Annotated in this window: 51 protein-coding genes, 2 other RNA genes, 4 pseudogenes and 2 riboswitches (2 of these 59 cut by a window edge); of the genes and pseudogenes, 40 read left to right on the plus strand and 17 right to left on the minus strand. The window is 35.0% G+C overall.

What is annotated here, in order from left to right; genetic code table 11:
- The 5 genes from JFT95_RS06130 to ssrS (JFT95_RS06150) form a co-directional block, all read left to right on the plus strand.
- On the plus strand, positions 1-188 hold the 3' portion of the coding sequence (locus JFT95_RS06130) for a GNAT family N-acetyltransferase (RefSeq protein ID WP_201051711.1). 280 nt of this gene lie to the left of the window's left edge; 188 of the gene's 468 nt are visible here — the last part of the coding sequence; its start codon lies beyond the left edge, outside the window; the stop codon is at positions 186-188.
- Between the two features lie 21 nt (positions 189-209).
- Entirely contained in the window at positions 210-482 is a 273-nt protein-coding gene (locus JFT95_RS06135; protein WP_085310135.1) for a YpbS family protein, read from the plus strand.
- 2 nt (positions 483-484) lie between these two features.
- The gene (locus JFT95_RS06140) at positions 485-1,318 is read left to right on the plus strand and encodes a sulfurtransferase (RefSeq protein WP_201051713.1); all 834 of its coding nucleotides are present in this window, start codon (positions 485-487) and stop codon (positions 1,316-1,318) included.
- Positions 1,319-1,434: 116 nt separating this feature from the next.
- Positions 1,435-1,617: non-coding RNA, 6S RNA (ssrS, locus tag JFT95_RS06145), on the plus strand.
- Positions 1,618-1,638: 21 nt separating this feature from the next.
- Positions 1,639-1,822, plus strand: a non-coding RNA gene (gene ssrS / locus JFT95_RS06150) — 6S RNA.
- 55 nt (positions 1,823-1,877) lie between these two features.
- On the opposite strand, the gene JFT95_RS06155 is transcribed toward ssrS (JFT95_RS06150), so the two are convergent.
- Positions 1,878-2,327: a hypothetical protein gene (locus tag JFT95_RS06155; RefSeq protein WP_002030848.1), complete on the minus strand. Its 450-nt coding sequence runs from the start codon at positions 2,325-2,327 to the stop codon at positions 1,878-1,880.
- Between the two features lie 83 nt (positions 2,328-2,410).
- Between JFT95_RS06155 and JFT95_RS06160 the strand changes: the two genes are divergently transcribed.
- The 6 genes from JFT95_RS06160 (at position 2,411) to JFT95_RS06185 (ending at position 7,269) form a co-directional block, all read left to right on the plus strand.
- The gene (locus tag JFT95_RS06160; RefSeq protein ID WP_002126505.1) at positions 2,411-2,722 is read left to right on the plus strand and encodes a hypothetical protein; all 312 of its coding nucleotides are present in this window, start codon (positions 2,411-2,413) and stop codon (positions 2,720-2,722) included.
- A 3-nt stretch (positions 2,723-2,725) separates the two neighbouring features.
- Positions 2,726-3,961, plus strand: coding sequence for a glutathionylspermidine synthase family protein (locus tag JFT95_RS06165; RefSeq protein ID WP_002135337.1), 1,236 nt, complete (start codon positions 2,726-2,728; stop codon positions 3,959-3,961).
- A complete protein-coding gene (locus JFT95_RS06170) occupies positions 3,958-4,344 on the plus strand; it encodes a DUF350 domain-containing protein (RefSeq protein ID WP_002086561.1) in 387 nt (128 codons plus the stop codon). The genes JFT95_RS06165 and JFT95_RS06170 overlap by 4 nt, the downstream gene beginning before the upstream one ends.
- Before the next feature lie 203 nt (positions 4,345-4,547).
- Positions 4,548-4,713: riboswitch (M-box (ykoK) riboswitch) on the plus strand.
- Between the two features lie 354 nt (positions 4,714-5,067).
- Positions 5,068-5,793: a P-type ATPase actuator domain-containing protein gene (locus JFT95_RS06175; RefSeq protein WP_201051715.1), complete on the plus strand. Its 726-nt coding sequence runs from the start codon at positions 5,068-5,070 to the stop codon at positions 5,791-5,793.
- Positions 5,794-5,925: 132 nt separating this feature from the next.
- Positions 5,926-6,792 (plus strand): 5'-3' exonuclease, encoded by an 867-nt coding sequence (locus JFT95_RS06180; protein ID WP_002126510.1) that lies wholly within the window; start codon positions 5,926-5,928, stop codon positions 6,790-6,792.
- A 336-nt stretch (positions 6,793-7,128) separates the two neighbouring features.
- A complete protein-coding gene (locus JFT95_RS06185) occupies positions 7,129-7,269 on the plus strand; it encodes an FbpB family small basic protein (RefSeq protein ID WP_001228051.1) in 141 nt (46 codons plus the stop codon).
- A gap of 67 nt (positions 7,270-7,336) precedes the next feature.
- On the opposite strand, the gene JFT95_RS06190 is transcribed toward JFT95_RS06185, so the two are convergent.
- Complete coding sequence (locus tag JFT95_RS06190) at positions 7,337-22,369, minus strand: DUF11 domain-containing protein (protein ID WP_201051717.1); 15,033 nt, start codon at positions 22,367-22,369, stop codon at positions 7,337-7,339.
- Between the two features lie 122 nt (positions 22,370-22,491).
- Between JFT95_RS06190 and JFT95_RS06195 the strand changes: the two genes are divergently transcribed.
- A complete protein-coding gene (locus JFT95_RS06195) occupies positions 22,492-23,352 on the plus strand; it encodes a GNAT family N-acetyltransferase (protein ID WP_201034944.1) in 861 nt (286 codons plus the stop codon).
- Between the two features lie 46 nt (positions 23,353-23,398).
- On the opposite strand, the gene JFT95_RS06200 is transcribed toward JFT95_RS06195, so the two are convergent.
- Positions 23,399-23,959 (minus strand): cysteine hydrolase family protein, encoded by a 561-nt coding sequence (locus JFT95_RS06200; RefSeq protein ID WP_085310147.1) that lies wholly within the window; start codon positions 23,957-23,959, stop codon positions 23,399-23,401.
- Between the two features lie 179 nt (positions 23,960-24,138).
- Between JFT95_RS06200 and JFT95_RS06205 the strand changes: the two genes are divergently transcribed.
- Complete coding sequence (locus tag JFT95_RS06205) at positions 24,139-24,399, plus strand: DUF6123 family protein (RefSeq protein WP_001195213.1); 261 nt, start codon at positions 24,139-24,141, stop codon at positions 24,397-24,399.
- 2 nt (positions 24,400-24,401) lie between these two features.
- Here the strand turns inward: JFT95_RS06205 and JFT95_RS06210 are convergent, their stop codons facing one another.
- The 3 genes from JFT95_RS06210 to JFT95_RS06220 all read right to left on the minus strand — a co-directional run bounded on the left by JFT95_RS06210 (position 24,402) and on the right by JFT95_RS06220 (position 26,650).
- Entirely contained in the window at positions 24,402-25,307 is a 906-nt protein-coding gene (locus tag JFT95_RS06210; RefSeq protein WP_201051719.1) for a DMT family transporter, read from the minus strand.
- Positions 25,308-25,320: 13 nt separating this feature from the next.
- Positions 25,321-25,707, minus strand: coding sequence for a reverse transcriptase-like protein (locus JFT95_RS06215; protein WP_002135345.1), 387 nt, complete (start codon positions 25,705-25,707; stop codon positions 25,321-25,323).
- 70 nt (positions 25,708-25,777) lie between these two features.
- Positions 25,778-26,650, minus strand: a complete 873-nt coding sequence (locus JFT95_RS06220) for an aldose 1-epimerase family protein (RefSeq protein ID WP_002189045.1) — start codon at positions 26,648-26,650, stop codon at positions 25,778-25,780.
- Positions 26,651-26,782: 132 nt separating this feature from the next.
- Positions 26,783-26,827: riboswitch (PreQ1 riboswitch) on the plus strand.
- Positions 26,828-26,833: 6 nt separating this feature from the next.
- Here JFT95_RS06220 and JFT95_RS06225 point away from each other — a divergent pair.
- From JFT95_RS06225 to JFT95_RS06235, 3 genes are all read left to right on the plus strand, one after another.
- The gene (locus JFT95_RS06225; RefSeq protein ID WP_002011909.1) at positions 26,834-27,322 is read left to right on the plus strand and encodes a QueT transporter family protein; all 489 of its coding nucleotides are present in this window, start codon (positions 26,834-26,836) and stop codon (positions 27,320-27,322) included.
- Positions 27,323-27,470: 148 nt separating this feature from the next.
- The gene (locus JFT95_RS06230; RefSeq protein ID WP_061675156.1) at positions 27,471-28,130 is read left to right on the plus strand and encodes a ribonuclease H family protein; all 660 of its coding nucleotides are present in this window, start codon (positions 27,471-27,473) and stop codon (positions 28,128-28,130) included.
- A gap of 12 nt (positions 28,131-28,142) precedes the next feature.
- Positions 28,143-28,319, plus strand: a complete 177-nt coding sequence (locus JFT95_RS06235; RefSeq protein WP_002011906.1) for a zinc-finger domain-containing protein — start codon at positions 28,143-28,145, stop codon at positions 28,317-28,319.
- Between the two features lie 33 nt (positions 28,320-28,352).
- On the opposite strand, the gene JFT95_RS06240 is transcribed toward JFT95_RS06235, so the two are convergent.
- Complete coding sequence (locus JFT95_RS06240) at positions 28,353-28,601, minus strand: DUF2564 family protein (protein ID WP_201051720.1); 249 nt, start codon at positions 28,599-28,601, stop codon at positions 28,353-28,355.
- Between the two features lie 119 nt (positions 28,602-28,720).
- The gene (cspB, locus tag JFT95_RS06245; protein ID WP_002011904.1) at positions 28,721-28,918 is read right to left on the minus strand and encodes a cold shock-like protein CspB; all 198 of its coding nucleotides are present in this window, start codon (positions 28,916-28,918) and stop codon (positions 28,721-28,723) included.
- 260 nt (positions 28,919-29,178) lie between these two features.
- Between cspB and JFT95_RS06250 the strand changes: the two genes are divergently transcribed.
- The 8 genes and pseudogenes from JFT95_RS06250 (at position 29,179) to JFT95_RS06285 (ending at position 35,733) form a co-directional block, all read left to right on the plus strand.
- Entirely contained in the window at positions 29,179-29,907 is a 729-nt protein-coding gene (locus tag JFT95_RS06250) for a YqcI/YcgG family protein (RefSeq protein ID WP_201051722.1), read from the plus strand.
- A 139-nt stretch (positions 29,908-30,046) separates the two neighbouring features.
- Positions 30,047-30,678: pseudogene (locus tag JFT95_RS06255) on the plus strand (LysE family transporter).
- A 19-nt stretch (positions 30,679-30,697) separates the two neighbouring features.
- Positions 30,698-30,991 carry a cytoplasmic protein gene (locus tag JFT95_RS06260; RefSeq protein ID WP_201051724.1) on the plus strand — a complete coding sequence of 98 codons (294 nt, stop codon included), beginning with the start codon at positions 30,698-30,700 and terminating at the stop codon, positions 30,989-30,991.
- Between the two features lie 82 nt (positions 30,992-31,073).
- The gene (locus tag JFT95_RS06265) at positions 31,074-31,703 is read left to right on the plus strand and encodes a sterol desaturase family protein (protein ID WP_002126527.1); all 630 of its coding nucleotides are present in this window, start codon (positions 31,074-31,076) and stop codon (positions 31,701-31,703) included.
- A 237-nt stretch (positions 31,704-31,940) separates the two neighbouring features.
- Entirely contained in the window at positions 31,941-32,282 is a 342-nt protein-coding gene (locus JFT95_RS06270; RefSeq protein ID WP_000817375.1) for a DUF485 domain-containing protein, read from the plus strand.
- 2 nt (positions 32,283-32,284) lie between these two features.
- The gene (locus JFT95_RS06275) at positions 32,285-33,835 is read left to right on the plus strand and encodes a solute symporter family protein (protein ID WP_002011892.1); all 1,551 of its coding nucleotides are present in this window, start codon (positions 32,285-32,287) and stop codon (positions 33,833-33,835) included.
- 189 nt (positions 33,836-34,024) lie between these two features.
- Positions 34,025-35,374 carry an aspartate aminotransferase family protein gene (locus tag JFT95_RS06280; RefSeq protein ID WP_002126530.1) on the plus strand — a complete coding sequence of 450 codons (1,350 nt, stop codon included), beginning with the start codon at positions 34,025-34,027 and terminating at the stop codon, positions 35,372-35,374.
- A gap of 80 nt (positions 35,375-35,454) precedes the next feature.
- Positions 35,455-35,733 carry a DUF3986 family protein gene (locus tag JFT95_RS06285; RefSeq protein ID WP_063217926.1) on the plus strand — a complete coding sequence of 93 codons (279 nt, stop codon included), beginning with the start codon at positions 35,455-35,457 and terminating at the stop codon, positions 35,731-35,733.
- Between the two features lie 70 nt (positions 35,734-35,803).
- Here the strand turns inward: JFT95_RS06285 and JFT95_RS06290 are convergent, their stop codons facing one another.
- Positions 35,804-36,967 (minus strand): cation:proton antiporter, encoded by a 1,164-nt coding sequence (locus tag JFT95_RS06290; protein ID WP_063217925.1) that lies wholly within the window; start codon positions 36,965-36,967, stop codon positions 35,804-35,806.
- A 268-nt stretch (positions 36,968-37,235) separates the two neighbouring features.
- Between JFT95_RS06290 and JFT95_RS06295 the strand changes: the two genes are divergently transcribed.
- Both JFT95_RS06295 and JFT95_RS06300 read left to right on the plus strand, forming a co-directional pair.
- The gene (locus JFT95_RS06295) at positions 37,236-38,066 is read left to right on the plus strand and encodes a MerR family transcriptional regulator (RefSeq protein WP_201051726.1); all 831 of its coding nucleotides are present in this window, start codon (positions 37,236-37,238) and stop codon (positions 38,064-38,066) included.
- Positions 38,067-38,155: 89 nt separating this feature from the next.
- A complete protein-coding gene (locus JFT95_RS06300) occupies positions 38,156-39,511 on the plus strand; it encodes an MATE family efflux transporter (RefSeq protein ID WP_201053596.1) in 1,356 nt (451 codons plus the stop codon).
- Between the two features lie 38 nt (positions 39,512-39,549).
- Here the strand turns inward: JFT95_RS06300 and JFT95_RS06305 are convergent, their stop codons facing one another.
- Complete coding sequence (locus JFT95_RS06305) at positions 39,550-40,215, minus strand: DUF421 domain-containing protein (protein ID WP_002011883.1); 666 nt, start codon at positions 40,213-40,215, stop codon at positions 39,550-39,552.
- 202 nt (positions 40,216-40,417) lie between these two features.
- Here JFT95_RS06305 and JFT95_RS06310 point away from each other — a divergent pair, with 202 nt between their 5' ends.
- The 5 genes and pseudogenes from JFT95_RS06310 (at position 40,418) to JFT95_RS06330 (ending at position 43,676) form a co-directional block, all read left to right on the plus strand.
- Positions 40,418-40,954 carry a YdcF family protein gene (locus JFT95_RS06310; protein ID WP_306475273.1) on the plus strand — a complete coding sequence of 179 codons (537 nt, stop codon included), beginning with the start codon at positions 40,418-40,420 and terminating at the stop codon, positions 40,952-40,954.
- 147 nt (positions 40,955-41,101) lie between these two features.
- Positions 41,102-41,419 carry a magnetosome magnetite crystal formation protein family gene (locus JFT95_RS06315; RefSeq protein WP_201051728.1) on the plus strand — a complete coding sequence of 106 codons (318 nt, stop codon included), beginning with the start codon at positions 41,102-41,104 and terminating at the stop codon, positions 41,417-41,419.
- A gap of 189 nt (positions 41,420-41,608) precedes the next feature.
- Positions 41,609-42,343 (plus strand): oxygen-insensitive NADPH nitroreductase, encoded by a 735-nt coding sequence (gene nfsA, locus JFT95_RS06320; protein ID WP_201051729.1) that lies wholly within the window; start codon positions 41,609-41,611, stop codon positions 42,341-42,343.
- Between the two features lie 175 nt (positions 42,344-42,518).
- A complete protein-coding gene (locus tag JFT95_RS06325; protein ID WP_201051730.1) occupies positions 42,519-43,064 on the plus strand; it encodes a sigma-70 family RNA polymerase sigma factor in 546 nt (181 codons plus the stop codon).
- Position 43,065: 1 nt separating this feature from the next.
- Positions 43,066-43,676 (plus strand): annotated as a pseudogene (locus tag JFT95_RS06330) (PH domain-containing protein).
- A 201-nt stretch (positions 43,677-43,877) separates the two neighbouring features.
- Here JFT95_RS06330 and JFT95_RS06335 read toward each other — a convergent pair.
- From JFT95_RS06335 to JFT95_RS06360, 6 genes and pseudogenes are all read right to left on the minus strand, one after another.
- Positions 43,878-44,601: pseudogene (locus tag JFT95_RS06335) on the minus strand (sulfite exporter TauE/SafE family protein).
- 172 nt (positions 44,602-44,773) lie between these two features.
- Positions 44,774-45,994 (minus strand): MFS transporter, encoded by a 1,221-nt coding sequence (locus JFT95_RS06340; protein ID WP_201051731.1) that lies wholly within the window; start codon positions 45,992-45,994, stop codon positions 44,774-44,776.
- Positions 45,995-46,013: 19 nt separating this feature from the next.
- Entirely contained in the window at positions 46,014-46,463 is a 450-nt protein-coding gene (locus JFT95_RS06345) for an ArsR/SmtB family transcription factor (RefSeq protein ID WP_000461279.1), read from the minus strand.
- Positions 46,464-46,591: 128 nt separating this feature from the next.
- Positions 46,592-47,806 (minus strand): MFS transporter, encoded by a 1,215-nt coding sequence (locus tag JFT95_RS06350; protein ID WP_201051732.1) that lies wholly within the window; start codon positions 47,804-47,806, stop codon positions 46,592-46,594.
- A 6-nt stretch (positions 47,807-47,812) separates the two neighbouring features.
- Positions 47,813-48,280, minus strand: coding sequence for a VOC family protein (locus JFT95_RS06355; RefSeq protein WP_088039090.1), 468 nt, complete (start codon positions 48,278-48,280; stop codon positions 47,813-47,815).
- Positions 48,281-48,474: 194 nt separating this feature from the next.
- Entirely contained in the window at positions 48,475-48,591 is a 117-nt protein-coding gene (locus tag JFT95_RS06360; protein ID WP_000007805.1) for a YjcZ family sporulation protein, read from the minus strand.
- A 295-nt stretch (positions 48,592-48,886) separates the two neighbouring features.
- On the opposite strand from JFT95_RS06360, the gene JFT95_RS06365 reads away from it, so the two are divergent.
- Positions 48,887-49,105 carry an aspartyl-phosphate phosphatase Spo0E family protein gene (locus JFT95_RS06365; protein ID WP_002141097.1) on the plus strand — a complete coding sequence of 73 codons (219 nt, stop codon included), beginning with the start codon at positions 48,887-48,889 and terminating at the stop codon, positions 49,103-49,105.
- A 55-nt stretch (positions 49,106-49,160) separates the two neighbouring features.
- Positions 49,161-49,349 carry an RNA chaperone Hfq gene (hfq, locus tag JFT95_RS06370; RefSeq protein WP_002012071.1) on the plus strand — a complete coding sequence of 63 codons (189 nt, stop codon included), beginning with the start codon at positions 49,161-49,163 and terminating at the stop codon, positions 49,347-49,349.
- Positions 49,350-49,387: 38 nt separating this feature from the next.
- On the opposite strand, the pseudogene JFT95_RS06375 reads toward hfq, so the two are convergent.
- A pseudogene (locus JFT95_RS06375) lies at positions 49,388-49,989 on the minus strand (HD domain-containing protein).
- Positions 49,990-50,161: 172 nt separating this feature from the next.
- Here JFT95_RS06375 and JFT95_RS06380 point away from each other — a divergent pair.
- The 7 genes from JFT95_RS06380 to JFT95_RS06410 form a co-directional block, all read left to right on the plus strand.
- Entirely contained in the window at positions 50,162-50,995 is an 834-nt protein-coding gene (locus JFT95_RS06380; protein WP_201051734.1) for a flagellar motor protein MotP, read from the plus strand.
- Positions 50,996-51,017: 22 nt separating this feature from the next.
- Entirely contained in the window at positions 51,018-51,695 is a 678-nt protein-coding gene (locus tag JFT95_RS06385) for an OmpA family protein (RefSeq protein ID WP_002012067.1), read from the plus strand.
- A gap of 150 nt (positions 51,696-51,845) precedes the next feature.
- Positions 51,846-52,214, plus strand: coding sequence for a response regulator (locus tag JFT95_RS06390; protein ID WP_000940577.1), 369 nt, complete (start codon positions 51,846-51,848; stop codon positions 52,212-52,214).
- A 129-nt stretch (positions 52,215-52,343) separates the two neighbouring features.
- Positions 52,344-54,314: a chemotaxis protein CheA gene (locus tag JFT95_RS06395; protein ID WP_002141100.1), complete on the plus strand. Its 1,971-nt coding sequence runs from the start codon at positions 52,344-52,346 to the stop codon at positions 54,312-54,314.
- Positions 54,315-54,522: 208 nt separating this feature from the next.
- Complete coding sequence (locus JFT95_RS06400; protein ID WP_113938436.1) at positions 54,523-56,169, plus strand: flagellar motor switch protein; 1,647 nt, start codon at positions 54,523-54,525, stop codon at positions 56,167-56,169.
- A 29-nt stretch (positions 56,170-56,198) separates the two neighbouring features.
- Positions 56,199-57,563, plus strand: a complete 1,365-nt coding sequence (locus JFT95_RS06405; protein WP_201051736.1) for a transglycosylase — start codon at positions 56,199-56,201, stop codon at positions 57,561-57,563.
- A 27-nt stretch (positions 57,564-57,590) separates the two neighbouring features.
- On the plus strand, positions 57,591-57,671 hold the 5' portion of the coding sequence (locus JFT95_RS06410) for a hypothetical protein (RefSeq protein ID WP_002012062.1). The gene runs 636 nt beyond the window's last position; 81 of the gene's 717 nt are visible here — the first part of the coding sequence; the start codon lies at positions 57,591-57,593; its stop codon lies beyond the right edge, outside the window.

A 57,671-nucleotide genomic window follows, 5' to 3' on the forward strand; every position in this document is an offset into this window, starting at 1 on the left:
CAAAACTTGAAGTTGGTACAGGCAATTCTAGTGTTTCACAACTTGCTTTATATCAAAAATGTGGATTTCGTATTTTTTCTATTGATTTTGATTACTTTTCAAAGCATTATGAAGAAGAGATTATTGAAAATGGGATTGTATGTCGCGATATGATTCGGCTTGCAATGGAATTGAATAAGAACGTATAACTTATTTAGGGGGAAGAGAAGATGGAAGTACATAAAGCAATTACAGCACATTCTCGTAAACAAAATGAAAGTGTAAAAGCATGTTTACAATTAGATGCGCAGCGTGAAGCAGCTATTGAAGCAGCCGTATCTCTTGCGTCAAAGGGGAAAGAATTTTCGGTTGAGATCATTAATGTTGTAACAAAGCAAATTAATGATCTTGCAAAAAATGGTGTTACACTGCAGCGTAAATTTGTTACAGAAGAAATGGTTATGGAGTATGTAAGTCGTTTGCAAGAGAAAGAAGGTCGTTAAAGATGATAGTTACAGTCGAATGGTTACGTGAGCATATAGAAGATGAGAATGTCCGTATAATCGATTGTCGTTTTGATTTAGCGAATCCTAATTGGGGTAGAGAAAAGTATGAGGAAGAACATATTCTTCATGCGTTATATTTTGATTTGAATTTAGATTTATCAAGTCCTGTAACAGAACATGGTGGTCGCCATCCATTGCCGAATATTGAGGAGTTTGCAGACAAGCTTTCACAAGCTGGTATTGGTGAACATACGACAGTAATTGCATATGACAGTCAAGCGGGTGCAAATGCTTCTCGTCTCTGGTGGTTATTAAACTATGTAGGACATGAGAAAGTATATATATTAGATGGCGGATTTCCAGCTTGGAAAGAGAATGGACTACACACAACGCCGAATATCCCAGTTATTGCACGAAAACCTTTTATACCGGAAATACAAGAAAATATGCTTGTAATGGTGGAAGATGTGAGAGGGAAAATTCGTGCAGGTGCAAATATGACATTAATTGATTCTAGGGAACCAAAACGTTATGCTGGTGCGGAAGAGCTCGTTGATTCGAAGGCAGGGCATATTCCGACGGCAGTAAACTATTTTTGGAAAGATGGGATTTTAGAATCGGGACACTTTAAAAACGAAGAGGAACAGCAAAGGCGTTTCCAAAATCTTGATAAAGAGAAGGAAACAATCGTATATTGTGGTTCTGGTGTTACAGCGTGTCCGAACATAGTTGCATTAAAATTAGCTGGTTTTCAAAATGTTAAATTGTATACAGGTAGCTGGAGTGATTGGATTTCTTATCCAGAAAATCAAATTGCAAAAGAAGAAGATTAATCACTTGCATGCAAAAATAATTTGTATTAAAATAAGGTCACAAGCAAGAGATTGCTTCAAAAAAATTATATTTTACACATTGGAAACAATGTGATAATATAACGACAAGTAAATAATACATCCTGCGGTGTGCGTAACTTATTTATGTCTAAAACCGATGTTAGTTTTACGGAAGCTCAATATTTAGTGACCATTATCAAGCCTTCCTTGTGGAGGAAGATATACGGTAACTGTGAGGGCATCCACCTGCGAGTAGCGGGTTTTTGGACATTTACGAGAGACGGCACTTGCGGGGGTCTTATTTCAACTAATAGTATATAAAATTCCTACGGTGTACGTAGCTTGTGTATGTCTTAAACCAATAAGTATAATGCGGAAGTTCAATATTTAAATGTAGATAGCAGGCCATCTTTTTAAGAAGGAAGTTACAAACATTTGTGAGAACATCCACCTGTGAAAGCAGGTTTATGGACATCTATAGATAACGGCATATGTGGGACTATATAAAAAACCTTACGTTTTATACGTAAGGTTTTTTTGTTGAATAAATATACTCATGTTATCTAGATTTACCTGTAAAGTTCCCATAATAAATATAGCACTTGCGGTCTTCATCAATTTCTCTTGAATCGAGGGTGAATTCCAAATGTATTCCATCCCGTTGAATATATATAATATCTGAATGGAGAGAGGGTAAGATATCCTCGTAATTCCAAATATCTTTACTTTCTATCATAATTGAGCAGGTTTCCTTTAGTTCTCTAATTTCAAAACCTATGTGCGAGTATGTAGGATCTGAAGGGTCGTTGGAAAAAACTTCTTTTTGTATATATAACACTGCTGTCCCGTCTGGATCTACTGAAGTTGCAGTAACGATATATGTATTTCCATCTTTTATAAAATATTCACAAGTCATGCGCGCGACAATTTCAGAATTAGAAATATTTGCGTAGTTCCATAAAGCTGGATACCCGTTTGTTTCATCATTGAGCCGATATTCCAATCGCATTTTATCCCTCTTCTTCCTTTTTCTTCTACTTTATCATGACATCTTATATAATAGAAATATAATTTAAAAAGGGGAGTGCAAAGGTGACAAAAACGAAATGGCTAGTAGGTGGTGTCCTAACATCTTTAATGACGGGCACTTTATTTGGCTGCGCGCAAGATATTCCCCCCGAACCGAATGATAATAGTTGTTCTGATTGGGATTGGGATGATGAGCTTGGTGTTTGGCAGTGTGATGATAGTAGTTCAGGTTATCGTGGACATTACTTTTATGGTGGTACATACTATCAAAATAAATCCACCTTCAAAAATTCATCAGAGTTTAAAACTTATCAATCTTCGGCCGAATTTAAAGGTGGAATTGGAAGCGGTTCAAAAGGTGGATTTGGAGGTTAAAATATGTCGCAATACATAAAGAAACGAAAAGAATTTTATTCGAATTATCCTCATTTCTGGTCGGATTTATATGAATGTGAGTATAGTTTGTTTCATGTTTTCCCGATAACAGAGCAAACGATGAAACAATTACAAGTAGCAACTGAACGAATGGGAAAAATATTTTTTAAGACTGCTAGAATTCTTCGGAATTTATCTAATGAACAGCTTCTTGAACTCGGTTTTCCAACTGCAAGCTTGCCTTTTATTAGACTGAAAGGGATGTATCCTGAATCTGTTATTTCACGATTTGATTTTGCTTTAACAGAGGATAATCGTATTAAAATGCTTGAGTTTAATAGTGATACTCCAACTTTTATTGTGGAATGCTTTCAAATGAATGGAAAAGTTTGTGAAGAACTTGACTATGATGATCCAAATGCAAATCAAGAGCGCTTACTTTCTTCTGGTATTACAAAAGCCGTAATGGAGTTTACAAAAGGAATGGAAGATCCAAATGTTGTTTTCACAGCTCATCCTGAACATATAGAAGATTGGAATACGACTATGTATTTGAGTGGGCTATGTCATGTTGAAAATAAAGTGATGCCAATGACAGAACTTAGAATTACAGATGATGCTTTAGTAGATAGAGATGGTGTACCAATTGATGTTTTGTATCGCCAAACATATCCAATTGAAGACTTAATTGAAGATCAAGATCCCGAAACGGGGGATTTGGTGGGAGTAGAACTTTTGCAACTTGTAAAAGAAGGAAAGCTTTTTATTATAAATCCTTTGTCGGCCTTTTTACTTCAGCCGAAATCAATTCAATGTCTTATTTGGGGATTAGCAGAAGAAGGTGCTTTTTACACAAGTGAGGAACAAAAGTGGATTAAAGAATATATGCTTCCTACATATTTAGAGCCAGATTTATTTTTGGGGAAAAGTCCTTTCGTTCAAAAACCTTCGTTCGGTAGGGAAGGTGACACGATTACGATTCGTGATAAGGATACAAATATTATGATTCGAAATGCACATGAAACGTATAAATCGTCACTGCCTATATTTCAGAAATATACAGAGCTTCCAGTTGTATTTTTGGAAACTGAAAAAGGAATTGAGAAGCTGTCGTACGTGTTTGGGGCTTTTTTAATTGCTGGAAAAGCGAGCAGCATCGGTATACGTGCCGGAGAAAAAATTACGGGAAATGAATCGTATTATTTACCGGTAGGTATTAAGAAGGAGGAAAATAAATGATTAATTTTTTACTATATTTAGCAGTATCACTTGTACTTTTATGTATCGGTCTTTTTCTTATGGAAGTGACAACGAAAGTTAAGGAATTTAAGTTAATGGCTCAAGGGAATAAAGCGGTAAGCTATGTACTTGGAGGAAGACTACTTGGTCTTGCTATCGTTTTATATTCAACGGCTGCTAATTCTATTTCAATTCTTGATATGGTTTCATGGGGAGCTGTTGGGATCTTAGCTCAAATTATTGTCTTTTATTTAGCGGAATGGCTTACACCACGTTTTAATATTAATAAAAGTCTTGAAGAAGATAATCAAGCAGTTGGTCTTTTCCTTATGTTTTTATCACTTTCCATCGGAATTGTAATTGCTGGTTGTGTAACGTATTAAAACCCTTACATTTTAACGTAAGGGTTTTATTTTTCATTTGCTAATTTTTTGCAATATGTGTTCAATTAATTTATGTAGCCGAACGCTGAGCAGGATGCGTATTAGTGTACTAAACTCGAGATAGTTATTGTAATAAGGAAAAGTTTCCATACAAAGTGTTGACATCTATTTTAAATAAGAGTAACATTTTCTATGTAATTATAATAAGTCTCTGTTAGGTGAGGCTCCTGTATAGAGAAATGCTACTGCCCAAAAATGTCGAGAGACGCCAATGGGTCAACAGGAATGATCGAATTAAGGTTTTTCTTAACGTAGCTGGTAATGAACCTATGCTATACAGTGCTAAAACTCGGCGAGGGAGAGGTCCATAGATTTCTAATTGTATTATATTCGGAATCGCTTATTTGTGTATGCAATGACCTTTGCTCTCTTATGAGTAAGGGTCTTTTTTGTTAGCAAGCTATGAGTAATTTCATAGTATAGATTATAACTAAAAAATTAAAGAGGAGGTGAGGAGCATGTCAAATTCTGACTCGGTTCCGTTACCCATATACTTCAAATCAAAAATATATGATGTAGGCAGGAAACGACTTGTTCCTCCCTCTATATTTATCATAATGTAGCGTTTATTCGAGTATTTAAGCGCTAGACACTTTCACAGTAAAGTGGATAAATTGAGAAACAAAGCGTTTCTTCCTATGTTGTAAAGGAGGAGACGATAATATGTTATATGTAAATAAAAGTGTGGGTAACACTTCGTATAAATTAAGTAAAAAAGCAATGAAAGAACAAACAATGCTTCAAAAAAATAAAGATTTATTAATTGAAATCGCAACAAGAGATGTAAAATCTGTATTTGCGTATTTTAAAACAACAAGAGACGGACTATCTATGAAAGAGGCACAAAAGCGTATTCAAGTATACGGCCGAAATGAATTAACTTCAAAAAGAGCGCGTATTGCGGAAGTAATGATGAAGCTAAGTGGAATGATCCCAGGTCTTTCAAAACAACATATGGGTGATGAATTACAATGTGAAACAGTTGCTGTTTCTAGAGTAGCTGGCTGTAGCGTAACAGGGCTAAACAGTGAACTGAAAATGATGAAATTACCAGTACAAGAGCTTGTACCTGGAGATATGATTTTTCTTTCAGAGGGCGATACAGTGCCGGCAGATGTACGTATTATTTATGCAAATGATTTATTAGTAAATGAATCTATGCTGACAGGAAATGATGCTAGTATTGAGAAATTTGAAAGTTGCTATCATCTTGAACGTAAACGATTTATTCCATTAAAACGAATGAAAGACTATAATCCACTTGAACTTGAAAATGTATGTTTCAAAGGTACGTATATTGTTGACGGAAATGCAAAGGCTGTAGTTGTTTCGACAGGTAAAAATACGTATTCAGGAATACTTCATACTTGCTGCGGTAGAATGTCTTAATGTGTTAATGATGCTAAATATACAAAAACAATGTATAATAGACAAAGTTGAACAAAAACGTAGAATGGTAATCTATATATAACCTTACGTGATAACGTGAGGTTATTATTTTTTGTTAGTAGGAGAGGAATTATGAAAAAAGTATTATTAGTTGATGGTATGGCACTATTATTTCGTGCTTTTTACGCAACAAGTGTATATGGACAATTTATGAAACGACAAGATGGTACCCCGACGAATGGGATTCATGGTTATATGAAGCATTTATTAACAGCAATACAGGCAATCGAACCGACGCACATTGTAACGTGCTGGGATATGGGAAGTACGACATTTAGAACGGAATCTTTCTCGAATTATAAAGCAAATCGTGCAGCACCGCCGGAAGAATTAATTCCGCAATTTGATTTAGTGCAAGAAATGACTGCGAAATTATCTATGCCTGTAATCGGTATGAAAGGTTATGAAGCGGATGATTGTATCGGTACGCTTGCAAAACAATATTGCAATGAAGCGGAAGTTTATATTTTGACAGGTGATACAGATTTACTTCAACTTGTTGATACGAATGTTACAGTTATGCTTCTTCGTAAAGGAATTGGAAATTACGAATATTACACACCGGAAAAAATCATGGAAGAGAAAGGTGTAGAACCTTGGCAAATTGTTCATGCGAAAGCTTTCATGGGAGATACAAGTGATAATTATCCGGGTGTAAAAGGTATTGGTGAAAAAACAGCGTATAAGCTGATTCAAGAATACGGGACAGTATCGGCAGTGCTAGAAAATATAGCATCATTAACGAAAGCGCAGCGCACAAAAATTGAAAGTGATTTAGAGAATTTAAATATCTCTTTACAATTAGCGCAAATTCATTGTGAAGTTCCAATTTCATGCTTATTAGAAGAAGGGTTACACACAATGGACGAAGAAAAACTACGCTTTGTTTGTAACGAAATGAATTGGGGAAGACCTGAAATATTAATTAATATGCTTTAAAGAGCATGGAAAGGTTGATCAAATATATTTTTGATTAACCTTTCTTTTTTTGTTCACAAAGTTGTCAGAAAATAAACGGAATTTTCATCTGAAGTTCAAATGGAATTCACAACAATCAATTATTATAAGGACACACAGATAAATCCTTATCCCGCATTAACGGGAGATAGGACTTCTATCTCAGTATTATAGCTGAATAAAGAGTGATGATGGAAGAGTAACTCCCTGTAAAAGCCCGATTGATGTAGGCTAATAATTAGTGAGGGTAAATCCTCTCATTGATTAAAGTTTCAAGTTATCTTTTATATAAACCATCCCCCAAGGAGGAAAATAAACATGCGAAAAAAAGTGAGAAAATCCTTTAAACAATTATTAATAGAAAATAAACAATCCCTACTAACTAATAAAGAGAATATGAAAGAAATTGAAGAACGGATTGAGAAACGACATGTAGCATATAGTGCTGCTAGCAATTGATAATTTTGTTTATGAAAAAAGCTTGTAGTTTGGATATTATCCGAACTACAAGCTTTTTCTTTTTTGATTAACGCCACCAAATCCAAGTCCAAAAGTAATTTCGTATATTTCGAGGAGTAATGCGTATGAAACGTTCACCGTCAAAGAAACAATTTAAATTTGGAAGTGTTTCATCTGGATTTTCTGGAATAAAGGTGACGATGTTTTCGTTACTTGTAATGGTTACTGTGATTGGTGGATCGGTAGGAGAGACTTGAAGTTGTAAAGAAACGTTTGTCGTGTTTTTAAATTCATTATTAATAGGTGGACTTATCACTTGTACTGTGAATAACACGATAATTGTTTCGTTCGGTTCCAAATTAGTAGCGACTAGGAAACCGATATTCGGATTCGCTAGTGGAGAGCGTTCCCCATTAATGAAGACCGTACCGTTCATAAATTGTAAACCTGCTGGAATGGTGTCTTGTAATGAAATATTTGAAAGTGAAATCTCGGAAGTATTCGTAATACGCACTGTATAATCAAAATATTGGTTTAAATAAGCAGAGCTGACGGAAGCATTTTTTATCACTGCTGCCGTTATAAATTGAACTGGTATACGAACAATATTCGAATTGACAATGAAAATAATAATTGGATCCTGTGGTGTCAATTGGAAAGCAGCTGTAACTGTTGCGGAATTGATAATTGTACTGTTTGAAGGGATAGAAGTTACGAGAACTTTAAATGTTATAGTTGCTACTCCATCTGCCGATAAGGAACCAATGTTAATACCAGTGTCTGGTCGAATATTTGGAACCGGAGTACCGTTAATTGTTACACTGTTTTCTATAAATGTTGTACCAGCTGGAATCATATCTAAAACGGAAGTACTTACTGTAGGAATTGGGGAATGATTAAATACGTCTAGTGTGAATGTAATAATATCTCCTATAACGACAGAAGATTTGTCAGCGTTTTTCTCAATGCGCACCATTGGATCAACGATCGTTGTTGTAACGGTATTTGTTTGCTTTGTAATTGTAATAGGTGGTTCATTCGGATCAATGGTAACAGTATAGGAAACAGAAGCGTCGTTATTGATAGCAGTTTGAAGAGTCGAAGAAGATATTGTTACTTGGAACGTAATGACAACAGATTCATTAGGAGCAAGGTTTCCTAATGGAATACCATTTTCAGGATTCGCATTAGGTTGATTGATCCCGTTAATCGTAACACTGCCAGTAATGAAAATTGTATCTACTGGTACGGTGTCTATGGCAAGAAGGTCTTCAATCGTTACATTACCGCTATTAGTAATTGTAATTGTATACGTTAAAGTTTGACTAGGTAATGCATTCGTGGTATTAACAGATTTTATGGCAACGACATTATCATTTTGGACAGTTGTTGTGACAGTATTTGTTGTAGTCGTATTTGTAACAGGTAAGTTATTTGGATTGACTATATAGTTAAAAGTAGTAATTGCTTTGTTGTTGAGTTCATTTGGTGTTGGAATAGAAGCTACAGTTACTTGGAATGAAGCGATAGCATCTCCACCTACAATTATAGTACCAATTGGTATGCCGCTTACTGGATTAACTCCCGGAACAGTTTCTCCGTTTACAATGACACTATTTTCTATAAACGTAGTACCTTGAGGAATAATATCTTGAATGACTACATCATCTGCTGAAACATTACCAGTTTGATTTAGTGTAATCGTATACGTTAACGTATCACCGACCGTTGCAAATGCAAGGTCAACAGCTTTATTACTATCCAAATTCGCGTGATGAATTTCTGTTACGGCAGCTGATGAAATAATAGTCTCGGTAATAGGTGGCCTATCTGGTACCGTGTATTCATATTCAATTGTACTCGTGTTAGAGATTGGATTTGTTTGCGGAATCGAAATAACCCGGACTTGGAATAGAATAGTTGCTGTCGTATTAGGTGGAATGTTATCAATTGGTATACCGCTAAGTGGATTGTCATTTGGCCGAGCGTTGCCATTCACAATAACACTATTCTCTATAAAGCTCGTATTTGCTGGAATGATATCTGTAACAATAATGTTTTCCACTTGTATATTTCCGTTATTTATGATGGAAATTGTATAAGGGATAATAGTTTGTAGGTCAGCGTATTGGATTGGCGTTGTTTTTGTCGCAATTACATTAGCAGAAATAACTTCAGTGAAGGTAATATTACTAGTCGATATTTGTTCTTCCCCATTTATTGTATAGCGGGAAGTTGATTGATTTTGAATGCGACCGCTAGCTGGAAGAGCTACGACGGTAGCAGAAAATGTGACTGGGATAGAAATATCAGGAGCAATCGTTCCTACAAGTATACCGGTACTTGGATTGGCGTTAAGCTGCGGAATGTTATTTACTAAAACGCTACCGTCTATAAAGGTTGTTCCATCAGGAATATTGTCTGTAAATACAACAGCAGTAGCATCCGTATTCCCTGTATTCGTTAAAGTTGTTGTATAAGTTAAAATGTCACCAATCGTTACAGAAGTTAAATCAACAGTTTTCAGTGAAACGATATCAGCGTCATTAATTTGAACGAAAGTAGTATTGGAAGTAGTAGATTTTTGAATTGGTGCAAAGTCAGGGTTGAAAATAAAGTCATAGACGATGTTTGCAGTATTAGGTGTTGGATTTACAGCAGGTAAATTCGTAACGGAAACTTGGAATGTTATTGTTGTCGATTGACCTGACGCGATATTAGGAATGGAAAAGCCGATATTCGGATCTGCTGCAGGAATTATAGTATTGTTAACTATTACACTTCCAGGAATAAATACTGTTCCATCCTCGATAGTATCTGTAAAAAAGATGGAGTTAGTTGTAGTCGATCCGTTATTTTGGATTAATACTGTATATTCAATGGTTTCATCAATGTTAGCTAATACTTTATTAGCGGATTTTGTAGCGATAAGAATAGCATCAATAAATTGTATATTTGTAGTATTGGAAGAGGTCGTTTCTGAAATTGGTGGTGAGCTTGGATCCGGTTGATATTCATAGTGAATGACAGCGATATTATTAATATTATTTTGAGAAGGTATAGAGACTACATTTACTTGGAACGTAACAATAATCGTATTATTTGGAAGGATAATATCAAGGGTGATTCCGGTAATTGGATTTTCGTTAGGTCTTGGTATGCCATCTACAAGGATGCTATTTGGAACGAATGTGGTGCCAGCTGCAATTGCGTCAATTAGGAGAGTATTTGTAATAGGTACTGTACCAGCGTTTGTAACGGCGACTGTATATGTGATGATTTGACCGATGCGTGTAATGGATCTATTGGCGGATTTAATTGCACTAACATTTGCCGTCCGCACTTCCGTGTTTACTGCATTTGATAACGATCTACGCTGAATAATCGGAGAGCTAGGGTCAATTTGGTATTCGTACGAAGTGTCTGAAATATTAATGACTGTATTGCCGGACGGTATATTTGTAAGTTGTACTTGGAATGAAATAGTGACTGTTTCATTTGGTTGTATCGTGCTGAGAGTTACTCCGTTTTCAGGATTCGCGCCAGGCTGAATCACATTATTTATTGATAAGCTATCTTCAATGAATATAGTACCTTCTGGAATGTTATCAATAAACACGGTATTGTTAGCTGGAATGGTTCCTATATTTTGTAGTGTATTTGTGTAGGTAATAATTTGCCCAATTGATACGAAAGTTACATCCGCGCTTTTAACAGAAATAATATTTGCATTTTGAAGTGATGTTGTAACAATGTTAGAATTTGCAGAGCGATTCACCGGTGGAGCTGTAGGAATACTTACATATTGGTAATTTGCAGAAGATTGATTTACAATTTCGGTTTCAGTAGGTGGATTGTTTGTTTGCACTTGAAATAGTATCGTTTTGGAACTGTTTGCTGGAATTGTTCCAAGTGGTATTCCGTTTTCTGGATTTACACCTGGCTGCAGGACACCGTTAATTGTGACACTATCGGAAACGAATGTAGTCCCAGCTGGAATAGAATCTGTAAAAATAATATTTATTGCGTCAACATTGCCGATATTTTTCACTTCAGAAATATAAAGTATAGTTCCGCCAATATCTACAGTTATTGGATTGGACGTTTTTGTAATTGTCAATTGTGCTTGCACGAAATTTGTAATGACGATATTACTTGTAGATGTTTCAGTAATAGGCGGCTGGCTTGGATCTGGTTGAATTGAATATGTTGTGTTGGATTGATTTGTAATCGATTCTTGCGAGAATGAATCGTTAATAAGAATTTGGAACGAAATAAGGTGAGTAGCGTTTGCTACTAGGTTAGGCAAAGCAACCCCTACATTTGGATTTGCACCAAGTATAGCTGTTCCATTAAGTGTAAAACTATTTTCTACGAATGTAGTCCCTTCTGGAATAGTATCTGAAAATATGAGATTAGTAGCTGGAATATTTCCGGTATTTTCTAGCGTTATCGTATAAGTCAAAATATCACCTGTTGTTGCTTGTTGTGCATTAACTGCTTTTAAAGAAAGAACATTCGCATCCGAAATTTGTGTGAAAGCTGGATTAGACGTAATTGTTCGAGAGATGATAGGAGAGGTTGGATCGGCGATAAAAGTATAGTCAATACGGGCTATATTAGAAATTGGATTCACGCTTGGAATGGATTGAACGATAACTTGGAATGTGACGGTGACAATTTCTGACGGCGCAACGGAGTTTAATGGTATTCCTACGTTTGGATCGGCACCTGGAACTGAAACGCCATTAATGGTCACGCTATTCGGAATAAATACAGTTCCTTCTGGGACCAAATCTGTTAAAGTAACTGTATTTGCAGTTGTATTGCCGTTATTTTGAACGCCTACTGTATAAGTGATTGTACCATCAGTAGATTGTACGAGAGAATCTGTATTTTTAATTACGGATAACGATGCATCAACGACAGCTGTATTAACCGTATTAGATGAGGATATTGCTGTAACTGGAGGTTGACTTGGATCGACAATATACGTGTAACTTGTAATTGCTTGATTTATAATCGCTCCTTGCGGTGGAATAGAACTTGCAAGAAATTGGAACGTAATAGTAGCAGAATCACCTGGTGCGATAATACCAACTGGAATACCGAGAGTTGGACTTGCATCTGGAAGTGAAATCCCGTTAAGCGTGACACTATTTGGAACAAATAATGCCCCTTCAGGAACTCCGTTAATGAGTAATACAGAATTTGCAGGGAAGTTTCCAGTATTCGTTAATGTTGCTGTATACGTAATTATATCTCCGATAGATACGATTGTACGATTTGCTTCTAAAACAGTTGTAACAGTCGCGTTATTAATTTGTGTGGAAGCACTATTAGAAGTTATTGTGCCTGTAACAGGAGGAGAGGCCGGATTAACTATAAATTCGTATTGAATAGATGCAACGTTTGTAATTGGATTCGAAGGTGGAGTAGATGTAACTATGACTTGGAAAGTAACAGTTAAGGAACTGTTCGTACTAACGGTTCCGATATTAACTCCGTTATTTGGATTTGCCCCTGGAATGATACTTCCATTTACAGAAAAGCTATTTTCAACAAAGGTCGTTCCAGCTGGAATAAGATCTGAGAAATTTACATTCGTAGCGTTTGTATTGCCGCTGTTTTGAATCAAAACTGTATAAGTGATTGTGTCTCCGATATTCGCAAAGGCTGTATTAGCAGTTTTTACGGCCGAAAGTATTGCTGAATTAATAGAAGTAACGAAGACGTTCGTTTCCACATTGCCAGGCTGAGCCTGTAATGAATTGCCTACGTTATATTGGAAGTTAACAAATCCTAAGTTTTGGAGTTCAGGTGTGAACGTTGTTGGGTTGCTTACAATTTGAACTTGGAATACAATTGTTACGATTTGATTTGGAGTTATTGTATTTATGCCAACACCATCAATGATAGAAGCGGATGGTAATGGAGTTCCATCAACAATAACTGATCCTGCAACAAATTGTGTCCACGATGGTATAGGGTCTGAGAAAACAACATTGTTAGCGGGGATATTTCCTGTATTCGTAATAGTCGTTGTATACGTAATTGTATCACCAATAGTTGCAAATGCTTTATCTCCTATTTTAATAGTGTTTAAAATAGCACTTTCAATTTGTGTTGAAACGCTATTAGAAGTAATGTTTTTTGAAACTGGAGGATTAGCTGGATTAACGATATGTTGAAAACTAACGCTAGCTTGATTGGTAATTGGATTTATAGGCGGAATTTCATTGGCATTAATATGAAATGCTACGATGACAGATTCGTTTGGCGCGATATCACCAATTGGAACGCCTGTAATTATGTTTGCATTTGGGATGCTAGTTCCGTTAAGTGTAAAACTATTCGGTTCAAAGGAATTTCCGGCTGGAATAAGGTCGGTAAAAATAACATTCGTCGCACTAATATTTCCGCTATTTGTAATTGTAACGGTGTAGACGATATCCTGCCCAATATCTACCGTTGACACATTTGAATTTTTTTGTGCAGTAAGGATAGCGCTATTAATTTGTGTTGTCGTTGTATTAGATTGATTGGAAGTTGTAATAGGTGGTTGGCTAGGATCAACGACATAATGATATGTGGTAGAAGCAGAATTAGAAATTGGATTAAGTGTCGGAAGTGTAGTAACAGTTGCTTGGAATGTAACGATTGCCGTATTACCACCATTAATTGAACCAATATTTACACCAGTAGATAAATCAGCGTTTGGAATGGTTTGCCCATTAACTGTGAAACTGTTTGGAACGAAACTTAAATTGCTATCAAGAATATCGATAATCGTTACATCAGTTGCAGCCACATTCCCTGTATTAGGAAGGTTAAGTGTAAATGTTATTATATTACCAATATCCGCAAAAGTAAGATTCGCTGTTTTTGTACTAATAATAGTCGCGTTGTTTATTTGAAGAAGCGTAGTGTTAGAATTAGCTGTATTTGAAACAGGAGGATTATTTGGATCAACAGTAAACTCATACGTCGTTGATGCTGTATTCGGTGCGGGATTAAAAGGTGGGATGCTGTTAACCGTAACTTGAAAGACGATACTATATATTTCATTTGGGGGAAGTGCTGCAAGTAACACACCTGTATTCGGATTCGCGTCAGTTTGTAAAATGCCATCGACAGTTAATGTGTTAGGAACAAACGTGATTCCACTTGGTAATACATCTGTGAATACAATGTTAGCTGCATCCGTATTGCCTACATTCGCAATAGAAGTAGTGTAAAAAGCAGTTTGCCCGATATCTGCATAGGATACACTTTCGTTTTTCGTCATAGATAATATGGCTTCTCTAATTAGCGTTGAAACAGGGTTACTAATTGAAGTTTCTGCCTCAGGTGGTGAGACCAATTGATACGATGTCGATGAGAAATTTACAATTGGGTTTTCGGTTGGTAATGACGTCACGGTCACTTGGAATGAAACATTTACTGTAGTCCCGGCTGTTATAGGTCCGATATTTACACCGTTCGCTGGATTTGCCCCTGTTTGAGGAACATTGTTAATAGAAAATGAGTTTGCGATAAATGTAGTTCCGCTTGGCACGGTATCTGTGAATATAACATTTTGTGCGGAGGAATTTCCGTTGTTTGTTAAAGCGACAGTATAAGTGAGTGTATCTCCGATGTTGCTAAATGCTCTATCGACTTGTTTTGATGAAAGAATGGTAGCTGTGTTAATTGTAGTGAACACTGTGTTTGAAGTAACATTTCTTGAAACAATCGGTGCATTTGGATCAGCGATGAATGTGTACGAAGCAGTAGCGGAATTTGCAATAGGATTTTGAACTGGTGTAGAAGTAGCGGTCACTTGAAATGCTATAGATATTGAGCTGTTAGGAGCAATTGATCCAATCGTTATACCTGTATTAGGATTAAGACCAATTTGTGTGGTGCCATTTATTGTAACGCTATCAGTAATAAACGTTGTACCATCTGGTATGAGATCAGTAAAGGTGATATTTGTCGCATTTGTATTACCGTTATTCGTTAAAATTGTCGTATAGGTTATGGTATCACCTAGCGTTACGAGCGTTTGATCGACCGATTTTACCATCGTTATCATAGCATCTAGTACAGGGTTTGTAACAATATTCGTTGAAGTAGAAGTTGTCGCAGGAGTTCCGTTTGGATCAATAGTATAAGAGTATAAAATTGTGTCATTACCCATAATTGAACTTGAAGGGGGAACAGAAATAACATTTACTTGGAAAGTAACAGTTACTGTTTCGCCAGGGGCGATATTTGGTATATTTACTCCAAGTGCCGGTTGCGCACCGGGCTGCTGGATGCCATTTATTGTGACCGAATCTGGTACAAAAGTAGTACTAGGAGGAATCGCGCTTGTAAAAGTTATATTTGTAGCGGGTGTATTTCCTGTATTCGTAATAGTCGTTGTATACGTAAGTGTATCACCGACGGAAATAATAGATATATCAACACTTTTTTGGGTTGTTAATATCGCACTGTTAATAGTTGTCGAAACCGCATTAGATACATTCGTTTGTGATACGGCAGGTTGACTAGGATCGATCACATGTGCAAATTGTACAGAACTAAAATTAGAAATTGGATTTATACTTGGAATGTTTGTAACAAGTACGTTGAGAGTAATAACGGCCGTTCCACCTGGATTTATATTTTCAATCTGTATCCCGCTAGCTGGATTTCCAATTTGCTGTGTACCAGAATCGCTTGTAAGAGTCCCGGAAATAAATGTCGTTCCATCAGGCAAAATATCCGTGAAAATTATATTTTGTGAAGTGACATTTCCAGGGTTATTTAATGTAATTGTATAAGAGATTGTATCCCCGATTGTTGCGAAAGTTTTATCTACAGATTTAACAAGTGCAATTTCCCCGGAATTTATTTGTGTCGAAACAGAATTGGATGTTGTACTTCGTGAAACGAGTGGTAAATTAGGTTCTGTCATAAATTGGTAATCGATGGAAGCACCGTTTACAACCGGTGAGTTTGGTCCCCCAGGCCCAATTGTGAAAATTGGATTTGGAATACTAACTACTTGCACGCGGAAGGTGACGTTTATAAAATCTCCTGCAATAATATCTCCAATTGGTATCCCATTCGCTGGATTTACTCCAGGTAATAAAACGCCACCTACTCGAACGCTATCTTCTATAAAGACTGTATTATTCGGAATTGGATCTGTAAAAATGATATTAGTAGCAGTCGTGTTCCCTATATTTTCTAATAAAACAGTATACGTTAAAAATGAATTTCCAGGTGCTACGTCAGAAAATATTCGATCCACACTTTTCGTTGCTTGAATAATCGCTTCGTTAATTTGAACTAAAGTTGGATTACTTGTAGCTGTTTCTGTCACTGGCGGCTGGGTAGGATCAACAATGATAGAGTATGTTGTGCTAGATTGGTTCAATGTTGGATTTATAGCTGGAATTGAGCCAACGATAGCTTGAAAGCTAATTGTTGTCGTTCCTCCAACTGGAATTGGGTCTAAAGGAATCCCGCTATCTGGCCTAAATCCAAGTTGTGGGATGGTATTAATTTGTACGCTATCAGGCACGAATGAAAGTTCAGGTGGTAATATATCGATAAAAACAGGTGTATTTGCAGTTGTATTTCCACTATTGGTAAGGGTTGTTGTATACGTAATTGTATCTCCAACAGCAGCAAATGCACTGCTTGCAGTTTTTGTTGCGATAACGGAAGCCGTATTTACTTGTGTAAAGGTTTTATTAGATTGAACTGTTCGTGAAACAGGTGGTTCATTTATATCAACAATAAAACTATATTGAAGCGATGATTTGTTCGGAATTGGATTAGGGTTTGGAAGCGTTGTAATGTTTACTTGAAAACTGAGTGTAATCGATGCATTTGAATTCAAGTTACCAATATTGATACCGTTTTGTGGATTTGCATTCGGGATAGTTACACCGTTTATTTTAAAGCTATTTGGGACAAAGGCAGTACCGTTTGGAATTGTATCTGTAAAAACAATGTTGTTCGCAGTAGTATTTCCTGTGTTTGTAACAGATGAAGTGAATGTAATCGTATCACCAATCGTAGCGAAAGTTGTACTCGCAATTTTATTTAAAACTAGAGTAGCGTCAATAATAGGGGTAGCAGTCGTGTTTGTTACAGTGCTTCCAACAGCAGGTGTTTGGTTTGGATTCACTGTATATTCATAATTTACAAGGGCGTTATTCGTTAAAGTACCGCTAGGAGGAATCTCAAGAATTTTTACTTGGAATGTAATAAAAGTAGTTCCTCCTGGTGAAATATCGTCTAAATGAATACCTAATGAAGGGTCTAATCCAGGTTGTGAAACGTTATTTATCGTAACGGAATTTGGGACGAAGGATGCACCTGGTCCAAGTCCATCCGTTAAAACAGTTGCACTAGCAGGGATGTTTCCTGTATTTGTTACTGCAATCGTATAGGTAACGATGTCTCCAATTGCAGCTGTTGGTGTATTCACTGACTTAGTAGCAACAATTGTAGCGTTATTAATTTGAGTTGTTATTAGATTACTTAGCGCACTGGCGGATGCTGGAGGTAAGTTAGGATTTACGACATATTGGTACGCTGTATTACTTTGATTCGGGATTGGATTCGGATTCGGGATAGAATTTACTTGAACTTGGAACGAAATTATCGTATTTGCATTCGGATTGATTGGATCAATTGCAATTCCGTTTGCTGGATTTACATTAGGGAGTGTATTGCCATTTACTGTTACACTATTAGGAATAAACGATGTCCCATTTGGAATTACATCTGTAAATATTACATTTGATGCAAGGATGTTCCCACTATTCTTTAAAGTAGTCGTGTACGTAATAATATCATTTACGTTAGCAAACTGTTTATCTGCAGATTTTGTAGCGGCAATTGAGGCGTTATTAATAGTTGTCTGTACAGTGTTAGAGGCCACCATCTGCATTACGGTTGGTTTGGATGGATCGTACGTGTATTGGAATGTAGTGCTTGATTGATTTGTAATCGGATTTACCGCAGGGATATTTGGTACAAAAACCTGGAATGAAACGGTACGTGATGAATTCGCCCCGATCGTACCGATCAAAATACCGTTAGCAGGATTTGCATTTGCTATAGGGACATTGTTAATCGTTACAGTATTAGGAATGAAGAGGGTACCCGCTGGAATGATATCTGTAAACGTTACATTAGAAGCAGGGATATTCCCGTTATTTGTTAAAATAGTCGCATATAATATGACATCACCAACATCAGCGAAATTTGTGCTTGTTAGTTTTGTAGCAACAATATTAGCAGTATTAATTTGTGTAGTTACTATATTGCTAGCAGTGTTTCTAACAACAGCAGGTAAACTCGGATCGGCGATAAAGCTATATTGAAGTAAAGCGCTATTTTGAATTGGATTTGGTAAAGGTAGCCCATTTGCACTTATTTGAAAAACAATCGTTGTAAAACCACCAGTAGGAATGGAGCCGACTTGAAGGCCGGTACTTGGGTCTGCACCTAGCTGTAAAGCGCCACCTATAAAAATACTATTTGGTACGATAGTGGTGCCGGGAGGGATTATATCGGTAACAACAATATTATTTGCTGTAGTATTGCCAAGGTTAGCTAAGGAAATTGTATATGTGATTGGTTGCCCAACATCGGCGATAGTTAAATCTGCCTCTTTGACAATAACTACATTTGCTAAATTAATTTGTGTACTTACAGTGTTACTTAAAGATGTTTCTATAGTTGGTGGATCGCCCGGATTTAGAATAAAACTATACTGTGTACTTGAAGAATTTATTGTTGGGTTTTGCACTGGTAAAGAGGTGACAGTTACTTGATAAGAGACGGTAAGTGAGCCGTTAGCAGGAATGGAAGGTAACGGAACACCTATATTTGGATCTGCGTTATTTTGGAGTACACCGTTAATAAGGAAAGTGTTTGGAATAAAGGTAGTGCCATCTGGATTTGTATCTACGAAAGTTGGACTATCAGCAGAAACACTTCCTGCATTCGTTAAAATAACGGTATAAATTAATATATCTCCAACGGTAGCGAACTCTCGATCCACTGATTTTGTCGAAATGACATTTGCATCGTTTACTTGAGTAAATGTAGTAGTTGAAGTTGTATTTTTACTTACGGGTGCAGCATTTGGATCAACAATAAAGTTATAGGAAATGGAAGCGCTATTTGAAATAGGATTTGGGTTTGGAATGCTAGTTATTAATACTTGGAATGAAGCTGTAATTGTATTACTAGCATTGATACTACCAATATTAATGCTAGCTGGTGTTGCGACCGGCTGAGTAACACCGTTAACTATAACACTGTTTGGCACAAAGGAAGTACCATTCGCAATGGAATCGGATAGTAATACATTGTTCGCCGCAACATTTCCATCGTTTGTAAGAGCAAAGGTGTAAGTTAATACATCTCCAACTTCCGCAAACGTTTTATCTACAGATTTACTAGCATGAAGATTTGCTAGTCTAATTGTTGATGTAACAGAATTAGAATTTGCAGTTTTTGAAGTTGGTGGCAGGCTTGGATTTACAGTGTAAATATAAGAGGCGAAAGCGTTATTAATGATAGGGTTTTGTGCAGTAATATTGATGACTGTTACTTGGAAGGATAAGGTAAAAGTAGCTCCGCCAGGAATTGTGCCGATAGGTAAAGCAACGAGAGAATCTACATTTTGCAAAACTCCGTTGAGCGTTACAGAACCTAATGTTAATATCGTTCCATTTGGAAGTGGATCTGTTAGTTGAACGTTATTGGCGGCCGTATTTCCACTGTTTGTAATAAGGATTGTATAACTTATCGTTTCGCCAATTGTGGCAAATTGTTTATTTGTAGACTTTGTTAATGTTAAATTCGCATTGTTAATTTGAGTAGTAACGACGTTAGAAGAAATGTTTTTCATAATGGGTGATTGGCTAGGGTTAACGGTGTACTGATAAGAAGCGCTTGATCCGTTAGATACGGCATTTGACACGGGTATTGTGTTTACTACTACTTGAAATGAAACACTTTTGGTTGTGCCAGTTGGGATGGATCCTATGTTCACACCATTAGTGGGATTAGCGCCAACTTGTGTTGAGCCATCTATTGTTAAACTGTTTAGGACAAAAGTTGTTCCTGTAGGAATGACATCTGTAAAAATAACATTGTTCGCATTCATATTACCTGTACCTGTAAAGGCAACAGTGTAAGTCAGTGTATCGCCAATATCTGCATAGTTTTTATCTACTGCTTTCGTCATTGTTACAGTAGCATTATTCACTTGAGTGGAGACAATATTCGTCGTATCAGTCCCACTTACTGCCGGCTGATTTGGTACAGGAATGTATTGATATGTTGTTGTACCACTATTTAATATTGGATTTGTTTGGGGGATAGAAGGAACGAATACTTGAAAGGAAATAGTAGTAGTAGAATTTGCAGCAATAGATCCAATTGATATACCATTAGCGGGATTTGCTCCAGCTTGAGTAACTCCGTTAACAGTTACACTCCCTGGAATGAAAGCAGTCCCGCTAGGAATCGGATCTGTATATACAACACTAGTTGCCGCAATATTCCCTATATTAGCTAAGGCAATACTGTAAGTTAACGTTTCGCCAATATCGGTAAAGATTTTATTAACTGATTTTGTGCCATTAATATCTGCGAGGTTAATTTGAGTACCAGCAGAGTTGCTTGTTGCAATACCGTTAAATGTCGTTCCTCCGGCAATTGGAGTATATTGAAATGTAATATTAGCAGTGTTAGAGATAGGGTTTTGACTCGGAAGGGAAACGACAGTCGCTTGGAAAGTTACAGTACGAGAAGAGCCATTATTAATTGTTCCAAGAGAAATACCAGCAGCCGGATTTGCGTTTGTTTGTGGTACGTTATCTATCGTTACGCTTCCAGGTATAAAGGAAGTACCGTTAGGGAGTATGTCTGTAAAAGTAACGTTATTAGCGGGCAGAAGACCAGTGTTAGGAATAGTAACTGTATAAGTGAGAATATCTCCAATTGTAGCGACACTTTTATTCACGCTTTTAGTTGCTTGTATATTAGGTGAGTTTATATTGATTTGTAAACCGACTGTATTTAACATATATGCATCCCCGTTAGTAGTTAAACGAATTGAGGCAGATACTTGGGAATTTGTTAAATAAGGAGAAATATCAATGGAAGTAATGTCCCATCCTTGTCTTCCAGCGGAGATATTTGTACTTGTAGAAGCGCTTTGATTTCGCGTTCCAAATGTCCCTGTTGTATCTAAGTTTCCTGCGGCATTATTAATTTGAGAACCGAAGAAATTATTTATAGCATTGTTTGGTCCAGATAAAGCATTTAATGAACTGAAATTTGGTCCAAATAAAGCTTGATCCCCGGTTAAATCAGCATCTCCTTCTGTAGAACTTAAAAATAATCTCCCGCTTACAGGTCCTCCTGAAGGTGTTAAAAATCCTGAAACAGATACATCGGCACTACCAGTTTCTGCAGAAACACGGTTACCAGCTACATAAATTGTTAAGTTTCTTGCAGGTAATGTCCCGTTTTGGTAAGCGACGATAAGCGTCCATCCAGCCGAATTAATTGTTCCATTAGAAGCATCTATGGGATCTACAAGTCCAGGGACAGCTCCCGTAGTATAAGAACCAGAACCTCCAGCTTGAATAAGAGTTGTTACGTCTGCTGATCGTGTATAAAATCCAAATGTGACAGATCCAGAAACGAATGTTTGATTTGAAGCTGTAACAGCTGAAGGGGTAATTGAGTATGTTGACACAGGTGTTGTAAAAGAAACGGGGTTTCCTAATACACTCGTAATGTTTTGATCACGAGATAAATAGTTTCCGCCCCAAACGAGTTCTGCGTAAAGAATAGTACTGCCAGCAGGGATATTCAAAATAGCGGTAGAACTATTTTGTGTATAGTTTAACGTTGTACCAGCAGGAAAAGTAGTTACTTGTAAAGCGGTATTCGTAGTTACGAATGCACCAATTGCCCCGATTGTACCAGCACGGTTTTGATTACTAATTTTACTTAAGCCTAAAGTGTTTCCTGTAATAGCGAGTGCACCGTTAGTGGTGGTAGAAAATCGATTCGTAATGGGCATGTTGTCACCTCATTTATATTATAGTCTTGGTCAAAATAGGATATGTGTGTGGCAAATAAAGGGAAACATGTACAAGTTGATTTAGTAAGAATGATTTAAATGTCTATATAAGGAGATGGGGAATGATTGAATTGGAAATTAGAGTGGAGCGTCTTAGAAAAGAAAAAATAGGGGATATTGTTGCATTATCTTCTTATATTGGCTGGGATTATAATACAGAAGAAATTGAGACGATTTTCAACTCAGGTATTGTATACGGTGTGTGGAATGAGAGAAAGGAGCTTATTGCTAGTGCGGCAATTATATTATACGGAGAGGCGCTAGCGTCTGTTGGAATGGTAATTGTACATCCGGATTATAAGGGGAGAGGGATTGGAAAGATAATAACGGATTCATGCGTTAAAAGCGTATCAACTCAAACTCCCATTATGCTTATTGCTACGGACGAGGGAAAAGTCTTATATGAAACACTAGGATTCAGGGCCGTTAGTTATGTTTCTAAATACATATGTAACTCATACAATACGAATTATCATTGTGTAGGAAATGAAGAGTATATTGTGAATTATGAAGAACGTGATTTAGAAGAAATAATACAAATAGATAAAGATGCATTTGGAACAAATAGAGAAGAGTTTTTAAAGTATCGAATGATACAAAGTGAACAATGTATTGTTACAAAGGATGCACAACAAAATGTATTAGGATACGGTATAAGTATACAAACGCCAAAAAATAAAATAATAGGACCAGTCGTTGCTAAAAATGATGAAATGGCAATGCGAATTGTTCATCATTTAGCAAGAGAGCATCATGGTAAATTAAGAATTGATGTACCAGAAGGAAAGGAAGCTTTTATGAAAGAATTAGAGATTGGTGGTTTTCAGAAGGTGAATATACCACCAATAATGGTGAAAAATAGTGGTCAATTATTAAAAAGGAATAGTGAACTATATAGCATTGCAGCACAAATTTTTGGATAAAAAAAGAATCCTTATAAAGTAAAGGATTCTTTTTTTGTGATTAAACCTAATCACGATATTGGTCATGAGTTGGTTGAAAGAGATCTTCCTCGATATCTCTCACCATAGAAAAATGATCAACATTATAATGACCGTGTAAAGTTTTATTATGGTGTTCGATAATTTGTTGTGCAGACAATACGTTAGAATCAGTTGTTGAATGGCCATTTTTAATTAATGTAACATCAAAACCTTGTACAGTAGCTGTTCTAACAGCGGTGTCGATGCAATGTTCTGTTTTACATCCACCTATAACAAGGTGTTTAACCTTCTCTTCTTTTAAAAGTTCGTGTAAAGAAGTGCCATAGAATGAATTTGTTGCGGCTTTATTAATAAGGATTGCAGATTGAGGAATGTTAAGTTGATTATGTACTTCAAATCCTTCTCCTTTACCAGAAGCGACATCAGTATCTCTTACGAAAACAATAAGGGCATTTGAATCTATTGCTTGCTGTACAGCGGTATTTAGTGTAGCTAATAGCTCGGTTTTACGGAAAACTTCATTTTCTTCTTCATTTCCATCAATCAGTTCTTGTTGAGCATCAATAATTAATAGGGCTTGTTTCATTATGTCTCTCCTTTTGTTTAAAGAATAATTATCTTTTACATATTCCTTAATAGAATAGGGAAATCCTTTTTTAATAAGAAGATAACTGATTTACAAAGTTGTCAAAGAAATTTCATTCTCATAGAGTATAAAAACATGTATGATAGGAAGTGGAGAATTTTTGAGTAGGTGGGAATATCATGCAAACAGTAGAAGATTATCTTTCATTCTTACATACGAAAGGATTTAAATTATCAGAGGAAGCACAAGGATTTATTATGTTCGGACAAGGATATACTGGTGCATCTGATGGGATTGTGAACGTAGCAATAGAAGCGACGATTAAACATCAATTACAGTTTGATGGCAGTTATTTTGTTGCGTTATTAGAACGATTGAAAGAAGAAGAAATTACAGATAAAAAAAGCGCTAAGGCTTTTATGCGGAAGTTACAAGCGTAACTTCACGCAGCCTGCGCTTCTTTTTTTGTTTTGGAAGGTAATTCAACAAAAACCATACCTAGGAAAATACATAGACATCCAATAATAGCAGAAATAGAAAGCTGTTCATTTGCAACTAGAACGCCTGTTAATGCAGCAAAAACGGGCTCCATTGCGAAAATAATTGCTACTCTTGTTGGAGAAGTATGTTTTTGTGCCGATGTTTGAATGAAAAAAGCAATGGATGTCGCAAATAGGGAAGTTAGAAATAGAGCGAATAAAAAGGATTGATTCGTCCATAGTGAAACTGAAAATAATTTTTCCCAATCTTCAAACAAAAAAGCGCAAATAGAAGAAAATATACCGACAGCTAATACTTGAGAGGTGCTTAGTAATAAAGGTGATATTTTCTTAGAAAAGAAACCGTTAATAAGAATATGGGCAGCAAAAGCAACTGCACAACCGAGAACGAGTATATCTCCAATGTTTAATTGAAAAGAATCACCAGCCGTTAATAAGTATAAACCTGCTGTTGCTACAGCAATGCCAAGTACGATGAAAATGGTAGCTTTTTGTTTTAAAAAGATAAAAGACAAAATTGGTACCATAACGATACTAAGCCCTGTTAAGAAACCAGCTTTTGAAGAAGTTGTATAAAGTAAGCCGAATGTTTGTAATACATAGCCAACACATAAAAAGAATCCAACAATCAATCCAGCGAGACTACTCTGTTTTATATCTTGTTTTGAAGTTTTTTGTGAGAAAATCATTTGAACGAATAATAAAATAATTCCAGCGAATAAAAAGCGAATCCCATTAAAAGTAAATGGACCAACGAAAGACATAGCATTTTGGACGACAACAAACGTAGCTCCCCAAATAAAAGAGACAAATAATAAAGCAAGAGGAGCAATCCAATCTTTTTTCACACTCATACCCCCGTTAATTTTGTAAGATAGCTTTTCTAGCTAATTCATCAGCAACTTTATTTTGACTACTTGGAATCCACTTAATAAAAAAGAGATCGAAACTTTTTATGTACTGCAGTGCTTCCTCTAATAGTGGTGCAAATATTTTATTTTTTGCGTATTCTTTTTCGACAGCTCGCTCGACAAGCTGCGAATCGGTACGAAAAGAGACAATGTTATAATTATGCTTCGTGCAATATTTTAATGCCGCAAGTAAGGCGTGGTATTCTGCTTCATGATTGGACATTGTCCCAAGGGGCAATGATAATTGTACAGCTGGTTGCACCCCTTTAATAAACACTCCTGCACCAGAAGGACCAGGATTTCCTTTTGATGCACCATCAATATATACTTCAATCAAAATGAGAAACCTCCAAATTATAAGATGATCCCCTACTTATATGTTTCTTTGAAGTAGGGGATAGAGTAACTTAGCCGATTGTAATACTATAACGACATGTAAATGTTTCATTCGTTTGTAAAGATTGAATTCCTTTTTTTTCCTTGAAATCTTTTGCCGGATTTACTTCATCAGCAATCCCGTACCAAGGTTCAATACATAAGAAAGGTGCGTTCTCGCCTGGTGTCCATACACCGACAAATGGGAATCCGTCAAATTCTATTTTTACAAATTTATTATGTTTATGAGAACGAATAGAGATTTCATCCGTATTCATATTTTCAAAAATAAGTGCATCATTTTTGAATAAATCGTATGTAAGTGGTAATTCATTCGTATTTTCAGCGATTAATTGCTTTTTACTTGAAAGATAAGGTCCTTCTAATACGCTTGTTTCTAAGCGTTCAGAACCATTAAATGATAAATGATAATCTGTAAATGATTCGCCCTCTAATAAGGGGAAGTTGAAACCAGGATGTGCTCCGATTGAGAAGAACATCTCTTTTGAAGTAGGGTTATTTACTTCATATGTTACATGAACGATTTGTCCATCTAGCTCATAAGAAACGAGTAATTCGAATTCGTATGGGTATTTTTTTAATGTTTCTTCATTACTAGTAACAATATAAGTAATATTCGTTTCACTTTGTTCTTTTACAGAGAATGTAAGATCACGAGCAAAGCCGTGTTGTGTTAAAGAATACGGTTTACCATCTACGTAGTATGTATTATCTACTAATCGGCCGACAATTGGGAATAAAATTGGTGCGCGGCGCCCCCAATAAGTAGAATCGCCTTGCCATAAGTATTCAGTGTTATCTTCTTTTAAGCGAACGCTTTGTAATTCTGCACCTTTGTCAGAAATGGAAACGATCACTTTTTCATTTTGAATTGTTGCTGTCATGAAGTGAAACCTCCTAAAACTTTCATATGTTTTATTATACGTTTTCTAAAAGAAAAAAGGTAGTTAATGATAGGAATCTATTGACGAGAGAGTGTCTATTGCGTAGAATATATTCTTGTTGCTTAAAAAACGAATAACGTGGTTCGAAACCATCCCACGTAAAAAAACTAAGGAGATTTTGTCATGAATATAAGGACATTAGTCGGTAATGGTATTTTAGCGGCATTATATATTGCTGTTTCTATGCTTATTCAGCCATTTGGCTTTACCAGTGTACAGTTTCGTATTTCAGAGATGTTTAATCATCTCGTTGTATTCAATAAGAAAGCAATTTACGGGATTGTATTAGGTGTATTTTTAACGAATCTCTTTTTCTCACCTATGATCGCTTATGATTTAGTATTTGGAGTAGGGCAATCCATTCTTGCATTACTTGCAACTATTATTTCTATGCGCTTCATTAAAGGTGTTTGGGCTCGTATGATTTTTAATACAGTTATTTTTACAGTCACAATGTTTATGATTGCAATTGAACTTCATCTTGCGTTTGATCTGCCATTTTTATTGACATGGCTAACTTGTGCAGTTGGTGAATTTGTTGTAATGGCAATTGGTATGCCTGTAATGTACTGGATTAATAAGCGAGTGCAATTTGAAAGATTTATGCAATAGATGAAAGAGCTATTCCTATAGGGATAGCTCTTTTTGTATGTAATCACATTGAATATAATGCTGTGACTCTTGATACAATATAATAAAATAAAGTGAGGCTTTCATTAGCTGGCTACATATAAGAAGTCTTATAAAAGGGGAATCTAGTATGAAATATAAAATTCATTGGTTGTATAAAACGAAGCGCGGTTTGCAGACGGAATTAACGACAGATTATATGAACATAGAAGATGTACTGCAATTTGCAGAGGATTTTGAGAAAACAGGAAGAGTGAAAGAACTATCATTTTATGATGAAATGGATGCAGAATGGTCATTAAAGGAAATGAAAAAGCTGAGTAAGCAAGTGGAGGAAGATCCGCAAGAAATTCAAGTTTATTTTGATGGTGGTTATGATGTACAGACGAAAGAAGCTGGGGTTGGTATATGTGTATACTATAAAAAAGGAAATACAAATTATCGAATTCGTCGCAATGCATACATAGAAGGCATATATGATAATAACGAAGCCGAGTATGCAGCATTATTATACGGGATGAATACACTCGGGGAATTAGGAATTAAATATGAAGCAGTTACACTTCGTGGAGATTCTCAAGTTGTACTGCAGCAATTAGCTGGTGAATGGCCTTGCTATGATGAACATTTAAATCATTACTTAGATCAAATTGAACAAAAAGCGAAGCAAATGAAATTAAAACTTATTTGTGAACCGATATCTAGAAAACAAAATAAAGAGGCACATCAATTAGCAGCGCAAGCATTAGAAGGGACGACAATTGATAGTCATAAAGAAATAACCGAATAGAGAGGTGCACACGTGAAGAAGAAGCAACTCATTACAGAGGTAAATGACTTATTAGAAACGTATTGCGGAGGGTGTTTCCTGCAGGAACATAATCGGAAAAATCATAGTAAATACTATGCCCATTCTTTTTGTATACGGCAATGTACGGTTGGAGAGAAGTTGAAAAAGTATGGGGAGCAATTGTCATAAAAAAACATCCAGAGAATTTTCTCTGGATGTTTTTTAGTGCTTCGCTTCATGTAATTGATGCTCGCATTTACTTAATTTTTTTTCTTCATTCATTAGAAATGGCTCATCTAAATCCGTTGCAACGGATTTCATGATTTCAAGCTGAGAACGAGCCGATTCTACTGAAGTAGTGGCATGCTCTAATGTGTCTGGATCCATTGAAATTGTTGCAGAACCTACCATTTTTTGTGCAGTTTCTACACGGAATTTTACTTCTTCAAAATCATTTACATGTGATCCCATTGTTATTGCCTCCTTTGTATTTTGCGCATTTCACATAGTTTTTGCTCTGGAAAACGGAAATATACAAAGGAATAACAAAGGAGGTTACCAAGTAAGGTAACCTCCTGTCATATGTGGGATTAAAGTTTTGCTACGTTAGCAGCTTGAGGTCCACGGTTTCCTTCAGTAATGTCGAAAGATACTTCTTGACCTTCCTCTAAAGCTTTGTAGCCGTCGCTTTGAATAGCAGAGAAATGTACGAATACATCTTCAGAGCCTTCCATTTCGATAAATCCAAAACCTTTTTCATTGTTAAACCATTTTACTTTTCCTTGCATGTCACAATTCCTCCTAAAAACGATTCCTTTTTTCATTTAGTGAAATTCATTAAAAAATAATAAAAATAAAAAATGCTATATTCTCGAATATTCTGCTAAATGATTAATTTAAATATACATGAATTGGTAGAATTTAGTCAAGTAAGCGTTTTTAAAATTTTGTATTTTGAACTAATTTTTTCTTGAATTTTTAAAAAGGTATAGGACAAGCCGAGTATGTAATATTCTTAAGTGAATGCTGTACATAATGAGGTGAAAGAATGGATGAGTCTTATTTATTAGATAATGAAGGGATGAAAAATAGAGTCGACATACCGAATTGGGTTGCAAAAGAATTTCATGATTTTTCGAGTGTCGTGTTAGAACCAACCTTCCCGTGTTATTTCGGTTTAACAGCTTTGAAGAAGAATGAACTTCGTTATTCATTTCTCTCTCATAATGATTGGAGTCATTTGCCAAATACAATGTTAACTTTTTTGGAGCTAATGAAAGAGCGGCCGATTGTAAGAAGAGGATTTTTTCTTTTTGTGGAACCGGAATGTGAAGAAAAATCAATCGAATATTATCGAGATTATTTTTGGAAAGTACTACAATATTTGCATGAACAAGATAATCAATTATGGCCAAAGCAAATCCCGAAAAATCCAGACCATCATTTATGGGAATTTTCATTTGGTGGTGAACCAATATTTGCATTTGGGAATGCGCCAGCTTATAAACAGCGAAAGACTAGGCATTTAGGAAATTCTCTCGTTATTGGATTCCAGCCACGAACTATTTTCGAGGGATTAGAAGGAGATCGTCCTAAAGGGTCGTATTCAAGACAAATGGTCCGTGAACGAGTTGAAAAGTGGGATCAGTTGCCGAAGCACCCTAACGTTAGTCACTACGGCGATCCTAATCATCGTGAATGGAAACAATATTTCATAGGGGATGATATTGAGCCGATTAAAGGTAAATGTCCTTTTCATCATAGGGTAGAGAAATAAGAGCCATCAACTGGATGGCTCTTTTGCATATTTTGGATAAAAAAGGGTATTGTATTAGTGAATAATTTTTATGAAAGCTAGTCTATTTTCTTTATTTGCATCATTACTTAATAGTAAAAGAAGTAGAAAGGATAGAGTGATGTTTGGAGCAATTATACAACAAATAGTATTAGGTATTTCATTAGCTGCACCTGTAGGTCCGATTAATATTGAAATGTTAAAACGAGGAATTGAACGTGGATTTTGGCATGCGTGGATTGTTGGAATCGGAGGAATGACTGCTGATATTTTGTTTATGCTGCTTATTTATTTTGGTTTATCTTCTGTGTTTATGTATACATATGTACAAGCTTTTATGTATTGCGCTGGTTTTTTCTTGTTATTTTATTTAGGGTTTCAAAGTGTAAAACAAGGAATTTCTCACTCTAATATGGAATATAAACAAGAAGAGATAGGTGGACTTAAACAATCTTTTATGGCAGGATTTCTAATTGCGATATCCAATCCATTAAATCTCGTTTTTTGGTTTGGTATATATGGAAGTACACTTAGCTCGTTGCTTACAAAGGTAACGAAACAAGAAGCTTTTTGTACAGTCTTTGTATTATTGTTGGTATTATTTTGTGGAATTTAAATATTGCTTTTTCTGTACATTTTGGAAGAACTTTATTAAAGAAAAAAGCACTTGGCTATATTACAGCCGGAGCAGGTATTATTTTAGTAGGATATTCTATCCATTTTGCATACAAAGCTTTACAGTTGTTCATATAAGATTGAAGGGGAGATTTTTATGTATCGAACCACTATTGACGGAAAAGAAATTATCATCACTTTAGCACCAAAAATCCCAAAAGAAATTACTGATAGGAATCCACTATATGAAGCGGTATTTAAAAATGCAGCAAGGTTACTGCAAACGAAACAACCAACGTTTGCGGTAAATCATGAAGTATTTGGTCTCATTATTGGAGAAGTACAAAGAGGAGAAGTAACAGTGTTTGCAGTAGAACACATTATTCCGAAGCAAAATATATTTGGTCCGAACACTTTTTTCTCGACAATAGAACAGCAGGCAAATTTGTAAAGTGAATAGAATAAGAATGAAATAGAAAAAAATGGTCGTAACGATATGTTGCGGCTGTTTTTGTGGAAAAGGGGGAAGTAAGATGAAGAGAGTGGTGAAAGAGTTTTTTTTACAACATGATATTGTTATTATGTATAGTGTTCTATTAATTTTTATTATTATTTTAAAAATGCAATTTTTCACATGGATTGGTATGTTAGCGTGTATGTTTGGGATTGTTTTTTATACGTTTAACGAATATATGACGCACCGTTTTTTATTCCATTTAAAGCCGCCTAAAAACGCATTTTTATTAAAAATGTTAAGAAGATTACATTATGATCATCACGTATATCCAGATGATTTAAAACTTTTATTTTTGCCTGTATGGTTTAGTATACCTAGCTTTACTATATATTTACTTATAACGTATGGTATTACAAAAAGTGTTACTGTTACACTTTCATTCGGAATCGGAATGATTATCATGCTCCTCGTTTATGAATGGAAACATTATATTGCACATAAACCGATTCGTCCCTTCACTAAGTTTGGAAGATGGCTAAAAAAACAGCACATATTACACCATTATAAAAATGAAAAGTTTTGGTTCGGAGTTTCAAATCCAGTATTCGATTTTATATTTAGAACACTTAAAGATGGAAAAGACGTTGAATTAAGTGAAACAGCTCGTAATTTAGAAAAGGAGACAAAGAAAGAAGTAGTGCGATAAGCACTACTTCTTTCTTCTATTTTAATGGGAATAAAAGTTTAATCGAATCAATCAAATTTTATGTTAAAAAAGTATATTGAAAATTTAGGAGAAAATGACGAAAAATGTCTATCGAAAAATCTTTGCAGGAATGTATGGATTGTCTAAAATGAAAATAAGTTTCTGAATATTTATAAAATTTAGTCTTTAGGTATGCAAGGAGGAATTGTATTTTAAGTTAAGAGAGGGGACCAGAGAATGAAACGAGATGATACGTCAGCACGTAAGTTACAAAATGAGGTGAACTATACAGAAGTTGTTCAGTCTGAAGAGTTTCAATTGTTATTAAATACGAAAAAGAAGTTTATCGTTCCGATGAGTATTTTCTTTTTAAGTTTTTTTATAGCACTACCTATTTTAACATCGTATTCAAAGGTGCTTAATACACCGGCGTTTGGTGATGTGACATGGGCATGGGTATTTGCTTTTGCGCAATTTATTATGACATGGTCATTATGTATGATTTACAGCAAGAAAGCCGAATCCTTTGATGAAATTTCGCAAAAAATTCTGCAAGATATGCAAAAAGGGAGGGGCTGAATTTGAATACTACTGCGTTTGCACTATTTTTAATTATTGTTCTTGGTACGCTCGTCATAACCTATTTTGCATCAAAAAAAACGAAAAATGCGAGTGAATTTTATACGGCTGGAGGGGGATTAACTGGCTGGCAAAATGGTCTGGCTATTGCTGGGGATTACATGTCTGCTGCGTCATTTCTTGGTATAGCCGGAGCGATAGCGTTAACTGGGTTTGATGGGTTCTTTTATAGTATTGGCTTTTTAGTTGCTTATTTAGTTGTTCTATATCTTGTCGCAGAACCGCTTAGAAATTTAGGGAAGTACACGTTAGCGGATATGATTGCGGCACGTTTTGATGCGAAAAAAGTTCGTGGTATAGCAGCGCTTAATACGATGACGATTTCAATTTTTTATATGATTGCACAATTAGTTGGTGCGGGTGCACTTATTAAACTATTATTAGGTATTGAATATACAACATCTGTATTAATCGTAGGTACACTTATGACTGTGTATGTTATTTTTGGAGGAATGACAGCTACGAGCTGGGTTCAAATTGTAAAGGCTGTACTACTTATGGCAGGGACATTTATTATTTCTGTTATCGTTTTCTCCAAATTTAATTTCAGTGTGACTGAAATGTTCGCTCACATGAAAACAGCTACTCCATTAAAAGATTCGTTTTTAAATCCAGGAGTAAAGTATAAGGATGGTCTTGATACACTTTCTTTAAATTTAGGACTAGTCCTTGGTACAGCGGGATTACCACATATTCTTGTCCGCTTTTTTACAGTACGTGATGCAAAAACTGCACGTCAATCTGTTGTATATGCGACGTGGTTAATTGGCGCGTTTTATATTATGACAATTTTCTTAGGGTTTGGAGCAGCAGCGTTTGTAGGAAATGAGGCGATTATTAAAGCAAACCCTGCTGGTAATATGGCAGCACCTTTATTAGCAAAAGCATTAGGCGGAGATTTCTTATTTGCTTTCGTATCAGCAATTGCTTTTGCAACTATTTTAGCTGTAGTAGCAGGACTTGTGTTAACAGCAGCATCAGCATTCGCGCATGATTTTTATAATGAGATTATCCGTAAAGGAAAATCAACGGAAAAAGAGCAAGTGTCAATGGCTCGTTATGCGTCTATTGGAGTAGCGATAGTATCTATTATACTTGCTTTATTTGCTCAAACATTAAACGTAGCATTTTTAGTATCACTAGCATTTGCGGTTGCAGCGAGTGCAAATTTACCGGTTATATTATTTACAATCTATTGGAAGCGTTTTAATACAACAGGAGCAATTTCTGGTATGATTGTTGGTCTTGTATCAGCGATTGTTCTTGTAGCGTTAAGTCCAAATGTTTGGAACCCAGTAGCTGGAAAAGCTATTTTTGTTGGGGAAGCGATATTCCCATATACGACACCTGGAATTATTTCGATCCCACTCGGGTTTCTTGCAGCATATTTAGGAACTGTTTTCTCTAGTAAGAAAGAAGATGCAGCGAAATTTGATGAAATTCTTGTGAAATCTAATACTGGTCATGGTATTAGTGATGCATCTTCGCATTAAAAAAGAGGAGCTTTTCGAAATATAAGAAAAGCTCCTCTTTCTTTTGACATTTTCTTATAAATATTACTTTAATTTTGGTAGGATTTGTCTTGTGTTTGTGGAATGAAAATAGGCAGGGAGAAATTTAACTCATCATGGCACCAGCGCAGCTTTGTGAAAAATAAGTTGTTATGGAAGGTGGAAGAAATGATGAAGACAAAACAAACCGATGAATTATTAGCAAAAGATGAGCAATATGTGTGGCACGGAATGCGTCCCTTTAGTCCAAGTAGTACAATGGTAGGGGCAAAAGCAGAAGGGTGCTGGGTTGAAGATATACAAGGAAAAAGATACTTAGATGGTATGAGTGGTCTTTGGTGTGTAAATAGCGGATATGGAAGAAAAGAGCTTGCAGAGGCAGCTTATAAGCAATTGCAAACATTATCATATTTTCCGATGTCACAATCACATGAACCAGCAATTAAGCTCGCTGAAAAGTTAAACGAGTGGCTTGGTGGAGAGTATGTTATTTTCTTCTCTAATAGTGGATCAGAAGCGAATGAAACCGCTTTTAAAATAGCAAGACAATATTATGCTCAAAAAGGTGAACCGCATCGTTACAAATTTATGTCGCGTTATCGTGGTTATCATGGAAACACAATGGCGACGATGGCAGCGACTGGACAAGCACAGCGTAGATACCAATATGAGCCATTCGCTTCAGGTTTTTTACATGTAACGCCTCCAGATTGTTACCGCATGCCAGAAATGGAATCACAAAATATTTATGATGTAGAATGCGTAAAAGAAGTAGATCGTGTTATGACATGGGAATTAAGTGAAACGATAGCAGCATTTATTATGGAGCCAATTATTACAGGCGGAGGTATTTTAATGCCACCACAAGACTATATGAAAGCAATTCACGAAACATGTCAAAAACACGGAGCACTACTTATAAGTGATGAAGTTATTTGTGGTTTCGGGCGTACAGGAAAAGCATTTGGGTTTATGAACTATGACGTTAAGCCTGATATCGTTACGATGGCAAAAGGTATTACGAGCGCATATTTACCATTATCAGCAACAGCTGTAAAAAAAGAAATTTATGAGGCATTTAAAGGAACAGGAGAATATGAATTCTTCCGCCATATTAATACATTTGGTGGAAATCCAGCGGCTTGTGCATTAGCGCTTAAAAACTTAGAGATTATGGAAAATGAAAATTTAATTGAGCGCTCTGCACAAATGGGTTCACTTTTATTAAATCAATTAAAAGAAGAAATTGGGGCACATCCGCTTGTTGGAAATATTAGAGGGAAAGGGTTATTAGTTGGAATCGAACTAGTAAATGATAAAGCGACGAAAGAACCAATTGATAATGACAAAATTGCAAGTGTTGTAAATGCTTGTAAAGAAAAAGGGCTCATTATTGGGCGTAACGGTATGACAACAGCAGGATATAATAATGTCTTAACATTGGCACCGCCGCTCGTTATATCAAGTGAAGAAATTGCTTTCGTTGTTGGTACGTTGAAGACGGCGATGGAGCGTATTTAATTAATTGAGCGAGCTGTAATATACAGCTCGCTTTTGTTTATTACGTGAAATAGGATAGCTTTTTAAAGGAAGGGATATTAATGGAGAAATATGACCCTAGTAAACATTATCACATCGGATATTATGAAGATGGATATGATTTAGAAGTGACGGCGTACAAAAGAATAAATGAACCAGTTTGGGATGCTTATATTCCGCACTATGAGGCAGACGACTTTTATAAAAAAGTGGAGGAAATGAAACTAGGTGAATATATAGATGATTACGGCATTATGGTGTATTCATTTAGTAATGATATGGATGATGAAGAAGCACGAACTATGTTTGAAAACTGGTTAAAAAAGAATGGAATTGTTTAAAGATAAAATGAAAAAAGAGATTACTATCTTATAAGATAGTAATCTCTTTTTATTGTAGAAAGCTTATTTACTATTTACTTGCTTTCACTGCTTTATCTTTTGCACCAAAAGTGTATTTTAACATTGGTGGTGTAATCATCGTTGTTAAAATAACTACGATAACGATTGCTGTAAAGTAATCTTGTGCTAATAGGCCAGAAGAAAGTCCTGTTCCTGCGATGATAAGTGCAACTTCACCACGAGAAACCATACCAGCACCGATAATTGCAGAAGACTTTGCATCAAATCCAGTCATTCGTGCACCGAATCCACAACCGATTAGTTTTGTGAATACAGCGATTACTGTTAATGCTAAGATGAACCAAATTTGATCGCCAATACCGTCAAATGTAATATTCATACCGATACTAACAAAGAATACTGGAACGAACATAGCGTAGGCAATTGGTTCTACTTTCTTTTCTACTTCATGTTTGTAGTTCGTTTGAGAAATAGCGATACCAGCTGCGAAAGCACCGATAATACCAGCAATTCCTAATAGTTCGCCGAAGTATGCGAATGAGAAACAGATGATAAGCGCAGCACTAACGATAGACTCAGATACGCGAAGCGGTGATAACCAACGCATGATTGCTGGAACACCTTTCCAACCAATTAAAATGATAGAAGCAAAGAATACTACTTTCTTCAAGATAATCATTGTTAAGTTAACGTCATCTGTGCCTAAGAAGCTCATTGCAAATGCTAATAAAATAACAACAAGAATGTCATCAAATACAGCGGCTCCAAGCATCGTCGTACTTTCACGTGTTTTCATTTTACCTAAATCACGAAGTGTTTGAACGGAAATACTAACACTTGTTGCACATAGAAGTAATCCTAAAAAGACAGCATTCCCTTGTTCCATACCGACAACAAGACCGGCAACGTAACCACCTACGAATGGAAGAACGATACCTCCAAGTGCAACAGCTAAAGAAGAATTACGATTTGCGTTTAATTCTTCTAAGTCTGTTTCAAGTCCTGCCATAAACATTAAAAGAATAACTCCGACATTACTTAATTGTGTTAGAAGCTCTGAATTTTCAATCCATCCGAATATAGCTGGACCGATAACGATACCAACAATTAATTTACCGAGTACAGAAGGTTGACCTAATCTAACACTAAGGTCACCAGCGAGCTTTGTACTTAATAAAATAAGTGCAATCTGAAAGAAAAATTCGAATTCCATTTGATCCTCTCCTCATCATTTTTTATTTTTATCATACGATTTCTCGGAATTTGCCTAATGATAATATGTAAAGATCCATTAAACAAAGGGTCTGATTACGAGTTCTTTTGAACTTGTAATTTGAACCTGTAATTAATATATAATAAAATTTATTAAAAATCAATGAAAAAATAGCAGATTTTCATGAGAGGATTCGTTTTAGAAACGGGGGATATAGATATATAATAGGAAGTAATAAAGTTTACATATAATGAATGGAGAAAGAAAAATGTTATTAAATCAACGTTTTAGAATTGGGGAAATGGCGAAAATGCATAATATAGCGGAATCTACATTACGTTATTATGATGAAAAAGGGATTTTTCATCCGTCAATTGTTGACCCTCAAACCAATTATCGTTATTACACAATTGATCAGTTTTCACTATTAGATACGATTAAATTTTTACGCCAATTGAACATCCCGTTAAAGGAAATAAAGAAATATATTGATGAACGAAATCCATCTTATGCGCTGAATTTACTTGAAAAACAACAAGAAATGATGCTGAAAAAACAAAGAGAAATCGAGTATGCTTTGGCAAAAATGGAACATAAAATCCATTTAATGAAGAAAGCGATGAAATCTGAAGCAAATCAAATTATTTATAAAAAGATACCGAAACGAAAAATTACAGCAATTGCAGTTGCACCAAATACAACGGATGATATGTTTGAATATTATATCCATTCGTTGCAAAAAAATATGAAGCAAATTGATAATAGTTTATTTTCAGGTGATATCGGTGTAACAGTTTCAAAAAAAGCATTAATGCAAAATGAGTTTCAAGCATATAACAGTGTGTTTATTTTATTGGATTACATGCCTTTTGAAGCGCATACTTCAGATGAAATAAAAGAAGGGATATTTGCCTGTTCTTATCACCATGGACCATATGAAGAAACAGACGCAACGTATACGGAATTATTAAAGCACATTGATAACGAAGGATATGAAGTGTGCGGAGATGCACTGGAACTTGCATTAATTGATTGGTCCGTAACAGAAAATCCGAAGGAGCAAGTAACGGAAATTCAAATACCCGTTGTTAAAAAATAGGCTTATATATTTTTCGATTCTCTATTGACCTTCAAGTAACTTGAAGGTTTAAACTGTGAACAGAGGATTGAAAAAGGAGCATTTATATGATGGAAACAACAGAAAAATTAAGAGAAAAACCAATTAAAAGTTTATTTATTACGTATTTAATACCAGCTGTTCTTGGGATGGTATTAATGTCGGTTAATATTGTGATTGATGCAGTCATGATTAGTAGAGGAGTTGGAGCGAACGGTTTAGCCGGAGTAAACGTAGCTATTCCAGCATTTTCAATTTTCTTCTCTATTTCATTATGGATTGGAATGGGCGGAGCAACGCTATATTCCATTGCACTAGGTGAAAATAAACTGGAAAGAGCAAGGTCTATCTTTACTCAATCTATGACAGTGGCAGTTATTATCGTAGGCATTTTAGCGGCTATTTGCTTATGGAGAATAGAAGATTTAGCATATTTATTTGGTGCGAATGAAGTGATTTTACCATACGCATTAGACTATTTACAGGTGTTATTAACATTTGGAATGATATACGTTTTAGAAAATATTTTAAGTACATTTATACGAAATGACGGAAATCCTAATTTAGCAATGGCAGGTCTTGTTGTAACGGCTGTATTAAATATAGTGTTCGACTATATTTTTATTTTCATCTTTGGATGGGGTGTAACTGGTGCTGCTTCAGCGACTATTCTTTCGGCAGCAATTGGTTTTCTTGTATTATTAACTCACTTCTTTAGAAAAAGTAGTATTTTAAAATGGACGAAATTCCACTTTGAATGGGATACGGTTAAACAAATTATGGTGATCGGTTTCCCAAGCTTTACAGCAGAAAGTACAGTTGCAATCGTAACGATCGGTTTTAACATTGCATTCGTTCAATATGCAGGAGAAATAGGAGTCGCTTCCTATGCGATGGTGAATAGTATTCATGCAATGACATTATTATTATTATTCGGTGTTGGTGCAGCATTACAACCAATCGCTAGTTTCCATTACGGTGCAAACTTATCAGAAAGATTGCGTGAAGGATTACAGTTTGCTGTGAAAATTGCGCTTGTACTCGGAGGTATTGCAATTGTTGTCGGTTTATTCTTCGGGAAATATATTATAGGTTTATTTAATGTTCAATCGCCAGAACTACTGGAGTTAACGTTAACAGGTATTAGTTTATTCTTTATTCAATATGTATTTTTAGGCTATAACATTGTATATGGAGAGTACTTCCAATCAGTGCGACAAACGAAAAAATCAGTACTTATAATAATGAGCCGAGGTTTACTATTTGTTATCCCGTTGTTATGGATTATGCCAAAAGTATTTGGTATAAACGGAATTTGGCTCGTTATGCCAGTAGCGGAAGTATTGACAGCAATTATCGTATTTACGATGAATCGTATGAAACATCCTGTTCCGTTAAACATGGCGAGAGAGAAAAAAGCAATATAGTGAAGAAAATCCCCTTGAACAAGTAAGGGGATTTTTTTTCATTCTTTTAAACTAATCGCAAAAGATCCATCTGTCTCCTGCACAGAAGCGAAAGCCACATTTTTAATATTGGTAACGCCTTTCTCCATTAACTCTGCATGTAACCACTTTTCATTTTTATGGATTAATTTTAAGTTATCGTATTGAATTTGTGAATCAACGATAAGAGCAATTGGTAAGCCTGCATACTTAACATTTATATTCATATCTTTTGGAGTCAGAGGCACAAGTTCTCTTTTTGGTAAAATACTAATAGCTCCATTCGCTTCTAATATCGCATACTCAATTTCATGAACACTTGGATATCCTGCGACGCGAAGGTTAGAAAGCAATTCAGGGATCGGATATCTACTTTTTTGTAAGTTCTCAAAAATAATATCACCATGTTTAATTAAAATAATGGGGTGGCCGAGAATAAAACGATTTAGTTTGTTGAGTAGGCTTAATTTTGTAAGAAGCAAATGCAAACATGTAATAACGACCATACCGAGAAATGCTTGTAAAGCACCAGCGACTGGTATGGCTTGAAAAGCTAAATAAGATAAAAAGATAATAGCCCCAAAATCATGAGGAGTTAGTTGTGCTAATGCAGATTTACCAAGTAGCTTAAGTGATAGTAAAAATAAGATAAAAAAGAATGATACGTTACATAAAAAGAGAAGCAATAGGGACACTCCTTCGTGCGAAGTTGTACTTACTATTCCCGAAATTAATAGAAATATTACCTTTTGGAGGATAAATTAGGGTTAATTGGAATTTGTCTGTATACAAACGAATAAATGGATATTATGATGAAGGAAGTAAAGGAAATAGGGGTATATGGATATGAGAAAGAAGAAAATAATCAAGTATATTTTAGTTGTTATAATGATTTGCGCCGTATATGCGGGGTTTTTACAATATAACATTTATAAGCATGGGCATATGAATGCAATTGATGATGCGGATTATATAATTGTACTAGGATCGAAAGTAAATGGAACAAAACCTTCGTATTCATTGCAATATCGTATTGATAAAGCAGCTGAGTATTTAAAATTACATGATAAAACAATTGCTATTGTATCTGGAGGCCAAGGAAAAGGTGAAGATATTACAGAAGCATTAGCGATGAAACAAGGATTAATGAAACAAAATATTGCAGAAGACCGCATTATAATGGAAGATAAGTCGACGAGCACAGATGAAAATATTAAATTCTCAAAACCGTTAATTCCAGCCAATATGAAAAAAGGTATGATCGTAACAAACGATTTCCATATGTTTAGAGCGAAAAAAATAGCTGCAAAACAAGGTTTGCAATTAGAAGGGCTTCCGGCCAAAACACCGAAGCCAATTATCATTCCATCGAATGTACGAGAATATTTAGCGATTACGCAATATTGGTTTATGAATCGAATATAGTGAAAGTGATCCCGCCCGAAATTTGAGGCGGGATTTATTTCGAGGGAAATCTTACAAAAATGTCATGTTCATGAAAGGTAAAGCGATAGTTTCTGGAAAGGTTTCCTGACATAATGAAGGTAACAAAAAACTTTAGAGGTGAATCGGATGAAAGGAAATAATATTTTATCTTCGTTATGTTACTTTAGTATCTTTTTTGCACCATTTTTACTACCAATTATCGTGTACTTCGTTGCGGAAGATGAAGTGAAATACCACGCAAAAAAAGCATTTTGGTCACATGTTTTCCCATACGCAATTTTATTTGGAGGATTAGCAGTGTCAGGAGTATACGGTTTAAGTTTCAATCAGTCTGAGAGCGTTGGAATTGGGATGGTTATAACGTATGCAGTGTTTATTCTTGTAGGGATTTACTACTTCATTTGGAATATTGTTAAAGGTATTAAAGTGTTGAAAGCAGCTTAACAAGCATTGCATAACAGCATATAAATTCGTCGTTATTTGCCAAAACGTCGATATAATTTCATATACCGTATTAATAAACATTAAAAAAGAGCAATTCGAAAAGAATTGCTCTTTTTGTGCTTATAAGTTGTGAATAATGAAAAAGATATGGTAATTTTTCATTATGAAGAGAAAAAAGGAGTGATTTTCATGAATGAGATTATACATAAAATGGAGCAACACGTTTCAGTTCGTAAATATAAAGAAGAACCAATTTCAAAAGAGATAGTAGAAAGAATGGTGCAAGCTGCACAACATGCGGCTTCCTCACATTTTGTACAGGCGTATTCTCTTATATATGTAACAGATCAAGAACTAAAGGGTAAACTAGCTGAGTTATCCGGGAATCGTCACGTGAAAGACTGCGCAGCATTCTTTGTTTGTTGTGCAGACCTAAAGCGACTTGAAATGGCATGTGAAAAACATGGAACAGAGATTAAACATGAGGGAGTAGAGGACTTTATTGTAGCAACAGTAGATGCCTCATTATTTGCACAAAACTTAGCACTTGCAGCTGAATCATTAGGATACGGCATTTGTTATATTGGCGGAATTCGTAATAACCCGAAAGAAGTGAGTGAATTGCTTCATTTACCGGATAAAGTATATCCGGTATTCGGAATGACGGTCGGCGTACCAGATGAAGAGCATGGAGTAAAACCACGATTACCGGTAGCAGCCATTCTTCATGAAAATGGATACGATGAAAAGAAATATGATGAATTATTAAACGAATATGATGAAACGATGAGTGCGTATTACAAAGAAAGATCATCAAATCAAAAAAACATAACATGGACAGAATCAATGAGTTCATTTATGTCCAAAGAGAAAAGAATGCATATGAAAGAGTTTTTAAATGAAAAAGGATTAAATAAGAAATAAGTAAAAAGGCAAACCTGTAATGCGGGTTTGTCTTTTTTGGAGGAGAAATGTATTTTTTTTGCTATCATATACATAGAAATAAAAATTAATAAATTTTTACAAAAGTGATAGAAAATGAGAATGAAATGCCAATAGTAAGTAAAAGCAGCTGCTAAAGGGGAACTGAGGAAGGAAGATGTTTATGATTTTTGATTCTGAAGAGGATTTAATTATAGCTATGAAAAAATGTGATCAAGATGCTTTGAAAGAAGTCATTGATCAATATGGAAAATTAATTTTATACATTATTCATAAATCATTAAGTACCCCTATTGAGAAACAATATGTAGATGATTGTTATAACGATGTATTTACTGTCATTTGGTTTCATATCGACCAATTTGATATAGAAAAGGGAAACTTAAAATCTTGGATGATTGGTATTACTAAATTAAAGGCATTGGAATATAAAAAGAAAGTATATAAAGAGAATAAAATCGATAAAGACGTAGAAATAGATACAAGTATCCATGATAGGTATGAAATAGAACAAGAAGAAGAGATTATGGAACTCGTACAAGATTTAAATACAAAGGATCCGCATATCTTTTTAAAGAGGTATATTGATGGGTATTCCATTGACGATATTGCGAAAGAATTAAAAGTAACGGCTGACTATATATACAATCGAATTTCTCGTGGAAAGAAAAAACTTCAAAAACTGTGGAAAGGGAGTGTGTAATATGGATAAAAGATTATTATCGATGTTAAATGAGTTCCAATATTCAGAAGAAGAAATTACACGTTTAGAGAAAGAAGCGAATGATTCTATAAATATAAATAAGTATTATGTGAGAAATGGAGAGTTATTAAAAAAATAACTTTACAAATGTTGGAAGAGTCAATTCACAACGAATTACAAGCTGGTGAAGAAATTGAGAAGGAACTGTTAGTAGACGAAGGATATATGGCAAATAATAAAGTAATACCAAATATATATTACGTAGGAGCTACTTTTTATTATTATATCGTTTTAACAAATAAAAGAGTGATTATGAAAGGATTAGATTGTTATTTTAAAAAAACAAATGAACATAGCATGCCAATAGAGGATATACAATCCATTTCGCAACATAAAAAAATGAAAAATGTCTTTGGGATTAAATATAATAACACTCATATACAATTTGGAAGTATTGAGTATGCACGTGAAGTTGCAATGATAGTTATGGAGTTAAAAAAACGCGGAGTAAAAGTAGAAAAGTATACAGATTTTGAAAAAGGGTTTTTCTTATTCTTTAATATATTTGTGATAGTAAGTGCAGGTCTTTGCTTTATAAAATATTTAATGTAAAAAGCGGCATAATAGCCGCTTTTTATCGTTTTATTTAGTATTCGATTTAAAATATTTGTCTTATGAAAGAACGATTATTGCTAATTGTAAACTGCCAATAAAGTTATTTAAGTTTTGATATAGAATGCCCCATCGCACTTGAAAATACAGCAATAATTTCGTTTGAACCTATCTATTATTGTGCACTATCTAAAGCACCCTCTATAACAAGTTCAAACTTTCAATAAGGAGATAAATACCGGTGCAACTCAAAAGGATATATGTAAATATTTTAAAAATCCGTTGATTAAGCCATTTGAAAATAATTTGGCCTATAAACAAACCTAAAAATACAATTGGAATTGCATAAAAACTTGATTCCCAAATTGTTTTGTTTGTGCCAGTAAAGAGTATTTGAATTACTAGACTAATGAAATATATAAACAGATAAAAAGCCAATGTAGTTGCTCTTAACTTCTCTTTTTTTGTATCAGTTCCTGTAAAGTAAAGTAACAGGGGGGCCTGGCATACCGATACTTGTCGTTAAAAGACCGGATAATCCACCCACTAAGAAATCTCTAGATTTTGTTGATTTAATCTTAAAGTTGCATATTAGCATCAACGTTAATAGTAAGAGCAGGATGCTAATTGTTAATTTAAATGTATTGATGTTAATGGAAATGAAAATTAAAATACCAAAAGGAACACCAACTATACTTCCGAAAATTAATCTTTTCAGTAGAATAAAATCAATGTCCATTCTTATTTTCCAAATGAGTGATATGGAAATAATTAATGATAAAATGATATTTATTTGTATAGCTTCTTGTGGTAGAAATAACATGAGTAAGAAAGGTGTTGCCATAATAGAAAAGCCAAAACCTGTACTTGTTTGTAAAATAGAAGCTACTAATATAATACATATGAAAATGAATATAATCTCCAAAATAGCCCCCCTACATAATCAGATTCAATAAATATTTTAACATAAAGTGAAATTTTAATCAGTGGGGGTTTTGTTCATCCCCCACTGATTATTAGCCCACACCACTCGGGATCTTACTGCCCGGCAAATAGCGGGATGAAAAGCGGAAAAATAGCCACTTTTTATGTTGCGGTTAATATTCCAAAGATGATCCTGTAGCTTTAAAATATTTTTCTCGTGAAGGCGTCATTACCCGGATTGCTAATAAACAGGAAAGGAAAAGAATGAGTAACGAGCTACTTATTACAGTAATTTGAACGGAAAGAAATTGTGCGGATGCCCCAATTGCTAAAATGAAAAAGATTTGAATGAAATTTTTTATTGAATCAAACACGCTATCGATACGTCCTATCATATGTACAGGGATGTTATTTTGATAAAATGTTATAAAGCCAGTACCAGCAAATGATGAAGAAATGCCAAGTAAAATGAAACCGCCTGCTGCGACTATAAATGAATTTGAAAAGGCGAAAATTACATACCCTATTGCTGTGAAAATCATACCTAATCCGATACAATGTTGAATTGCTAATCGTTTGGCAAAGAGAGAGACGAGAAATGAACCGCAAACGTAAGCAGCACCAGTTATACTAACAAGCATACTATATTCTATATCGGATAAAAACAGTACTTGATTTGTGAAAACAACTTCTTGTGAATCGAGTGCCATAGAAACAAGCATAGTAGCTTGAAATAAAACGAATATGAGAATTATGTAAGTTTCCGTTCGAGCGAATGAAAAAACTTGTTTCCAATCACTTCGTAATGTTTGTAAGAAAGTATTTGAAACCTCTTCGTTTTGCTTTGTTTGTAATGTAATGTTTGGCAAGAAGTAAATGAGAATGGTAGAAAGTAGAAATGAAAGTGAGTTGCAGTAAATAACAAAGGATGCTGAGTACGTGGTGAGAAGTATTCCAGCAAGGGCTGGACCGATAATAAAAGCCCCGCTTGTACAAAAGTTATTCCAAGCGTTGAATTGAGCGCGCTCTTCAGCTCGTATGAGCATTGTTTTATAAGTAAATGAAGCTGGATCGAAAAATGATGTAGCAATGCGAGTTAAAAAGATAAAAATATAAATGACCCAAATAGAATCAAATAGTGGAATACAGCCAATGAGAGCTGCTCGAATTATATCTGTGATGAGCATAATTGACCGTTTATTTAATCGATCTACAATACTACCAGACCATATTTTTGTAACAACGGTGGCAATTGGACCGACAATCCATAGGCCTGCTACAGCAGCGGGAGAGTTTGTGCTATTTAACACCATTAAGTTTAGAGCTATGAGGTACATAAAATCTCCTAAACGAGAAATGCCTGTGCCCGACAATAATAATAATTTATTTTTCATGGGTATATGGACCTTTCTTTCATTGTTTTTTTATCCGGCAGGAAATAGCGTATTCTTCTTCTGAGGCTGATTGACGAGCGGTTTTGCTTTCCCAGCGTAATAAAACTTGTGAGATTTCCCAAGTGAGTTGTTGTAATTCCTCTGGAGTTAAAAATAAATGAGATACAATATGGCTCCCTGTATTTGTTCCTTCAGTGCCTGCTTCTTCAATATAGAAGTGAGCAGATTTTGCTTTATAGTACTTTTCAATAATCCCCCGTTTTTCCTTTGTATCTACTAATTCAAGTAAGCCTCCGTCAAATAAAATTTGGATGTGATAGTGAACGCTACCAGCAGATTTATTTAGTTTAGTAGATACTTGTTTTGCAGTGAGTGTTTCGTCTTTTAAAAGGTGAAGGATTTGAATGCGAGTTGCATTGGAAATTAGCTTTTGTTGTTCTGCTGAAATGGTAAGTCGATCCTCAAACATTATGTTAGCTCCTTTCTTTTAATCTAAATTTATTGTACGTTCTAAAAAATTAGATTGTAAGAGAAATAAATCGCCTTTTTCTTGTGAATTTCGACATAAATAAAAATGGCATGTACATATACATGCCATTAAGTGATAGTAGATTCTTCACTAAGCTCCCCATGATAAAACAAGAACAGCCATATAAAACTAACGAAAATACAGCATATAGCTAACAGGCTACCAATAACTTGCGGAGAAAGAATTTCTAAAAGCCATCCTGTTATAAACATAGATAACTGAATAAGAGATCCATAAATGGAATAATGAAATGAAAAAACTTTACCAATCATGTTTTCTTCTGTATACATTTGTAGCAATGTCGTATCAAGTGGAACGATGATTCCTCCTGCTATACGCATACAGAGTAATGTAATGATACCGATAATAAGTTGATCGGATAGAACGAATCCGAGAAAGAAAATTCCTTGTAGTAAATAGGCCCAACCAAATGCTCTTTCCATTTTGTCTTCATTTTTAGATATATATAGGTTAACGAGAAGGCTACCAATCATAAGTCCAGCCCCTTGAACCGTATATAAAATTCCAATGTTAGAGTGGAAAATTCTTTCGGCATAGATTGTTAAGAGTAGTTGATAAGCACCTCCAATAATTCCCCATGAAATTCCGACGAGAATTAATGATAAAATAATTTTTCTTTGTAATATGTATGTATAACCATCTTTTATATCAGTAAAAAATGCTTTTTTCGTGCTAAAAGTGTCACGAGAAGGGATCTTTATTTTATAAATAATATAGGCTGAAATAAAGTATGATAGGCTATTAATAAAAAAGGCAATCTCGATACTTAAAGATTGTGCAATGAGCCCACCTAAAGAGGCTCCCATAATAGACATAAAACCATTGATTGTACTAGAAAGAGAGTTAGCGGTTACTAAATGCTTTTGATGTACGATATTTTTTAGGGTTGATTGCTTAGCAGGCTCGAATAAGCAAGAGAGTACCGCTAAACATATATTAGAAACGAAAATAATTTCAATCTTGTAGAATGCTAATAAATAAGTGAGGACGATAATTCCTCGTAAAATATCGGTAAAAATCATAATTTTCTTTTTTGAAAAACGATCTACAATTCCGCCTATGAATGGGCTCAGAAGAAGTTGAGGTAACCCTTTGCTCATAAAGGTGAGTGCTAACATAAATGAAGATTCTGTTATGTTATAGACGAGTGTTAATAAAGCGACAGTATGAAACCAATCCCCAAGTACACTTAATGTTTGACCGAAAAATAGTCTTTTGAAGTTTGTATTTGTTTTAAGAAGCCTGTAATAAGAAATTGACATGAGAAATTAAACCTTATCTATAAGTGATGCCTGTACTTGTTTTTTCCATTCACTTAAATACATTTTCTCTGCTTTAGGTAGTCCAACAGGCAATTGTGTAATGAATTCTAAACTATTTCCATCAGGATCGTTAAAATATACGGAGGCGTGTGCTAATTCTGGAAAAACGATTGGTTCAATTGGTTCCATTCCAAAGTCTTTTCGTGCTGAAATTCCTTTCTGTTTGAGCCAGTGTATTGCGTTTTCTAAATCGTGTAAGCTTACTTGGAAGGCGATATGTCGTAAGGCTGGATGATAATTGACTTTGTATTCTTTTCCTTCCCAAAGACCAATCCAACTTGCATTTTCTACAATCCAAAAGAAGGCGATATCTTTGTCTCTTTTATATAATTTCAGCCCTAGTGATTCATAAAAAGGTATCGAAATTTCTAAATTACAGACAGGTAAATGTGCTTCATAAAGACCTTTAATCATTATAATCCTCCTTAGTAAAAACGTTTTCTTATTCAATAGTAAACGATGTTTTGTTTATTGAAATCGCAAAATAGAAGGAGAATAAACTCATACGAAAGTATGAAAAAACAGCTCAATTATGAGCTGTTTTCATATAGTTTTTAGTTAACATATTTCATTCATTTAGAGTTTAGCGAAAAGGATACGTATTATATTTAAAACCCTCCGCCGCCACCCCAACAGCTACATCCGATAATGATTAGAAGGATGAATAGCACGATGAGTAAAGCAAATCCACCGCCGAAACCAGCGCAACTACCACCAAAGCTCATGTTTTTTCCTCCTTTTTAGGAAATTAATCTATATAACTAATGGATTACTTTATAAGATATGTTTTTATTTAGAAAAGGAGCAAGTCTTACTTCTAATTAGACAAGAGCCTGTGATCGGATTTAAATGTGATATTTACTTTGTTTCATAGCGAAATGGTAAAACAATGTGGAAGTGTATACTAGGTGAATGTATTGCAAATGAAAGGGGTATGTAACTTACAATTACATTAAAATTTCTTTTCATAAATATAAAATTTGTAAAAAAAGCCATTTTTTTATTTTTTTATGAGTGGAAATGTACTATAATTTTACAAGTAATATTATGGGAAAAGGGAGTTTTAGTATAGAGATGGAGATGGGACAATTACACAATAAAATAGAACACAAAAAGAAAGAGTTAATTCAACTTGTTGCTAGGCATGGATTAGATCATGATAAAGTTTTGTTATTTAGTCGAGATTTAGATATACTAATTAATAAGTTTATGAATATAAAAGGCAAAGTATGTAAGTGATTAATCTTTAATTTTTTATATTAGGATTATTTACTGATAAAGGAGAGAACAGTTATTGGAACATTTACAAGAAGAGTTGTATAAACAAATAAAAGAAGAAAAAGGTGCAGTTACTATATTTTTAAAGAGCGGAGTAAGAATAGTAGGGGAAGTAGTTGGAGTAGATAGATTTACAGTATTAATATTAGTAGATGGAAAACAACAACTTATTTATAAGCAGGCAATATCAACAATTATGAAATAAGACACTCATTTTGAGTGTCTTATTTCATAATTAAATGGTTATTGTTTACATGCTTCAACGTCAATGCCAGCAGCTAGTAATTTTTTTCTCCGTCTTGTTCAATGATTTTTTGTAATCTAGATAAGAAAGAGTCAAAATCTGTATGTTTACCAACTTGGAAAGTCATTTTATGCTCAATTGGTAGCCAAGTATCAATATCAGCTTCGTTATGCTGAATTTTCACTTCAAGTTTATCAAGTGCGTTAGCAACTTTTGCTTCATACGTTTCTTTCGCTTCGAACTCCATCCATAAATCGTATAATTCCACGCCGAGAGGACCTTCTAGTGTACGTTTAATATTTAAAATGGCCTCTAGCTCATTTTTCTGTTTTTGTAATTGTAATTCACGGCTATTCATCGTATCAAAGGCAGGAATATCACCAGCTTCTGCTTCGACAAGGTCATGAATAATAACCATTTTAAGTAATTTTTCTATATTTACTTTTTGATCCAAATAAGGCTCAACTAAGATAGCCATTAGGGACATACGCCACGTATGTTCAGCAACACTTTCTTGACGTCCGTTAGAAAGCCAACTATGTCGCATTTCATATTTTAGTTTTTCTGCTAATGCAATGACTTGTAAAATGTTATGTTCCATCGTGATCCTCCTCATATTTCCATACTATGATTCTAATATAGAAATGAAATGTGTCAATTTAATGAGTATATTGCGATAAATAGATGATACGCGTATAATGATTGTTATATGTGAAAACGCATTATTAAAATAAAAAAATGTTTTACGAAAACGAAAAAGGAAGGGCAGGAATATGGGAGACGAAAATCAAGGATTAGCTAGACCGCAAAGGAAAAAAAGGAAGTTTGATATTTCTAGCCCCTTTGGCATTGTAGTAGGTTTCGTTATTTTAATTGCAGCGATCATGCTTGGCGGTGGTGGAATAAAAGCTTTTAAAAATTTCTTAGATGTTTCATCTATTTTGATCGTTATAGGGGGAACAACAGCGACAATTATTGTGGCATATAGATTTGGAGAAATAAAAAAATATACGAAAAGTATTTTTACTGTTTTACATAGAAGAGAGGAAAATCTAGAACAGTTAACGGATTTGTTCGTTGATTTTTCAAAGAAGTCTAAAAAACATGGTTTACTCTCGTTAGAAGTTGATGGAGAGCAAGTAGACAATCCTTTTATTCAAAAGGGGATTCGTTTAATGTTAAGTGGATATGATGAAGCAGAATTAAAAGAAGTATTAATGAGAGATGTTGAAACAGAAGTATATGAGTTAAGAAAAGGAGCAACATTATTAGATAAGATTGGTGATTTCGCTCCAGCGTGGGGTATGATAGGAACTTTAATTGGTCTTATTATTATGCTTCAAAACTTGCAAGATACATCGCAAATTGGTACAGGAATGGCAGTTGCTATGTTGACGACATTGTATGGATCTGTTATTGCAAACATGATTGCAATACCGTTATCTGAAAAAGTGTATCGTAGCATTGAAGATTTGTATACAGAGAAGAAGTTTGTAATAGAAGCAATCACAGAGCTTTACCGAGGACAAATTCCTTCTAAGTTAAAGTTAAAACTTGATACATACGTATATGAAACGAAGATAAAAAAAGAAAAACGAGCAGCCTAATATTTCAAGGAGTGGTATGGTGATGATAAAACGACCGCAAAAAGGATCGCCTCGTTGGATGACGACTTTTACTGATTTAACGATGTTGTTATTGACTTTTTTTGTACTATTAGTTGCTACATCAAAACAAGATACAGTAAAATTATCGAAGATGCTTGAAAAGTTTAGTGATGCAGAACAAGTGGATGCGAAAGTAATGGAAGGTACAATACCAGATATTTCACATGAAAAAAATGATGAAAAAGCAGTTTCAAAAAAGCGAATGGATGAATTGTATAAAAAGTTAAAAGCATATGTAGATAATAATGGTGTTAGTCAAGTGAATGTATATCGAGAAGATACAGGTGTTAGCATCGTTATAGTAGATAACTTAATATTCGATACAGGCGATGCGAATGTTAAGCCGGAAGCAAAAGAAGTAATTAGTCAATTAGTAGGGTTCTTTCAATCGGTACCAAACCCAATTGTTGTAGAAGGACATACAGATAGTAGACCGATTCATAATGAAAAATTTCCTTCCAACTGGGAATTATCTTCAGCACGAGCAGCTAATATGATTCACCACTTAATTGAAGTGTATAATGTAGATGATAAACGATTAGCAGCGGTAGGATATGCGGACACAAAACCAGTAGCATCAAATGATTCACCGCAAAATTGGGAGAAAAACCGGCGCGTTGTAATATATATTAAAGAATAATATATTTCCATTTTATTAATAAAATAATAAAAATACAGAAATTCTTTTAAAAAAATATTAAATTTTCTCGTTTTATTTTGTATAATGAGTGAGAATGATAAGGTGAAATATTAAGATATATTTATACATAGAGGGAGAGAACCAAAAAGAATGGCACATAAAATTTTAGTTGTAGACGATGCAATGTTTATGCGAACAATGATTAAAAACTTATTAAAAAGTAATTCAGAATTTGAAGTTATCGGTGAAGCAGAGAATGGGGTAGAAGCGATTCAAAAGTATAAAGAACTTCAACCTGATATTGTAACACTAGATATTACTATGCCAGAAATGGACGGACTTGAAGCATTAAAAGAAATTATGAAAATTGATTCGAGTGCAAAGGTTGTTATTTGTTCTGCAATGGGACAACAAGGTATGGTATTAGATGCAATTAAAGGCGGGGCAAAAGACTTTATTGTAAAGCCATTCCAAGCCGATCGTGTTATCGAAGCTTTAACAAAAGTAGCAAATAGCTAATATAGAAGGGGTGCCACAAAGAATCAAATCAATGATAGCGGATAGACGTGTGGCCCCCTTTTTTCTCGTTATAAAACACTAAATTGTTATACATAAATGAAATGTTTGTTAGACAGGTAGGGGATTAAAATGCAAACAGATCTATTAAATATATTTTTTGAAGAAGCAGAAGAACATTTACAGTCGCTAAATGAAAATGTGCTAAATTTAGAACAGAATCCTGCCGATATGGGTGTTGTAGGGGAAATATTCCGCTCAGCTCATACATTTAAAGGTATGTCTGCGAGTATGGAATTTGCAGAAATGGCAGATTTAACTCATAAGATGGAAAATGTTTTAGACGAAATCCGTCACGGAAATATGATGGTGAATGCTAATATTATTGATGTTATTTTTGAGTGCATTGATAATTTAGAAAAGATGGTTACAGATGTGCAGCAGGGCGGAATGGGTAATATTGATGTTGTATCTACAAAGCATAAATTAGAAGCATTATTAAATGGGAATGTAGAAGCTTCTATGGAACAAGTAGAGCAAAGTAGTATAAACAATGATGATACAGTTTCACATGAAGTATATATAACCGTCGAACAACAAGCCATTTTAAAAGCAGTACGTGCCATTATGTGTATTGAAGCATTACAAAATGTAGGGGATATACAAAAAACGGTTCCAAGCATTGAAGAAATCGAAGCGGATGCTTTTGGATTTGAGTTTACAGTATATATGGATACTGATCGTAGTGTTGAAGAATTGAAACAGGTGGTGCTTCACGTTTCTGAAATTGAGAAAGTAGAAGTGAAGCAAGGAAATATAGCTGAAGAAGGAATCGTACAATCTATTGCAGCAACGCAGCTGGATCCATCTCTAGAGGCACGAACTCCAACAGCTAGTACTACACCGGCTAAAAGTACTACAAAAACGAAAAATGCTAAAGTAGAGAATCGTTCTATTCGTGTTCAGTTAGAAAAAATCGAAAGATTAATGAATATGTTTGAAGAAAGTGTAATTGAGCGTGGACGAATTGATGAATTAGCAGAAACGATTCAAAATAAAGAGTTAATTGAGCATTTAAATCGATTAGGGGATATTTCAAAAGATATCCAAAATGTATTATTAAATATGCGTATGGTACCGATTGAAACGGTTTTCAATCGTTTTCCGCGTATGGTACGTATGTTAGCGAAAGATTTAGGTAAAAAAATCGATTTACAAATTAAAGGTGAAGATACTGAAGTTGATAAAATTGTTATTGACGAAATTGGTGATCCACTCGTTCATTTAATTCGTAATGCAATTGATCATGGTATTGAAACTGTCGAAAACCGACGTGATGCCGGGAAAAATGAGACAGGTACTATTAAATTAGAGGCGTTTCATAGTGGAAATCATGTCGTAATTCAAATTACTGATGATGGAAATGGTATTCATAAAGGAAAAGTATTAGAAAAAGCGATAAAAAATGGTGTTGTAACGGAATCAGAGGCAAATAAATTAACGGATCGTGAAGTGTTTGATCTTATCTTCCAACCGGGATTTAGTACAGCGGAAGTTGTATCTGACCTTTCTGGACGTGGGGTTGGATTAGATGTTGTTAAACATACGATTCATAGTTTAGGTGGGCATTTAATTATTGATTCTGAAGAAGGAAAAGGAAGTACATTCAGAATTGAACTTCCTTTAACATTGTCTATTATTCAATCAATGCTTGTTCAAACAAATGATAAGCGTTATGCCTTGCCTCTTGGCAATATTGCTGAAGCCATTCGAATTAAGAAAGAAGACATACAATCGTTACAAGGGAAAGACGTTTTAAACTATCGCAATCAAATTATTGAAGTGAAACATTTAAGTACTGTATTTGGTGAAAAAACAGTAGATGAGGCGTTCGCATCATATGATAGTCAAATGGTTCCTGTGTTAATTGTTCGTAATACACATCGTAGCTATGGACTTATCGTAAACACAATTATCGGTCAAAGAGAAATAGTTTTAAAGTCATTAGGTGATTTCTTTGCAGAGAGTTCTAACTATTTCTCTGGTGCGACAATTCTCGGTGATGGACGAGTGGTCCTCATTTTAAACCCAGAAGGTTTATAATAGGAATGAAGGAAGCTCCCCACTTGTATACAATTGGGGAGCTTTTTGGGTAGAACTAATAATATAAGTATATGAAAGCCGTCGTTTACACATATTGTGGAAATAAATACATGTTCACAATTCGGATGATAAGTTTGGTAAAATATAACGAGTGTAATAGAGAGTTTAAATCATTTGATAGAAAAACAAAAATGAGGAGGCAGGAAAAATGCCTGAGCAACACACAAAAGGGGATACTGGCACAATTGTGCTAGAAAAAGAAAATGAACATTTAACGCCTCAAGAATGCGATATTCTTGGTGAGATTGCTAATATATCATTTGGTTCAGCTTCGACTGTATTATCAACAATTTTAAATAGGCAAGTAAGTATTACTGCTCCTCAAGTAGAATTGGTAGATTTATATGATACAAGTGATGTTGAAATTCCACATGTTGTATTAAATATCCATTTCACAAAAGGATTAGATATGGAAAATCTTCTTGTTCTTCAACAAGATGTTGCTTTATCTATTGCTGATTTAATGATGATGGGAACAGGTGAAGTTGAAGAGGGAAAAGAGCTTGGTGAATTAGAGCTAAGTGCAGTACAAGAAGCTATGAATCAAATGATGGGATTCGCAGCAACATCTATGTCAGAATTCTTCCAAGATACGGTAGACATGTCTCCGCCAACAATTAAAGTTGTGCAACTTACAGAAGAGATGGAGAAGATTTCTGGTATTAATGGGAATAATATGGTTGTTAAAGTATCGTTTGAATTAAAAATAGATAATCTTGTGAATTCTCAGCTTGTACAGGTTGTTTCAGTTGAACATGCGAAGCGAATGATAAATAAATTGTTACAATTATCTGGTGGTGTGGAAGAAGAAATAGATGAGCCGACGGAAGTGCAGGAAACTGAGATTGTAGAAGAGCATGTAGAAAAAGAGCAATTAACACAAGAAGAGAAAGATGTGCTTGGTGAAATTGCGAATATTTCAATCGGTTCGGCTTCAACAGTACTATCGACGCTTTTAAATCAGCCTGTCACTATTAGTACACCAAATGTAGAGGCGATTAATGTTCGTCATTATGAAGGAGTACCGGTTCCGTTTGTTATTTTAAATGTCGATTTTGTTGAAGGACTAAAAAATGAGAATGTATTCGTATTTACGAAAGATGTTGCTTTAACAATGGTAGATTTAATGATGATGGGAACGGGTGAAATTGATCCGGAGAAAGAGCTAAGTGAATTAGAGTTAAGTGGCATTAAAGAAATTATGAACCAAATGATGGGGCATGCTGCAACAGCGATGTCAGAAATGTTTAAAGAAAAAATGGATATGACACCACCAGACGTTAAATTTGTTTCTTTAAAAGAAGAAATGGAGTATTTGGGAGAGTCGATGGCAGTTGACGAACTCGTTCAAATTACTTTTAATCTTGAAATTGGTGATCTCCTTCAATCAAAGATGTATCAAATACTACCGATATCAGAAGCGAAAGAAATGGTTAGAAGACTTCTATATCCGATGGTGGAAGAGCAAGAAGAAATAGTTGAGGAAGTTGTTGAAGAGGAAGAAATTCCTGCACCAGTCGTACAGCCAATTGAATATAAAGAAGTCAAGCAAGTTGAGCCAGTATATATGGATACATCTATTCTACAAAATGTAGAAATGAATGTTAAATTTGTATTTGGAAGTACAGTGAGAACAATTCAAGATATTTTAAGTCTACAAGAAAATGAAGCGGTCGTACTTGATGAAGATATTGATGAACCGATTCAAATTTATGTGAACGATGTATTAGTGGCGTATGGAGAACTTGTAAATGTAGATGGGTTTTTCGGAGTAAAAATGACGAAATCGCTATAAGGCGTCAAAATAGGAGTTTGAACAAATAGATGAAAAACGTAAAGTTTTTTCTAGTTAGTTGGCTATTCTTACATATATGTATAATTTTACCATCTCAAGGGCAGGCAGAAGAAAAAAGTGTACAAGATCAAAATATAAGCGAAATGAATGACCAAGAGGGAAAAAATAAAGAAGTTCAGGAACAGCCAGAACAAGTGGAAATGCCCTCGGTTAAAGATGAAAAAAAAGCAGTAGAAAATGAGCAAGGGAAAGAAAAAAAAGAAGAAAGAACGATAGAAACAGACCGAGGGGTTATTACAGTTAATAAGCAGGAGCTAAAGGTTGGCGAAGAAGTGCGGATTGCTGTAGAATCAAATGAAAAAAACATTCAAAGTGTAAAAGGTATATTACAATTACAAAAAAATGGTGAGCAGTACAGACAAGAGAGAATAATATCTTTTGAGTATGAAGAAGTAACGAAGCGATGGATCGCTAATTATAAGGCCGGAATATATGATTTACAAGGTGATTGGAACCTTAGGCTTGTTGAAAGCTATAAAGAAGATGAGAAGGAAGAAGTAATAGAGAACGAATTAAATGTCCCGCTCATTCGTATAAACAATGAAGCACCAACTATAGATAAAGAATTGCCAAAGTTAGAGAAAGTTAGTATTGATGAGGCAAAAGGGAACTTAATTGAACGGAAAAAGGGAGAATCCGTTCATATACGAGTACAAACGGTAGATAAAGAATCGGTTGTTAAAGAAGTGCGCGTTATATTAAAAGGAAAAGAAGACGGTAACGATATTACTTTTTTATTAGACTATAATAAACGCGACATGGATTGGCAGAAAATATTTGAAATAACAGAAGCTTTACCTGTTGGGCCGCATCAACTTATTGTGGAAGTAACAGATGGGGCAGGTAACAAACTTGTGACAGAGAGTGAATATATCGTTTCTATCATCGAACAAAAAGTGAAAGATGATGAAAAGATAGAAGAGCAAGAGAATCAAAATGAAGTAGAAGATAAGAAAGAAATTGAGAAGCAGGAAGATCCGAAAATAGAGATGCCGCTTCCAGAAGAAAAACTTCCAGTTATTCAAATTCCAAAGCAAGACGAGAAAGTAAACTATTTTATAAAAGAGCCGTTGAAAGAGAAAGAGGAAATCAACTACGTTATAAAAGAGCCAGCGACAGACAATAAGGAAGTAAATAATGTGAAGGCTCATAAAGAGAAAAAAAGCAAAAATGAAAATCAAGTCGTTTCTAAAAAGAAAGAGAAAATAGAAGAACAACAAGAAAAGAAAGAGGAAAAAAGTGAGCAGGGAGTACAGGCTTCTAATGTGTTTGCTGTTATGTCAGGATTATTTGTACTATTTTTAGTTTTAAAGAGTAATAAAGAGTGGGGCTAATAATTTGATAGTAGTGGAGGCGCTTAGATGGAAATTAAACGTACTACAATTGAAAATAAGACGCTACACCCATTAAAACAGCCTGCAGCTATTTCAGAACATGAAATT

The sequence above is a fragment of the Bacillus sp. TH17 genome (assembly GCF_016651125.1).
Lineage (GTDB): Bacteria > Bacillota > Bacilli > Bacillales > Bacillaceae_G > Bacillus_A > Bacillus_A mycoides.

Coding starts and splice junctions, on each gene's coding strand:
- JFT95_RS06355 (WP_088039090.1), bottom strand. CDS start 48,280: ATGATTAAAGGTCTTTATGAAGCACATTTACCTGTCTGTAATTTAGAA.
- cspB (WP_002011904.1), bottom strand. CDS start 28,918: ATGCAAGGAAAAGTAAAATGGTTTAACAATGAAAAAGGTTTTGGATTT.
- nfsA (WP_201051729.1), top strand. CDS start 41,609: ATGAATGAGATTATACATAAAATGGAGCAACACGTTTCAGTTCGTAAA.
- JFT95_RS06285 (WP_063217926.1), top strand. CDS start 35,455: ATGGAGAAATATGACCCTAGTAAACATTATCACATCGGATATTATGAA.
- JFT95_RS06195 (WP_201034944.1), top strand. CDS start 22,492: ATGATTGAATTGGAAATTAGAGTGGAGCGTCTTAGAAAAGAAAAAATA.
- JFT95_RS06400 (WP_113938436.1), top strand. CDS start 54,523: ATGCCTGAGCAACACACAAAAGGGGATACTGGCACAATTGTGCTAGAA.
- JFT95_RS06135 (WP_085310135.1), top strand. CDS start 210: ATGGAAGTACATAAAGCAATTACAGCACATTCTCGTAAACAAAATGAA.
- JFT95_RS06260 (WP_201051724.1), top strand. CDS start 30,698: ATGTATCGAACCACTATTGACGGAAAAGAAATTATCATCACTTTAGCA.
- JFT95_RS06295 (WP_201051726.1), top strand. CDS start 37,236: ATGTTATTAAATCAACGTTTTAGAATTGGGGAAATGGCGAAAATGCAT.
- JFT95_RS06290 (WP_063217925.1), bottom strand. CDS start 36,967: ATGGAATTCGAATTTTTCTTTCAGATTGCACTTATTTTATTAAGTACA.
- JFT95_RS06175 (WP_201051715.1), top strand. CDS start 5,068: ATGTTATATGTAAATAAAAGTGTGGGTAACACTTCGTATAAATTAAGT.
- JFT95_RS06180 (WP_002126510.1), top strand. CDS start 5,926: ATGAAAAAAGTATTATTAGTTGATGGTATGGCACTATTATTTCGTGCT.
- JFT95_RS06240 (WP_201051720.1), bottom strand. CDS start 28,601: ATGGGATCACATGTAAATGATTTTGAAGAAGTAAAATTCCGTGTAGAA.
- JFT95_RS06220 (WP_002189045.1), bottom strand. CDS start 26,650: ATGACAGCAACAATTCAAAATGAAAAAGTGATCGTTTCCATTTCTGAC.
- JFT95_RS06390 (WP_000940577.1), top strand. CDS start 51,846: ATGGCACATAAAATTTTAGTTGTAGACGATGCAATGTTTATGCGAACA.
- JFT95_RS06200 (WP_085310147.1), bottom strand. CDS start 23,959: ATGAAACAAGCCCTATTAATTATTGATGCTCAACAAGAACTGATTGAT.
- JFT95_RS06165 (WP_002135337.1), top strand. CDS start 2,726: ATGTCGCAATACATAAAGAAACGAAAAGAATTTTATTCGAATTATCCT.
- JFT95_RS06315 (WP_201051728.1), top strand. CDS start 41,102: ATGAAAGGAAATAATATTTTATCTTCGTTATGTTACTTTAGTATCTTT.
- JFT95_RS06360 (WP_000007805.1), bottom strand. CDS start 48,591: ATGAGCTTTGGTGGTAGTTGCGCTGGTTTCGGCGGTGGATTTGCTTTA.
- JFT95_RS06345 (WP_000461279.1), bottom strand. CDS start 46,463: ATGTTTGAGGATCGACTTACCATTTCAGCAGAACAACAAAAGCTAATT.
- JFT95_RS06340 (WP_201051731.1), bottom strand. CDS start 45,994: ATGAAAAATAAATTATTATTATTGTCGGGCACAGGCATTTCTCGTTTA.
- JFT95_RS06225 (WP_002011909.1), top strand. CDS start 26,834: ATGAATATAAGGACATTAGTCGGTAATGGTATTTTAGCGGCATTATAT.
- JFT95_RS06250 (WP_201051722.1), top strand. CDS start 29,179: ATGGATGAGTCTTATTTATTAGATAATGAAGGGATGAAAAATAGAGTC.
- JFT95_RS06350 (WP_201051732.1), bottom strand. CDS start 47,806: ATGTCAATTTCTTATTACAGGCTTCTTAAAACAAATACAAACTTCAAA.
- JFT95_RS06155 (WP_002030848.1), bottom strand. CDS start 2,327: ATGCGATTGGAATATCGGCTCAATGATGAAACAAACGGGTATCCAGCT.
- JFT95_RS06380 (WP_201051734.1), top strand. CDS start 50,162: ATGGGAGACGAAAATCAAGGATTAGCTAGACCGCAAAGGAAAAAAAGG.
- JFT95_RS06405 (WP_201051736.1), top strand. CDS start 56,199: ATGAAAAACGTAAAGTTTTTTCTAGTTAGTTGGCTATTCTTACATATA.
- JFT95_RS06140 (WP_201051713.1), top strand. CDS start 485: ATGATAGTTACAGTCGAATGGTTACGTGAGCATATAGAAGATGAGAAT.
- JFT95_RS06385 (WP_002012067.1), top strand. CDS start 51,018: ATGATAAAACGACCGCAAAAAGGATCGCCTCGTTGGATGACGACTTTT.
- JFT95_RS06230 (WP_061675156.1), top strand. CDS start 27,471: ATGAAATATAAAATTCATTGGTTGTATAAAACGAAGCGCGGTTTGCAG.
- JFT95_RS06170 (WP_002086561.1), top strand. CDS start 3,958: ATGATTAATTTTTTACTATATTTAGCAGTATCACTTGTACTTTTATGT.
- JFT95_RS06365 (WP_002141097.1), top strand. CDS start 48,887: ATGTACTATAATTTTACAAGTAATATTATGGGAAAAGGGAGTTTTAGT.
- JFT95_RS06265 (WP_002126527.1), top strand. CDS start 31,074: ATGAAGAGAGTGGTGAAAGAGTTTTTTTTACAACATGATATTGTTATT.
- JFT95_RS06185 (WP_001228051.1), top strand. CDS start 7,129: ATGCGAAAAAAAGTGAGAAAATCCTTTAAACAATTATTAATAGAAAAT.
- JFT95_RS06205 (WP_001195213.1), top strand. CDS start 24,139: ATGCAAACAGTAGAAGATTATCTTTCATTCTTACATACGAAAGGATTT.
- JFT95_RS06310 (WP_306475273.1), top strand. CDS start 40,418: ATGATTTGCGCCGTATATGCGGGGTTTTTACAATATAACATTTATAAG.
- JFT95_RS06280 (WP_002126530.1), top strand. CDS start 34,025: ATGAAGACAAAACAAACCGATGAATTATTAGCAAAAGATGAGCAATAT.
- JFT95_RS06300 (WP_201053596.1), top strand. CDS start 38,156: ATGGAAACAACAGAAAAATTAAGAGAAAAACCAATTAAAAGTTTATTT.
- JFT95_RS06325 (WP_201051730.1), top strand. CDS start 42,519: ATGTTTATGATTTTTGATTCTGAAGAGGATTTAATTATAGCTATGAAA.
- JFT95_RS06395 (WP_002141100.1), top strand. CDS start 52,344: ATGCAAACAGATCTATTAAATATATTTTTTGAAGAAGCAGAAGAACAT.
- JFT95_RS06190 (WP_201051717.1), bottom strand. CDS start 22,369: ATGCCCATTACGAATCGATTTTCTACCACCACTAACGGTGCACTCGCT.
- JFT95_RS06270 (WP_000817375.1), top strand. CDS start 31,941: ATGAAACGAGATGATACGTCAGCACGTAAGTTACAAAATGAGGTGAAC.